Annotated in this window: 61 protein-coding genes and 1 riboswitch (2 of these 62 cut by a window edge); of the genes, 10 read left to right on the top strand and 51 right to left on the bottom strand. The window is 39.5% G+C overall.

Going from position 1 to position 57,671, the window contains the following annotated elements; translation table 11 throughout:
• From MKX62_RS14560 to MKX62_RS14545, 4 genes are all read right to left on the bottom strand, one after another.
• Positions 1–131, bottom strand: partial view of a DsbA family protein gene (locus tag MKX62_RS14560; RefSeq protein ID WP_340741725.1) — the 5' portion only. Its footprint begins 529 nt before the window's first position; only the first 131 of its 660 coding nucleotides appear in the window; it begins with the start codon at positions 129–131; its stop codon lies beyond the left edge, outside the window.
• A gap of 42 nt (positions 132–173) precedes the next feature.
• Positions 174–1,022, bottom strand: coding sequence for a M56 family metallopeptidase (locus MKX62_RS14555; RefSeq protein ID WP_340741724.1), 849 nt, complete (start codon positions 1,020–1,022; stop codon positions 174–176).
• A gap of 3 nt (positions 1,023–1,025) precedes the next feature.
• Positions 1,026–1,439, bottom strand: coding sequence for a BlaI/MecI/CopY family transcriptional regulator (locus MKX62_RS14550; RefSeq protein ID WP_340741723.1), 414 nt, complete (start codon positions 1,437–1,439; stop codon positions 1,026–1,028).
• Between the two features lie 212 nt (positions 1,440–1,651).
• The gene (locus MKX62_RS14545; RefSeq protein WP_340741722.1) at positions 1,652–2,197 is read right to left on the bottom strand and encodes a YusW family protein; all 546 of its coding nucleotides are present in this window, start codon (positions 2,195–2,197) and stop codon (positions 1,652–1,654) included.
• 138 nt (positions 2,198–2,335) lie between these two features.
• On the opposite strand from MKX62_RS14545, the gene MKX62_RS14540 reads away from it, so the two are divergent.
• The 3 genes from MKX62_RS14540 to MKX62_RS14530 all read left to right on the top strand — a co-directional run bounded on the left by MKX62_RS14540 (position 2,336) and on the right by MKX62_RS14530 (position 4,230).
• Positions 2,336–2,632 carry a hypothetical protein gene (locus MKX62_RS14540; protein WP_340741721.1) on the top strand — a complete coding sequence of 99 codons (297 nt, stop codon included), beginning with the start codon at positions 2,336–2,338 and terminating at the stop codon, positions 2,630–2,632.
• 80 nt (positions 2,633–2,712) lie between these two features.
• On the top strand, positions 2,713–3,033 hold the full coding sequence (locus MKX62_RS14535; protein WP_340741720.1) for a general stress protein: 321 nt from the start codon (positions 2,713–2,715) through the stop codon (positions 3,031–3,033).
• Between the two features lie 828 nt (positions 3,034–3,861).
• A complete protein-coding gene (locus tag MKX62_RS14530; protein ID WP_338653097.1) occupies positions 3,862–4,230 on the top strand; it encodes a hypothetical protein in 369 nt (122 codons plus the stop codon).
• A gap of 82 nt (positions 4,231–4,312) precedes the next feature.
• On the opposite strand, the gene rlmN is transcribed toward MKX62_RS14530, so the two are convergent.
• The 12 genes from rlmN to hisZ all read right to left on the bottom strand — a co-directional run bounded on the left by rlmN (position 4,313) and on the right by hisZ (position 16,438).
• Entirely contained in the window at positions 4,313–5,377 is a 1,065-nt protein-coding gene (rlmN, locus tag MKX62_RS14525; protein ID WP_067207103.1) for a 23S rRNA (adenine(2503)-C(2))-methyltransferase RlmN, read from the bottom strand.
• Between the two features lie 168 nt (positions 5,378–5,545).
• Complete coding sequence (locus tag MKX62_RS14520) at positions 5,546–7,228, bottom strand: methyl-accepting chemotaxis protein (protein WP_340741719.1); 1,683 nt, start codon at positions 7,226–7,228, stop codon at positions 5,546–5,548.
• 18 nt (positions 7,229–7,246) lie between these two features.
• Positions 7,247–8,419, bottom strand: coding sequence for an ATP-grasp domain-containing protein (locus tag MKX62_RS14515; RefSeq protein ID WP_340741718.1), 1,173 nt, complete (start codon positions 8,417–8,419; stop codon positions 7,247–7,249).
• 652 nt (positions 8,420–9,071) lie between these two features.
• Positions 9,072–9,251 (bottom strand): hypothetical protein, encoded by a 180-nt coding sequence (locus tag MKX62_RS14510; protein WP_067207096.1) that lies wholly within the window; start codon positions 9,249–9,251, stop codon positions 9,072–9,074.
• A gap of 85 nt (positions 9,252–9,336) precedes the next feature.
• On the bottom strand, positions 9,337–10,398 hold the full coding sequence (hisC, locus tag MKX62_RS14505; RefSeq protein WP_340741717.1) for a histidinol-phosphate transaminase: 1,062 nt from the start codon (positions 10,396–10,398) through the stop codon (positions 9,337–9,339).
• Positions 10,391–11,032, bottom strand: a complete 642-nt coding sequence (gene hisIE / locus MKX62_RS14500; RefSeq protein ID WP_067207090.1) for a bifunctional phosphoribosyl-AMP cyclohydrolase/phosphoribosyl-ATP diphosphatase HisIE — start codon at positions 11,030–11,032, stop codon at positions 10,391–10,393. Before hisIE ends, hisC begins: the two co-directional genes overlap by 8 nt.
• Before the next feature lie 2 nt (positions 11,033–11,034).
• Positions 11,035–11,796, bottom strand: a complete 762-nt coding sequence (gene hisF, locus MKX62_RS14495) for an imidazole glycerol phosphate synthase subunit HisF (RefSeq protein ID WP_067207087.1) — start codon at positions 11,794–11,796, stop codon at positions 11,035–11,037.
• The gene (gene hisA / locus MKX62_RS14490; RefSeq protein WP_067207084.1) at positions 11,793–12,509 is read right to left on the bottom strand and encodes a 1-(5-phosphoribosyl)-5-[(5-phosphoribosylamino)methylideneamino]imidazole-4-carboxamide isomerase; all 717 of its coding nucleotides are present in this window, start codon (positions 12,507–12,509) and stop codon (positions 11,793–11,795) included. The genes hisF and hisA overlap by 4 nt, the downstream gene beginning before the upstream one ends.
• Before the next feature lie 198 nt (positions 12,510–12,707).
• On the bottom strand, positions 12,708–13,292 hold the full coding sequence (hisB, locus tag MKX62_RS14485; protein ID WP_187047149.1) for an imidazoleglycerol-phosphate dehydratase HisB: 585 nt from the start codon (positions 13,290–13,292) through the stop codon (positions 12,708–12,710).
• On the bottom strand, positions 13,282–14,571 hold the full coding sequence (gene hisD / locus MKX62_RS14480) for a histidinol dehydrogenase (protein WP_340741716.1): 1,290 nt from the start codon (positions 14,569–14,571) through the stop codon (positions 13,282–13,284). The genes hisB and hisD overlap by 11 nt, the downstream gene beginning before the upstream one ends.
• 6 nt (positions 14,572–14,577) lie before the next feature.
• A complete protein-coding gene (hisG, locus tag MKX62_RS14475) occupies positions 14,578–15,204 on the bottom strand; it encodes an ATP phosphoribosyltransferase (protein WP_187047147.1) in 627 nt (208 codons plus the stop codon).
• Position 15,205: 1 nt separating this feature from the next.
• Positions 15,206–16,438, bottom strand: coding sequence for an ATP phosphoribosyltransferase regulatory subunit (hisZ, locus tag MKX62_RS14470; protein WP_067207074.1), 1,233 nt, complete (start codon positions 16,436–16,438; stop codon positions 15,206–15,208).
• A 95-nt stretch (positions 16,439–16,533) separates the two neighbouring features.
• Here hisZ and MKX62_RS14465 point away from each other — a divergent pair, with 95 nt between their 5' ends.
• A complete protein-coding gene (locus MKX62_RS14465; protein ID WP_340741715.1) occupies positions 16,534–17,331 on the top strand; it encodes a histidinol-phosphatase HisJ family protein in 798 nt (265 codons plus the stop codon).
• 884 nt (positions 17,332–18,215) lie between these two features.
• Here the strand turns inward: MKX62_RS14465 and MKX62_RS14460 are convergent.
• The 8 genes from MKX62_RS14460 to gdhA all read right to left on the bottom strand — a co-directional run bounded on the left by MKX62_RS14460 (position 18,216) and on the right by gdhA (position 29,630).
• Positions 18,216–19,868: an S-layer homology domain-containing protein gene (locus MKX62_RS14460; RefSeq protein ID WP_340741714.1), complete on the bottom strand. Its 1,653-nt coding sequence runs from the start codon at positions 19,866–19,868 to the stop codon at positions 18,216–18,218.
• 541 nt (positions 19,869–20,409) lie between these two features.
• Entirely contained in the window at positions 20,410–20,991 is a 582-nt protein-coding gene (locus MKX62_RS14455; protein WP_340741713.1) for a YdcF family protein, read from the bottom strand.
• 9 nt (positions 20,992–21,000) lie between these two features.
• The gene (locus tag MKX62_RS14450; protein WP_340741712.1) at positions 21,001–21,675 is read right to left on the bottom strand and encodes an ABC transporter ATP-binding protein; all 675 of its coding nucleotides are present in this window, start codon (positions 21,673–21,675) and stop codon (positions 21,001–21,003) included.
• Positions 21,668–22,801 carry an ABC transporter permease gene (locus tag MKX62_RS14445; protein ID WP_340741711.1) on the bottom strand — a complete coding sequence of 378 codons (1,134 nt, stop codon included), beginning with the start codon at positions 22,799–22,801 and terminating at the stop codon, positions 21,668–21,670. The genes MKX62_RS14450 and MKX62_RS14445 overlap by 8 nt, the downstream gene beginning before the upstream one ends.
• Entirely contained in the window at positions 22,798–24,036 is a 1,239-nt protein-coding gene (locus tag MKX62_RS14440; RefSeq protein ID WP_340741710.1) for an ABC transporter permease, read from the bottom strand. The genes MKX62_RS14445 and MKX62_RS14440 overlap by 4 nt, the downstream gene beginning before the upstream one ends.
• A 2-nt stretch (positions 24,037–24,038) precedes the next feature.
• Positions 24,039–25,610: a DUF6583 family protein gene (locus MKX62_RS14435; protein WP_340741709.1), complete on the bottom strand. Its 1,572-nt coding sequence runs from the start codon at positions 25,608–25,610 to the stop codon at positions 24,039–24,041.
• 1,257 nt (positions 25,611–26,867) lie between these two features.
• Positions 26,868–28,079 carry an argininosuccinate synthase gene (locus tag MKX62_RS14430; protein ID WP_156476149.1) on the bottom strand — a complete coding sequence of 404 codons (1,212 nt, stop codon included), beginning with the start codon at positions 28,077–28,079 and terminating at the stop codon, positions 26,868–26,870.
• Positions 28,080–28,247: 168 nt separating this feature from the next.
• Positions 28,248–29,630 (bottom strand): NADP-specific glutamate dehydrogenase, encoded by a 1,383-nt coding sequence (gene gdhA, locus MKX62_RS14425; RefSeq protein ID WP_067207053.1) that lies wholly within the window; start codon positions 29,628–29,630, stop codon positions 28,248–28,250.
• Between the two features lie 324 nt (positions 29,631–29,954).
• On the opposite strand from gdhA, the gene MKX62_RS14420 reads away from it, so the two are divergent.
• Positions 29,955–30,095, top strand: a complete 141-nt coding sequence (locus MKX62_RS14420) for a hypothetical protein (RefSeq protein ID WP_187047139.1) — start codon at positions 29,955–29,957, stop codon at positions 30,093–30,095.
• Positions 30,096–30,145: 50 nt separating this feature from the next.
• Here MKX62_RS14420 and MKX62_RS14415 read toward each other — a convergent pair whose 3' ends face one another.
• A complete protein-coding gene (locus MKX62_RS14415) occupies positions 30,146–31,432 on the bottom strand; it encodes a glycoside hydrolase family 18 protein (RefSeq protein WP_340741708.1) in 1,287 nt (428 codons plus the stop codon).
• Between the two features lie 171 nt (positions 31,433–31,603).
• On the opposite strand from MKX62_RS14415, the gene MKX62_RS14410 reads away from it, so the two are divergent.
• Complete coding sequence (locus tag MKX62_RS14410; protein ID WP_370569977.1) at positions 31,604–32,254, top strand: spore coat protein; 651 nt, start codon at positions 31,604–31,606, stop codon at positions 32,252–32,254.
• Between the two features lie 81 nt (positions 32,255–32,335).
• Here MKX62_RS14410 and MKX62_RS14405 read toward each other — a convergent pair whose 3' ends face one another.
• Together MKX62_RS14405 and MKX62_RS14400 are read right to left on the bottom strand one after the other, a co-directional pair.
• Entirely contained in the window at positions 32,336–33,121 is a 786-nt protein-coding gene (locus tag MKX62_RS14405; protein ID WP_067207050.1) for an MBL fold metallo-hydrolase, read from the bottom strand.
• A gap of 15 nt (positions 33,122–33,136) precedes the next feature.
• Positions 33,137–34,045, bottom strand: coding sequence for an RluA family pseudouridine synthase (locus MKX62_RS14400; RefSeq protein ID WP_067207048.1), 909 nt, complete (start codon positions 34,043–34,045; stop codon positions 33,137–33,139).
• A gap of 115 nt (positions 34,046–34,160) precedes the next feature.
• Between MKX62_RS14400 and MKX62_RS14395 the strand changes: the two genes are divergently transcribed.
• Both MKX62_RS14395 and MKX62_RS14390 read left to right on the top strand, forming a co-directional pair.
• Positions 34,161–34,820: an HAD family hydrolase gene (locus MKX62_RS14395; protein WP_338653120.1), complete on the top strand. Its 660-nt coding sequence runs from the start codon at positions 34,161–34,163 to the stop codon at positions 34,818–34,820.
• Between the two features lie 1,285 nt (positions 34,821–36,105).
• A complete protein-coding gene (locus tag MKX62_RS14390) occupies positions 36,106–37,299 on the top strand; it encodes an NAD(P)-dependent malic enzyme (RefSeq protein WP_067207040.1) in 1,194 nt (397 codons plus the stop codon).
• 61 nt (positions 37,300–37,360) lie between these two features.
• On the opposite strand, the gene MKX62_RS14385 is transcribed toward MKX62_RS14390, so the two are convergent.
• The 4 genes from MKX62_RS14385 to MKX62_RS14370 all read right to left on the bottom strand — a co-directional run bounded on the left by MKX62_RS14385 (position 37,361) and on the right by MKX62_RS14370 (position 41,804).
• Complete coding sequence (locus tag MKX62_RS14385; protein ID WP_255428617.1) at positions 37,361–38,071, bottom strand: YetF domain-containing protein; 711 nt, start codon at positions 38,069–38,071, stop codon at positions 37,361–37,363.
• Positions 38,072–38,212: 141 nt separating this feature from the next.
• On the bottom strand, positions 38,213–40,126 hold the full coding sequence (locus tag MKX62_RS14380; protein ID WP_187047821.1) for a PTS fructose transporter subunit IIABC: 1,914 nt from the start codon (positions 40,124–40,126) through the stop codon (positions 38,213–38,215).
• On the bottom strand, positions 40,126–41,055 hold the full coding sequence (gene pfkB, locus MKX62_RS14375) for a 1-phosphofructokinase (RefSeq protein WP_340741707.1): 930 nt from the start codon (positions 41,053–41,055) through the stop codon (positions 40,126–40,128). Before pfkB ends, MKX62_RS14380 begins: the two co-directional genes overlap by 1 nt.
• Positions 41,052–41,804, bottom strand: coding sequence for a DeoR/GlpR family DNA-binding transcription regulator (locus MKX62_RS14370; protein ID WP_340741706.1), 753 nt, complete (start codon positions 41,802–41,804; stop codon positions 41,052–41,054). Before MKX62_RS14370 ends, pfkB begins: the two co-directional genes overlap by 4 nt.
• Positions 41,805–41,937: 133 nt before the next feature.
• On the opposite strand from MKX62_RS14370, the gene MKX62_RS14365 reads away from it, so the two are divergent.
• A complete protein-coding gene (locus MKX62_RS14365; protein WP_067207033.1) occupies positions 41,938–42,204 on the top strand; it encodes a phosphocarrier protein HPr in 267 nt (88 codons plus the stop codon).
• A gap of 313 nt (positions 42,205–42,517) precedes the next feature.
• Here MKX62_RS14365 and MKX62_RS14360 read toward each other — a convergent pair whose 3' ends face one another.
• The 3 genes from MKX62_RS14360 to metA form a co-directional block, all read right to left on the bottom strand.
• Complete coding sequence (locus MKX62_RS14360) at positions 42,518–42,775, bottom strand: PepSY domain-containing protein (protein WP_222618008.1); 258 nt, start codon at positions 42,773–42,775, stop codon at positions 42,518–42,520.
• A 180-nt stretch (positions 42,776–42,955) separates the two neighbouring features.
• On the bottom strand, positions 42,956–43,714 hold the full coding sequence (locus MKX62_RS14355; RefSeq protein ID WP_187047135.1) for a hypothetical protein: 759 nt from the start codon (positions 43,712–43,714) through the stop codon (positions 42,956–42,958).
• An 842-nt stretch (positions 43,715–44,556) separates the two neighbouring features.
• Positions 44,557–45,465: a homoserine O-acetyltransferase MetA gene (gene metA / locus MKX62_RS14350; protein WP_067207023.1), complete on the bottom strand. Its 909-nt coding sequence runs from the start codon at positions 45,463–45,465 to the stop codon at positions 44,557–44,559.
• 97 nt (positions 45,466–45,562) lie between these two features.
• Positions 45,563–45,669, bottom strand: a riboswitch (SAM riboswitch).
• A gap of 183 nt (positions 45,670–45,852) precedes the next feature.
• Between metA and MKX62_RS14345 the strand changes: the two genes are divergently transcribed.
• Positions 45,853–46,032, top strand: a complete 180-nt coding sequence (locus MKX62_RS14345; RefSeq protein WP_067207021.1) for a hypothetical protein — start codon at positions 45,853–45,855, stop codon at positions 46,030–46,032.
• Between the two features lie 69 nt (positions 46,033–46,101).
• Here the strand turns inward: MKX62_RS14345 and MKX62_RS14340 are convergent, their stop codons facing one another.
• The 17 genes from MKX62_RS14340 to MKX62_RS14260 form a co-directional block, all read right to left on the bottom strand.
• Positions 46,102–46,557, bottom strand: coding sequence for an SgcJ/EcaC family oxidoreductase (locus MKX62_RS14340; protein ID WP_340741705.1), 456 nt, complete (start codon positions 46,555–46,557; stop codon positions 46,102–46,104).
• A 26-nt stretch (positions 46,558–46,583) separates the two neighbouring features.
• Positions 46,584–47,381 carry a protein phosphatase 2C domain-containing protein gene (locus MKX62_RS14335; RefSeq protein ID WP_338653132.1) on the bottom strand — a complete coding sequence of 266 codons (798 nt, stop codon included), beginning with the start codon at positions 47,379–47,381 and terminating at the stop codon, positions 46,584–46,586.
• Complete coding sequence (locus MKX62_RS14330) at positions 47,378–48,133, bottom strand: NUDIX hydrolase (protein WP_340741704.1); 756 nt, start codon at positions 48,131–48,133, stop codon at positions 47,378–47,380. Before MKX62_RS14330 ends, MKX62_RS14335 begins: the two co-directional genes overlap by 4 nt.
• 29 nt (positions 48,134–48,162) lie before the next feature.
• The gene (locus MKX62_RS14325; RefSeq protein WP_340741703.1) at positions 48,163–48,528 is read right to left on the bottom strand and encodes a hypothetical protein; all 366 of its coding nucleotides are present in this window, start codon (positions 48,526–48,528) and stop codon (positions 48,163–48,165) included.
• A 91-nt stretch (positions 48,529–48,619) separates the two neighbouring features.
• The gene (locus MKX62_RS14320) at positions 48,620–49,270 is read right to left on the bottom strand and encodes an SIMPL domain-containing protein (RefSeq protein ID WP_340741702.1); all 651 of its coding nucleotides are present in this window, start codon (positions 49,268–49,270) and stop codon (positions 48,620–48,622) included.
• A 141-nt stretch (positions 49,271–49,411) separates the two neighbouring features.
• Positions 49,412–50,233, bottom strand: a complete 822-nt coding sequence (locus MKX62_RS14315) for a DUF2785 domain-containing protein (protein ID WP_340741701.1) — start codon at positions 50,231–50,233, stop codon at positions 49,412–49,414.
• Positions 50,234–50,285: 52 nt separating this feature from the next.
• Complete coding sequence (locus MKX62_RS14310) at positions 50,286–50,738, bottom strand: ASCH domain-containing protein (RefSeq protein ID WP_340741700.1); 453 nt, start codon at positions 50,736–50,738, stop codon at positions 50,286–50,288.
• A gap of 84 nt (positions 50,739–50,822) precedes the next feature.
• The gene (dnaN, locus tag MKX62_RS14305; protein ID WP_340741699.1) at positions 50,823–51,953 is read right to left on the bottom strand and encodes a DNA polymerase III subunit beta; all 1,131 of its coding nucleotides are present in this window, start codon (positions 51,951–51,953) and stop codon (positions 50,823–50,825) included.
• A 10-nt stretch (positions 51,954–51,963) separates the two neighbouring features.
• A complete protein-coding gene (locus MKX62_RS14300; RefSeq protein ID WP_338653139.1) occupies positions 51,964–52,542 on the bottom strand; it encodes a nucleotidyltransferase family protein in 579 nt (192 codons plus the stop codon).
• A 135-nt stretch (positions 52,543–52,677) separates the two neighbouring features.
• Positions 52,678–52,971, bottom strand: a complete 294-nt coding sequence (locus tag MKX62_RS14295; RefSeq protein ID WP_255428616.1) for a DUF2087 domain-containing protein — start codon at positions 52,969–52,971, stop codon at positions 52,678–52,680.
• A gap of 557 nt (positions 52,972–53,528) precedes the next feature.
• Entirely contained in the window at positions 53,529–54,008 is a 480-nt protein-coding gene (locus MKX62_RS14290) for a tetratricopeptide repeat protein (protein WP_187047125.1), read from the bottom strand.
• A gap of 74 nt (positions 54,009–54,082) precedes the next feature.
• The gene (locus MKX62_RS14285) at positions 54,083–54,619 is read right to left on the bottom strand and encodes a GNAT family N-acetyltransferase (protein WP_340741698.1); all 537 of its coding nucleotides are present in this window, start codon (positions 54,617–54,619) and stop codon (positions 54,083–54,085) included.
• Positions 54,620–54,672: 53 nt separating this feature from the next.
• The gene (locus MKX62_RS14280; RefSeq protein WP_187047123.1) at positions 54,673–55,212 is read right to left on the bottom strand and encodes a short-chain dehydrogenase; all 540 of its coding nucleotides are present in this window, start codon (positions 55,210–55,212) and stop codon (positions 54,673–54,675) included.
• Between the two features lie 4 nt (positions 55,213–55,216).
• Positions 55,217–55,786 carry an NUDIX hydrolase gene (locus MKX62_RS14275; protein ID WP_340741697.1) on the bottom strand — a complete coding sequence of 190 codons (570 nt, stop codon included), beginning with the start codon at positions 55,784–55,786 and terminating at the stop codon, positions 55,217–55,219.
• A 145-nt stretch (positions 55,787–55,931) separates the two neighbouring features.
• Positions 55,932–56,378 (bottom strand): GNAT family N-acetyltransferase, encoded by a 447-nt coding sequence (locus tag MKX62_RS14270; protein ID WP_338653142.1) that lies wholly within the window; start codon positions 56,376–56,378, stop codon positions 55,932–55,934.
• 128 nt (positions 56,379–56,506) lie between these two features.
• Positions 56,507–57,379, bottom strand: coding sequence for a YitT family protein (locus MKX62_RS14265; RefSeq protein WP_067206981.1), 873 nt, complete (start codon positions 57,377–57,379; stop codon positions 56,507–56,509).
• Between the two features lie 81 nt (positions 57,380–57,460).
• On the bottom strand, positions 57,461–57,671 hold the final stretch of the coding sequence (locus MKX62_RS14260) for a metal-dependent hydrolase (protein ID WP_340741696.1). Its footprint extends 269 nt past the window's final position; only the last 211 of its 480 coding nucleotides appear in the window; its start codon lies off the right edge, out of view — the gene reads right to left on this strand; it ends in the stop codon at positions 57,461–57,463.

Raw genomic sequence — 57,671 nt, 5'->3', positions numbered from 1 at the left:
CCCAAAAACGGTTGCCCTTCTACATCTATAACGGTTGACTTTTGATTGGCATTCGTTAAAACAATAACTCCTACGATACAAATAACTACTAAACCAACAATCCAAAAAATCTTCTTAGACAAGGTAAACACTCCTAATTTGAACTACATGACGTAGTGTAATGAAATAAAAATTTACGCAAGAGCGTAAATAAATAGTGCACAAATGAAGCAAAAAATCGTTACTGACAGAAGCATAACCTTCACAGGTAGCTTTATTTGGATTCCTTTTAACGGATTCAAGATATAGTCAATCCGATAATTGACAGATGTATCAGCAAATGACGCATAGACAAAAGGCATTTTTTCATGTTTGCACACTTTAAGCATCTTTAAAAGCGCACTCCCTAAGTTAACAGACGTCTGTTGTTTTTCAATTGCATATTCATCCGCTGACAATTCCTTAATGATGCTATATTTCTGATTAAACCATTTTAGAATCGGAATATAGCCCATCGTGGACGAACAAAGTGACATCAAAAAGATGGTAAGGGGGTCACGATATTTTTGATGATACATCTCATGAGAAATTACTGCATTTAATTCATCGTCATTTAATAGGCTTATCAATCCAGTCGATAATACGATTTTAGGACGAACAAATCCCATTGTGATTGCAATCGGTGAAGGGTGCGAGATCACAATAAATCCATCTTTTCCATCGCTATAAGTTTGATTCATTTCGGTTGTGAGCGTATTTTCTTCATACTGCTTAAATCGTTTTTTCATTCGTGAAGCATGATAAAATTGTGATCCTATTTTCCATATCGAAAATAACAACGTATAAATAACAAATGCATCGAGGACATACTCAAGAGAAGACAAGCCAATATTTTTCATCCAACCGTGACAGACGACAACAAGGTTATGACCAATATCCCAGCCTGCTATGATCGACATCAGATACAAACCCATTTGAAGATAAATCGTCCCTGAAATTATGAGTGACACCATAAGCATACTTAATGATTGACGTTTGTACATACGTTACATGCCCTTTTTCAGTTCTTTGATTTTCTGTTCGAGCTTGGCCACGAGAGCATCATCTACATCTTCAAGTGCATCCAGCATGTGACTTACAACAACATTTCCAAATTCGTCCATCAGCTCATTTGTCATTTCTTTCGACTGTGTAGTCAAAAATTCTTCCCTTGATAGAAGCGGTTTATACAAAAACGACCGTCCTTCCAGTCTCTTGCAAAGAATCTCCTTGTCTACTAATCGATTCATAACAGTCATTACTGTATTGAAATTCGTTGATTTTTCACGTTCAAGTACTTGCTGAACATCTTTAATAGTCATTTCGACATCATTCCATAAAACGTCCATAATCTTTGCCTCAAGAGGCCCAAAAAAGCGGTTTAGCCCACTTTCATTCAACTTGAATTTCCTAATTTTCATGACTACTCATCTCCACATTACTCATTGTAGTGCTAGTCTTTTATCCAGTCAAGAATTCTCTTTTGAAAAACAGACAATTAACAAATCTGTAACATTTATTGCCCTATATTCTCCTTATTTAGGTCAGGTTGTCTTTAACAATTCAGACAAAAATCTCCCCGGCATTTAAACCGAGGAGATTTTCACAACCTATTATTGAGGCTATTTATTGTTTATTTATCATCTTCAAATTCGATTTTTGTACCGTCTTTAAATCGAATTTCTAGCTCAAATTCCGTATAATCTGTCGGTAAATCGAATACCTTCATTACTTCTTGAATGGCAGCTTCCTTCCCTGTCTGTTGAGTAATTGTTAACTGTTTCACCAATGGATACAGTTCATTGAATGCCTCTGTCCCCTTTTTCTTGATATTATTAAGTGAATCCTCAATTTCTGCATCGATTGAATTGTCACTATTTTTTTCAAGCTCTGCCTCATATTCCTGATGATTCGCATAGTCAAGTTTTAGTTCGAAATCAGCATAGACAAGTTCATCCATCTTTTTTTGCATATCATCTTGATTGACGGTATCTGTATTTTGTTCAGTTTCAGGGCTACTAGTTCCCTCCGTCGAAGTCGCACCATTTGTGTCCCCATTACTATTCTCTCCCGTAATAGGTTCGTCCACTACCTTATCATTATTTTTTTCAGCGTTCCCGCAAGCAACAAGCACAAAGGATAATGCCATGGTCAAGATGAAAATAGAAATTTTCTTCATCGTATCTACCTCCTTATACAGTCCATTCCCCATCGAGGGACTTTTACACATGAAAAAACTACCTATTTTGGATATCGATAAATACCTGTTAGGATGGGGATAATGATGAATATAAATTGTGATAACGGAGGAATTTCAATGAATGAATCGATTAAGCAAACTGTTGCTACACTTACGTATATTTCAGTCGAACGAGTTATGGGTTGGTATGACCAAAAAACAAAGCGTACCGTGCATAGTATCCATTTATATACTGACTCGATTTCAACTTCACGAAATACATTCAGATTAGAACACGTGCATGATATGTCCTATAAGCCGTTTTCCAGCGGAGCAGGATTTTTCTATTTACATACAACCCAAGGTGTCTTCACTTATGAAGTCGATACAGACCCAACTTATTTCATCCGGACCTATCAAAATTTACCCAGATGATCCGCACTTTCATTTTTTTGTTTAGTCCTTACCTTTTTGGGGAATATAAAAAAGGAGAACAAAAAATGGAGGTAATTTAAATGACTATTAAAAAAACTGTTGAAAACGCCGTTCAGGCAAAGGAAGAAATCGAGAAATTGGTAACACAAGGATATACACATGATGAGATTTATATTTTTGCACATGACAAAAAGAGAGCCAGTCACATAACGGATGCGCTAGATACAGAAAGCGTAGGTATGAAAGAACAAGGTTTCTTGGATAGTATGAAAAACATGTTCTCTTCTCGCGGAGATGAACTCCGTAGCAAGATGGAAGCTGCAGGACTATCCACGGCAGAAGCTGCCAATGCAGAGGAAGAACTGGACCAAGGGAAACTTATCCTAATTGCGAAGAAATAACTTATAAGTTTATGAATCCCATTCCTCATATCAGAGGAATGGGATTTTTTTGATTGCTTAGGGGATTATTTAGTTCGTTGCATATATGGTCGGTTGAATGTCGATTATGATCGGTTGGACGGAGATACGATTGCTTCCGCGTCGGTTATGATCGGTTAGACGGGGTTATGATTGCTTCCGCGTCCGTTATGATCTGTTGGACGGAGATATGATCGCTTCCGCATCGGTTATGATCGGTTCGTCGGGGATAGGATTGCTTCCGCGTCCGTTATGATCGGTTAGCCGGAGATATGATTGCTTCCGCGTCAGTTATGATCGGTTGGACGGGGATATGATCGCTTCCGCGTCCGTTATGATCGGTTCGTCGGGGTTATGATTGCTTCCGCATCGGTTATGATCGGTTCGTCGGGGATATGATTGCTTCCAAGATGGTTATGATCGGTTAGACGGGGATAGGATCGCTTCCGCGCCGGTTATGATCGGTTGGACGGGGATAGGATTGCTTCCGCGATGGTTATGATTGATTGGTCGGAGATAGGATTGCTTCCGCGTCGGGTATGATCGGTTGGACGGAGATATGATTGCTTCCACGTCAGTTATGATCGGTTAGCCGGGGATATGATCGCTTCCACGTCGGGTATGATCGGTTCGTCGGAGATAGGATCGCTTCCGCGTCAGTTATGATCGGTTAGCCGGGGATATGATTGCTTCCGCGAAGGTTTTGATCGGTTGGCGAGCAAACCGCTTACGTTTTCACTTTTTTAATGCTTTCATTGGCATAATCACACCATTATTCGATATGATGAACAATGGAAGTGGGTGCGTTTTATGATTAACAAGTTCTGGAAGATCGGTTTTTTCACTGGACTTACAAGTTTCGTTCTTCTCATAGTAGGTGTTCGAACTGTTTTGGGTCAAACGCTTGTCTTTACAAACTACTTAACATTTGGTCTTTTCGGGCTAATCATCGGTGTTTTTTCATTTTTACTGCTGTTTTACAATTTGAAAATTGCTTTCAGGATTTTCTTGATTGGTGTGGCTCTCGGTTTTGCAGAGTTTTTCCGCAGCTTGTTAATGAATCCGAAGGGGATAGGTGATGTACTCGGAATCTTGTCCTTGTTCATCATTTCTTCCTTTGGATTGGGACTGGCATTTATTGTCCAGTTCATCGTGATTTTAATGAAGAAAAAGAGCTAAGAACAAGAGCACCGAAGTCTAGATGATAAAAGAGTGTGCAACTCCTAGTTCCCCTAGGAATTGCACACTCTTTTTAAATGGATTAGACGGCTTTATCTTTCTTAATCTGCTTACTTCGTAACTGACCGCATGCTGCGTCGATGTCTGTACCATGTTCAAGACGGACGCCGCAATTGATGCCTTTTCTTTTGAGTGTTTCATAAAATGCTTTAATGTCTTCTGGTGTACTACGGCGATACTGGTCATGTTCGTCAACCGGATTGTAGGGAATCAAGTTAACATATGATAGGTGACGTTTGTTTTCGAGTAGTTTTGCAAGCTGCTGTGCTTCCAGAACATGATCATTTACATCATGCAACATAATATATTCAAACGTGATTCTGCGGTTTGTCGTTTCCAAATAATAATCGATTGAATCCATCAATTTCTCAAGCGGGAACGCTTTGTTAATTTTCATAACGCGTGTACGCAACTCATTATTAGGTGCATGCAGAGATACTGCTAGGTTAATTTGGATATTTTCTTCTGCAAAATCCTTAATTCGTTGCGGATTACCACTTGTTGAAACGGTAATGTGACGAGCACCGATGGAAAGTCCTTTTTGATCATTGACGACACGAAGGAAATTCATCAAATGCGAATAGTTGTCAAATGGTTCGCCAATTCCCATAACAACAATATGACTTACACGCTCATCTTCAGCTTTCGCGTCAAGGTGATGCTGTACTTCCATGATTTGTTCCACAATTTCTCCTGCTGTTAAATCACGGCTTTTTTTCAATAATCCACTCGCACAAAAACTGCAACCGATATTACAGCCGACTTGTGTCGTTACACAAACCGATTGGCCGTAAGGAAATTTCATTAAAACAGTTTCAATCAAGTTACCATCTTGCATTTTAAATAGGAATTTGATTGTGCCATCTTCTGATTCCTGTTTCACAGTCTGTTCTAGCGTTCGGAGGACATAGTTCGCATCCAGCAAGTCGATACATTCTTGATTAATATTTTTCATGTCTGCAAAGTTTGTTACACGCTTTTTATATAACCAGTCCCAAATTTGTGCAGCACGGAATTTTTTCTGCCCTTGATCCACTAACCATTCTGTAAGTTGTTCAATTGTGAGTCCATATATCGAATTCTTCATTAGTTATCCTCATTTCAAAAAATGCAATTCACATATTATACTACATGAAATTAGAAATGGGAACAACTAATTTAGTTTATAAATGTGAATTTCCAGCCCATAATCGTAAAAGACCCTCTATTATTATCTCCTCCGCAAATAAAGACTGTCCTTAATCTTTTTGGAGTTTTAAATTTTAAATTTCTTTACATGATCTTTTAAGTTTATTGCCATTTCATTAAGGGTCGTTGTCGTTCCAACCATTTCTTCCATAGAAGCCAATTGCTCTTCCATAGATGCAGCAATGTTTTGCGTATGGGAAGATGTCTCTTCTAATGATTGAACTGTTTCGATTGTAGATGCTAGTATTTCCTCAGAACCCGCAGAGATTTCTTGTATTGTTGCAGATACTGATTGATTTTTTTCTGTAATTTGAGTAATACGATTCAAAATGCTAGTAAACGATTTACCTGTTTCGCGTACGATTCCAGTTTCACGTTCCACATCTTCGAATACCTTCGTCATGGCCTTCACAGAATTTTGAGAGTCATTTTGAATTTCTTTCACGAGCGTACTAATTTGGTTTGCTGAAGATGCGGATTGCTCAGCAAGTTTCCTCACTTCATCTGCGACTACACTGAATCCTTTTCCAGCATCGCCTGCACGTGCTGCTTCTATAGCGGCATTCAGTGCAAGTAAGTTTATTTGATCAGAAATAGCCGTAATAATTTCTATAATTTGACCTACTTCATTGGATCTCGTATTCATCAACTGTGTGATATCCATAGAAACTTTAACTGAGCTCGTTATCGTATCAATCCCTTGAATCGAGTCTAAAATAAGATGATTACCTTGCTTAGCTTCTTGGGATGCATCCATCGATTCTTCCGTTACTTTCATAGAAGAATCTGCTATTTCTTGCAGACCAATTGTGATTTGTTCAAGTGCCACCAAGTTTTGTGATGCACTACTTGCTAACGTATCGCTCGTCGAAGATACTTCTTGGGTCGTAACAGTCGTATGATTGACTACTCCTGTCATTTGCTCTGCGCTATAGGTCAAGTCATCCGAGGAAGTGATAACGTTGTCCGTCGCTACATTGACATGTTCAATCGTATTTCTCAATTCTTGTTGCATGTTTCGGAAACTGTGTGCAAGATGACCAATTTCATCTTGACTATTCACACTAACTTCTTTTGTTAAATCACCTTGGGCTACAACTTCTGTATACTTCACTAATTGTTGAAGTGGTTTCGTAATTCTTGTTGATAAAATATAAGATATTCCAGCCCCTACCACCAATGCCCCTAGCGTAAGTGCAATACTGATGATAAGTATTTTCCGGGTTAAATCAGGGATAAATTTCGCATCCTGATCGATTCCTATAATAGAATCTGTCCCTTCAATATGTAAATAGATTGATTTATGTACACCGTACTCATCCTCATAAATCTCACTGAACAATGGCTGTTCCATGTTTAGCGCATCGTTTTGTTCGGATTTAAACGGATAAGGCGTAAGATAATCTGCCGTATCGGACAGCGCAAGGATCATATCCTCACCATCAACTTTACTCATGATATAAACACTTTCTAAATCGCCTATCTCACGCGATTCATTGATTATAGCGAGTAATCTTTCATAGTCCTGTTTATTTGTCTTTGCTTTATTAAGCATCTCGGCATCGATATCTTTTTTCAAGTCTAGTAAATTCGTGTTGAGTACTCTCTCAAACTGGGGAATGACATTCTGATTGACAATTGACATAGATTGAAAATAAAAACCTAAACTAAATAATAAAGATAATACTGCAATTGGAATAATCGTTCCAAGCATTATTTTAGTTCTAATAGATCCTTTTTGTTTAAACAAACTAATTCCTCCTAAGATTTATACGAGTTGCGGTTCATAGAGCGATATAAAATTGCTCAATTCAAGTGTAAGCAATCGCTTATTTTCGTCAAATGTGTGATGTTTGAAAAATACAACAGAAAAAATAGGGTACTCTTTGTAATTCATATACCTATAGTCTAGTATTTCATTAAATTGTTGCTTAAAACTTTCATGGTCTACCGCTCGAATTAATTCAAGCGAAATCGACGGGTCAAATTCTGCACAAAGAAAACTATAAATCGCATTATCCATAGCCTCTATTTTTTCTTCCCAATTTGGTTTTAGCTGATTGAAATAATAATCATAAACGTCTACACCATAAGCATGTACGCCCAGTTCTGTCGTACCTATACCAGCAAAGCGGAATGGATTTACTTCAATTGGCACAACTTGTCCTTCTTTAGTTATTCGAACTTCAAAATGTAGCGGGAAGGAAGCCAGCGCATCAATATCCCCTAATTTTTCCAAAAAGTCCGAAATTGGAGCAAGTGTTTCACTTAATACACTTTTGCTTGTGTAATATATACGATCACTCATGTCTTTATCGTTAGCAAACATGCGCTTAAATAAATTTAAGATGACAGGTTTTCCCTCTTTAGTAAAATAAGCATCAATTGCATACTCGTTTCCTTGAATTAGCTCTTCTAATATGACAGTTTGGCTATCAATCACATCATTAGGATACGCGGATGCTGAATCGTTTATATCGACTTTCAATTTTTCTACGGTGTGATGCCAATCTTCAATACAATCTATTCTATAAACCCCAACACTCGAGTAGCCGATAACAGGCTTAATAATAATAGGGAATGGAATTGATTCTAAAGGTATTTCATATAAATCTTGAATAGATACTTCACGGAAATAAAATGAAGGATAAATTTTTGTCATTCTCCTCCTAAATTCCGCTTTGTTTTTGAATAGTGATGTCCATTCGGCAAATTTACTCTCAGGTAAGTAATTCATTAACATAGCCAAACCGTTTTCCGAATTAAATAAAAGAGGAGCAGAAGACTTCTCAAGTTGTTCAAAGAACAATGTCTCTTCAAGTAAATCAAGTTTTTCTTCCTCCGGAATCTGCACATCTCCTATTTTTAAAACCGGAGTACCTAATTGCTGTAAAGTTGATGAAAGTAATGTTGATACATAAGGCTTATCAAGTATAATCATTTTATTCTCCTTCTTCTTGTTTTTTCTACTATATTTTTACAGCAGAATTTTTGTTCGTACCGATATTATTATCTCCCAATAGAGCCTATAGTATTGATTTTGAAAAATCATTAATCCCAATGACCTATAATTATCCACGGAAAAATAACAGTTAATAACTCCTATTATCATACATAGTAAGTTTTAACAATGCTATGCATTGTATTAAAGTATCATTATTTTGTATAGTTCGAATAGGTAGATAGTTAATCTGTATTATGTCATAACTATATTCTAATGGCTTTTCACTCTGCCTATCTCAAAATTCCTTGTTTAATTTAAGACATTATTTTTTCAAAAATTCATCATAGGTCTTTTAATCTAAATAATATAAGCAATAGATTCTATTGCATAAATAAGCCATATATAATTCTTATTACAATTATAAATGATTTATTTATTATATTTAAATTCCTTCATTGCTATTATTTTAGTCACATTTTTACTTCCCATGGTTTTCATCACCTTCAATATCTTATTTCGTTCTATGACCTACTGAATTCAAATAGCAAGGGTTCATTCATTTTTCTTTGTCATACGTTAATAAATAAAACTAGGCACCCTCCATATTTTCTGGAGGATGCCTAGTTTGTTGTCACTACTTATTTAAACTTCATCGCACTGCATTCTTTGCGGCTTTGTCCTTATTTATTTTCATGACAAGCGTTAAAATATTCAATAAGCTAAGTACTGTGAAAAAGATTCCAAAGCCAATTTGACCATCCGCAAATCGAGTAATTGCGAAATAACTCATGAATAATATAAGTGCAAGATCAATATATTTAGATCCCATGTCGATAACCTCCCCTGTTTACACAAGTATATCAGTTTCGATGCACTTTTCATTAAGTCATTTCATCTTAGAATCTAACAGTACATTACAAATTCAAAATGTCAGTCAATTTCTCAACTAATCGCTCCATCTGTTCATCTGTACCAACTGTAATACGCAAATAGTTGTCGATTCCGGGCTTGTTAAAATACCTAACTAACACGCCTTCTTTTTTTAATTCATTGTAGAGAAACTCTGCTGGAACAGTCTGATGTGAGGCGAAAACAAAATTTGCTTGTGAAGGTAGCACATTGAAATTGAGCTGTTGCAACGTCTCGTTCATCTTTTCCCGTGTTGCAATGATTTTCTGAGTCGTCTCCTCAAAATAGTCTGCATCCTCAAATGCAGCTTTTGCTCCCACTAGCGCAAGACGGTCCAGCGTATAAGAATTGAATGAATCTTTAATGCGAATCAATGCAGCAATTAAAGAAGGAGCTCCCATCGCAAAGCCAACGCGCAAACCGGCGAGTGAACGTGATTTAGATGTCGTCTGGACGACAAGGACATTGTCGTATTTCCGAATGAGTTCAGTCGCTGATTTCGATGCAAAGTCGATATATGCCTCGTCGACGATGACGACTTGGTCAGGGTTATTTTTGACAATCTCTTCAATGTGCTCAAGTTCAGCATAAATGCTAGTTGGCGCATTTGGATTTGGTAAAATGACGCCGCCTTCAGACTGAAAGTAGCTATCCACAGGCAATGTAAAATCTTTATTCAACGGAACTTCCTCATAAGGAATATCGAATAACTTTGCATAGACCGGATAAAAGCTATATGTTACATCAGGAAACCGGATTGGTTTGCCAGGCTCAAAAAACGCCATGAAGGAGAATGCCAGAACTTCATCCGAACCATTGCCGACAAATACTTCTTCAGCAGTAAGTCCATATTGCAGTCCGATTGTTTCTCGTAGCTCAATCGCTGTAGGAGATGGATACAACTGAAGGTTGCGCCCCATCTCTTGCTGGATTGCAGCTATCACTTTTGGACTTGGAGGATACGGATTTTCATTGGTATTCAGTTTCACGATGTCCTTTTGTTCAATTTGCTCCCCCGGAACATACGGCTCGGTCCGTTTCACCATAGAGCTCCAAAATTTACTCATCTCTCAGCACTTCACTTTTAGGTCGTCTTTTCCGCAATTCGTTTTTGACATCCTCAACACTAACACCTAACTCTTCCATCAATACAAGTGTGTGATACGTCAAATCTGCAAGTTCGCTCGTTACTTCAGCTTTATCACGGTTTTTTGCACCGATGACAACTTCAGTTGTTTCTTCTCCAACTTTTTTCAAAATCTTATCCAAACCTTCGCGGAACAGATACGTTGTGTATGATCCTTCTACTGGATTGGCACGTCGATTTTTTATTTCATCCGTGATCTCATGAACGATTGAGCGAGTCTGTACTACCTCATCGAAAACTTGCTTGTGGAAACAAGTCACTTCTCCCGTATGACACGCTGGACCCAGTGGTGTAACTTGTACTAAAATTGAATCACCATCGCAGTCCAGTGACAAGTTCTTCACAATTTGCCGATTGCCAGATGTTGCTCCTTTATTCCACAGCTCTTTTCTTGATCTGCTGAAAAACCAAGTCTCTTTCGTATCAATCGTCTTCTGCAACGATTCTTTATTCATATAAGCAAGCATCAGTACATTCCCTGTCCGGTCATCTTGAACAATTGCTGGTATCAATCCATTTTCGTCAAATGATAATGTGTCAATTTCTATTGTCATGGTTAGTCATTCCCAACAGGTGTATTTTTTTCAGCTAGATATGTTTTTAATTCGCCAATATTTATGTCTTCGAAATGGAATACGGATGCAGCAAGCGCAGCGTCAGCTTTCCCTTCAGTTAAGACAGTATGGAAGTGTTCAGGTTTCCCTGCTCCGCCGCTCGCAATAACAGGAATGTTGACTGCTTCCGCAATCGCCCGCGTCAATTCGAGGTTATAGCCGTCTTTCACACCATCTTCCCCGATACTATTAACAACAAGTTCACCGGCACCCAGTTTTTCGCCTTGAATCGCCCATTCAATAGCATCCATACCAGTATCTTTCATGCCTCCATTAGAGAATACCGACCACTTAGAAGGGCCCACTTCATTGACATCCATCGATAGGATAATGCGTTCAGAACCGAATCTCTTTGACGCTTCTTCAATTAAAGATGGATTGCTGAGCGCTGCACTGTTGATGGATACTTTGTCCCCGCCAGCATCAAACACCTTCTGAATATCTTCGACAGTCCGTATACCCCCACCGACAATAAATGGTACGGGTACTTCTTTCGCAATTTCTGCAATAAGGTCAAGGAACATGGCACGATTATTTGTCGAAGCGGCAATGTCGTAAAACACAAGTTCATCTGCACCGTCAGCTACATATTTCTTAGCCAATGTCAGTGGATCTGCAACTTCTTTAACTTCTAAAAACTTTTTCCCTTTTACGACTTTCCCGTTATCAAAATCTAGGCATGGTATTATCCGGTTGCTTGTCATCCTCGTTGTCCCCCTAATATTTTTTCTAAAGATATTTTACCTTCATACAATGCTTTACCAATAATTGCTCCATATAAATCTAGTTTCCGTAACTGAATGATATCCTCTTCCGTGGAGACGCCGCCTGAAGCCACAATGTCGATGGAAGACGCATTGTCCATCATTTCCAGTTCGTTAAAATTAGGTCCTTGCATCATTCCGTCTTTCAAAATATCTGTATAAATGACTGTTTTCACACCGATTACTTCTAGTTCTATTAACAAGTCAACTGCTAATACATCACTTGTTTCCGTCCAGCCATCCGTTGCAACGAATCCTTTTCTTGCATCGATGGAAACTGCAATTTTATCACCGTATTTTTCTACGGCTTGCTTTAAAAATGGTTTATCTTGAATCGCTGCCGTTCCGATGATCACGCGACTAACGCCGGATGCAATATGTGCGTCAATGATCTCCATCGTCCGAATTCCGCCACCTACTTGAACTGGTATCGATACGTTTTTAGCAATCGCTTGAATGGCTTCGCGATTTAATGAATTACCTGTTTTCGCCCCATCTAAATCGACGACGTGAATGTAGTCAGCACCTTGCTTTTCCCACTCCAGAGCCATCGCTGTTGGTGAGTCATTATAGATAATTTCTTGGTCATAATCACCTTGAATTAGCCGAACACATTTACCATCACGTATATCAATTGCTGGAAATAAAATCATCGGTGTTCCCCCTTATATATAGAATTCCATTAAATCCGCTACGGCGCTTGGGGATGCCTCCCGCCATAAGCCGAGCAGCTTCGCCGCCAGTCTTATGGCTTCGGCTACCCCTTGTAAGGCGCCTTCGCTTAGTAAATTATGAATTCGAGCAGTACCTGCACACAAAACAAAATTACCAAGTGTGTAAAGGTAATATTCTTATAGCATTCCCTTCGTAGATGGAACTCCTTTTACATCTGGATTAATCGCACTTGCTACGCGCAATGCACGTCCGAATCCTTTGAAAATTGATTCGATAATATGGTGACTGTTTTTCCCGTACTGCAAATTGATATGCAATGTTACTTTGGCATGGCTTGTGAATGCTTGGAAAAACTCCTCAACAAGCTCAGTGTCGAATTCCCCTACTTTATCTTTCAATCCCTCAACGTTATAAACAAAAAATGGACGCCCGCTTATATCGATAGAAACTGTTGATAATGCTTCATCCATAGGTGTTGACACTGTCGCATAACGCTCGATGCCTTCCTTTGATCCGATACTTTCATAGAACGCTTGTCCCAATACAATTCCGATATCTTCGACGGAGTGATGCTGGTCTACTTCGATATCGCCATCACAATCAACAGCCAAATCGAATCGACCGTGATTTGTGAACAATGTCAGCATATGATCGAGAAAGCCCACTCCTGTTTTAATAGTTGTTGTTCCACTTCCATCAATCGCAAAGTCTAAGTTAATCTTTGTTTCCGCTGTCTGTCTTGAAATCGATTTACTCCGCATTCAAATCCGCCTTCCTTACTTGAATTGAATTTGCATGGGCCGTTAAGCCTTCCGCATTCGCAATTGTGATAATGTCTTCGGCTACTTCTTGCAATGCTTGCTCCGTATACTGAATAATGCTCGATTTTTTCATAAAGTCATAGACACCTAACGGCGATGAAAATGCCGATGTCCCGCTCGTTGGCAATGTATGATTCGGACCTGCCATATAATCGCCCAATGCCTCCGGTGAATAGTTTCCTAAGAAGATTGCTCCTGCATTGTGAATGAACGGTAATTGCTCCATCGGATTTTCCACCATAAGCTGTAAATGTTCCGGCGCCAATTTATTAACAAAGTCGTATGCTTCCTCCAACGATTCAACCAAGATAATGCGCCCATTATCAGCGATTGAAACTTCAATAATTCCCTTACGATCTGCTTGTTCAGTTTGCTTTATCACTTCTTTTTGAAGTGCTTCAGCAAATGATTGACTCGTCGTTACGCATACAGCTGTTGCCCGTTCATCATGCTCCGCTTGTGATAATAGATCAGCAGCGACAAACACTGGGACAGCGCTATTGTCTGCAACAACACAAATCTCACTCGGTCCTGCAATCATATCGATGGCTACGTCACCAAAAACCCATTTTTTCGCCCGTGCAACAAATGCATTTCCAGGCCCCGTGATTTTCACTACTTTTTTTACTGTTTCCGTCCCATACGCCAATGCTGCAATCGCTTGAGCACCACCAATTTTATAGACGATATCGACACCGGCTTCTTGCGCTGCTACGAGCACATGTGGATTCACTTTGCCATCCGCTTGAGGTGGTGTCACCATTGCAATCCTTCCGACTCCCGCAATTTTTGCCGGAATAGCATTCATGAGAACAGTCGATGGATAAGCCGCTTTTCCGCCAGGTACGTATATACCGACACTGTCTAAAGGCGTCACTTTCTGACCAAGAACAATTCCTTGTTCTTGATTAATAAACCAAGACTGTTCTTTTTGAACTTCATGGAACGTAGTAATGTTTTGCTTTGCTTTTCTAAGAGCACTTAGGAATTGCCCTGTAATCAACGTCCGCGCCTCCGCAAACTCCTCAGGCGTTACAATCAAGTTATCTAGCCACACGCCGTCAAACTGTTCGGTAAAGCTTCTTAATGCCTGGTCCCCATCTTCACGGACTGTTTCGATAATTCCAAGCACAGTTCGGTCAAATTCAAAATTAGTTGTTTGTACTGCCGTTTGCTGCTCTTTCTCTTTTGTATATTGTTCCAACGTTACAATTCGCATAAATTATCACTCCAATGCAGCTTTTAAGTCCGAAATGACTTGCTGGATTTGACTGGTTCTTGTCGCATAACTTGCTTTATTAACAATCAATCGTGCACTGACATCTGCAATTGTCTCCAAGACGACTAATCCATTTTCTTTTAGTGTCTTGCCCGATTCAACAATATCAACGATGACATCTGCCATACCAATAAGCGGAGCCAGTTCGATAGAGCCATTCAACTTGATGGTCTCAATACGAATGCCTTTGCTGTCAAAATAGGCTTTTGTCACTGCTGGATACTTTGAAGCAACTGTCAGCAACGCACTACTCGGAAATTGTTTATCCGGAAATCCGGCAACAACCAGCTGGCATTTTCCAATTCCAAGATCCAACAGTTCATAGACATCAACTGGATCTTCCATAATCGTATCTTTACCAACAATTCCGATATCTGCTGCTCCTTTTTCGACATAGGTTGGAACATCAACTGCTTTCACGAAAATGAGTTTCACTTTATTTTCATCATCATAGATAACAAGCTTCCTGCTTTTATCATGATATTCTGAAAAACGGATGCCTGCTTTTTCAAAAAACGCTAACGCTTTATCAGCAGTACGCCCCTTCGCCATGGCGATTGTAAGATGTGTCATTTCAATTCAATCCCCCTACGAGTAATTCCAGTAAAGCCTTTAAGTCCGGAAATGGTGTAACTTTATCTTTATATAGAAATGAATTATTTTCTTTCTCCAAACGTATCGAGTAAACACTCTGTCGTGGATCTGCCTGTTCCTTATGCTCTGAAAATGACAGTACACTATAATTTCGTTCCCGTAATTCATTGGAGATGGCAATGGCTTGTTCCAATTGGCTATCTGCATATGTTATTTTTACATCGATTGGAAAGCGGGATGTAACTTCCCTGCTATCTGTCGCTTTGACTAACGATTCAATTTCACATGCAAACCCAATCGCTGGAAGTCTAGCACCAAACTCGTTTCCTAACTCATCGTAGCGCCCGCCCATTAAAACAGGTTTCCCAAATCTTTCGACATATCCTTGGAAAATAACCCCTGAATAATAACCCATATGATTAATCAATCCCAAATCCATGACGATATACTGTTCTAATCCGTACATTTTCAATATACTGTAAACATCCATTAAGTAATCGAGCGTGTCCTGCATTTTTTCCGTTAAGGCGATCCCTGTTGTCCGTTCACTCACATCAACTGGGTTACCGTATAAAAACGGGATCCGTTCGATTACTTCTCTCACATCATCGTCAATGTTTAGGTTCTGAAGAAAAGGTCCAATTTCTACAACGTTTTTCGCTTGTATCAATGACTTCAATTGATCAATTTGAAGTGAAGTAAGTGGTAAATTCTGGACAAGTTCATTGAAAAATCCAGCGTGCCCTAATTCTATTTTAATATCATTAAATCCTAAATCTTTCATTAAGTGACACGCTAGTGCAATTACTTCTGCATCCGCTTCAGGTGAACTATCGCAAAAATATTCAATGCCTGCTTGTGTGCGTTCGATACTGTCATTTTTATCAAATGGCTGACGGAACACCTCTTGTACATAAAAATATCTAAGTTCACTTGAAAGGTCCGGGAAATTTTGCACCAGTTCTCTTGTGATTGGAATCGTGACATCGGGTCGCAATACTAATACTTGCCCTGTATGATCGATTACTTTAATCATTTCATTTTGGTTGATTGAGCTTTTTACTTTTGAATATAAATCATATTGTTCAAAAGCCGATGTTTTAATGCGTTTATAGCCATATGTGGTAAAGCGCTTATTGATCGTCTTAATGATTCTTTCAAACTTTTCACTATCACTTAACATTCGTTCAGGATACACTTCGTTTCTAACCATTTCCAACACCCCTTACTTCACTACTTTACTAGACTAAAGTTATTTAGTACTATAAAGGTATACCAACGAAATGTCAACAGGAGGAATGATTATTAATGTTCGATTATCACATGCACAGTTCGTTCTCAGCAGACTGCCCAGTTCCAATGGAAAATATGATTAAGGGAGCGATTCAAAAAGGATTGACTGAAATTTGTTTTACAGAACATATCGACTATGAATATCCCGATGATACAATCGTTTTCGATTTTGATAAAAAGGAGTACGCAAGCAAATTGATAGAAATGCAGAAGAAATATGAAGGGCGTATTCGTATAAAAAAAGGCGTTGAAATCGGTGTACAACCACATATACTGGACAAATACGACGAGCTTATGGCAAAGGAAGTATTCGATTTCGTCATTTGCTCCATGCATACCGTTGAGAAAAAAGGATTACACTACGGAGAATTTTTCGAGCATAAAACCATAGAAGAAGCGTATGGTATTTATTACGCAGAGTTATTATATTGTGTAAAAAACTATAAACAATTTAATATCCTCGGTCATGTTGACCTCGTGAAGAGGTACACAAAAAAACCGTGTGATAACCCTTTCCATACTGAATTGACGGCTATTTTCAACGTTATTATTCCAGAAGGTAAAGGAATTGAATTGAATACTTCTGGTGTCCGCTACGGACTGGCAAACGGCATGCCAAGTGATGATATTTTGAAACTATATAAACAATGCGGAGGCGAAATCATCACACTTGGTTCCGATGCACATAAACCTGAAGACATTGCATTCCAATTCAGTGAATCACTAAAATTATTGCAGTCGATTGGATTCAAGTATATCACTACATTCGACAATGAAAAACCTACTTTTCACGCAATTAGTAATATGATGTGAATTAAGAAAAGCTCCAGCTCCTAGACACTATTCCATGTTGAAAAACTTATACTTTTCTTCACACCGGTTAATTAACCAAAAATAACCTGTAAATAACTTGATCACACACTGGGTGCTGTGCATATAGTTACATTTTGATTGCTTTGGATTGAATGACTTCTATACGATTACCGAGATGCCTGGATGTGTAGGGATGCGACTTTGTCGCATCCCTACACACTTTTTCCGATAATCGTATGGTGGTTCTTCATCCGCCGCGCTCCAAATGCATAACTACACGTAGTGCTGAAGTTTTTTTGGACGAAAGAATAGCTGGCTTTTTCACTAGAGAAAAGCCGCCAAAGATGCAATTTTGGCGGCTGATGCTTTCTGTATGGTTTTTCTTTTTTATTTTAAAGAAGTGTCACTTTCTATAAGGTATCACATGATTACATACATACTCTTTGCTAAAAGTAAGCAAGAAACACATTGTACAAAGTACTAGAGTGCCCGAAATTGTATCTTCGGGCACTTACAATCTCTGTAGAAAGTCATCTATTCATTTCTTTCAAAGCAGCTGCATTTTTCACTTGAATAGTGTAGGAACGCGACAGGCAATTATTCACAACAGGATTACTGAAAAGAGTGTGGCTAGAAGTGACGGAGTCGCTTTTAACCACACACACACCTTTAAGGAAGAATGAACTGCAATTCCTCCTTAAAAGGGTATGAATATTTTCCGTAAGCGGACCAGAAATGGTCCAGTGAAAATGAAGTTTTCAAGCCCTTTTCACCAGTTTTTTATGCGAATTAATGGTTAATCAACAGACATGACTTTTCTTTTAATCAAACGGTCCAGTACGCCTCTACTAACTAGAGACGGACTGGACCGTTTTTACACACTATTACTCCGCTTGTTTAAATATAGAGATAAAATTAACAACCATTTTTGCAGCTTGTGCACGTGTAGTTGAGCTGCTCGGCATGAATTTTCCTTCGAATCCAGTTGCAACATCTAATTCATGAAGCATTGAAATGGCATTTACTACTTCCGCATTATAGTTTCCGAAATCGGAATAAGGTGCTTTAGTAGAGGCCTTATATGCCTTTCCTGTTACGCTTCCATATGCACGTTCAATCATTAAAGCCAATTGTGCGCGTGTTACTAAATCAGTTGGATTAAAGTTTCCTTTATTCCCTTTAATAATTCCATATTTATAAGCGGCATTGATGTCAGCTTTGGTCTTATCTGCATAATTACCAATATCACCAAATGGGGCTACTTCATCCGTTTTCAAACCTAATGCGCGTACAATTATTGTAGCAGCTTGCACACGTGTTAAGTTTTGATCAGGTTTGAATGTCCCGTCCGGGTAGCCACCAATGATTCCAGCTACGGCTGCATGTTCAATATAATTCTTCAAGCCATGATTGGCGATATCCGAGAATAATATTGGTGTTGGTGTCGATGAATCTGCAACCGTTACACTGATTATTGGATTATGAACACTTTTGTTTCCAGCTTGATCTACTGCCATTACTGAAAAAACATACGTTGTATTTGCAGTAAGATTTTCTACTTTATATGTCGTAATGTCTCCAGCTACAGTTGCTAGTTTTTCTTCACCACTGTATATTTCATAACTCGTTACGGCTACATTATCACTAGCTGGTTGCCAGTTTAATTTCACCGAGTTTGGACCCGGCGCATCGGCGACGAGGCTACCTCCTGTGATCCATGTATTAGCTGGTAGCATGTTCGCCCAAAATTGCTCAGTCACTTTTTTATAGCCTGCTTCACTTAAGTGGATATTTTCCGGATTTGGAAGGTAGGTCTTGTAGTCTGACGCAATTACGTCACCAGTAGGCACGAAAATTGCTTGCGTCCCCACTAGGCCTGTTGTAATGGCTTTATTCAACATATCTAGTAATTGTTTGAGCAATGGTTGCAGGTCTTCCGACATATAAGGAAACGGATTATAGTAACCCATGACATACACTTGCGCATCAGGATTGATTTCATTGATTTGAGCCATAATCGATTTGTAGTTTGTACCTACTTGCTGAAGCGTCGTCAGCGCCATTTTCTGATCAATAATGGCCTTACCTGTCGTCAGATCTTGTTTGAAATGCGGTAAAATATCATTTGCACCGGCGCTAATTGTGATAACTTCTGCATCTTTGATGGATTGTTGAAGTTTAGCTGTCTTCTCTTCAAAGCCAATGCCTTGGATATCCTTTGTGACGTTCAGTTTAATATCATTTAAAACGTCTGTTGTTTTATAGCCTGGATACGAGAATCCTTTGTTATATGTTTTCAAAGCCCCTATCTCCATCATTGACACCGCTAAGAAATCTGCATAGCCCTTCCCTAATTCATTGTTAGGAGTGACACCTGCTGCCAATGAATCACCTATAGCAAGATAATCGATTGGCAGCATCCAAGAAGGAGCACTTGTATCTATTTCAGCTGCTGCAAAACGGTACGGTACAACAATCATTTGGATCATAAGTGCAATTACAAAAAGCATTCGAAATTTGAACTTCGATTTCACCATAACCTTCCTCCTATTTTATGTTTTTGCGAACACCCTACCTCGGTATAACTCCTTGTCACACCACCTTCGCATTTAACCGTGCCAACCAGTACTATTCTTGACTAATTCGACATAGAATACTAGTTTTCCTTCACTGTAATTAGATACCGTCGTTTAGCATTGAAAACACTTTTTTCAGCATGTAGTACTATTTATTCCCACGAAAAGCGAATTCTTATCAACCATCATTAAAAATGGCGGTTGCCCGTTTATAAGTTAAGAAATTATAAGTTTTTCACCAGGCGCCTTGCGCTTTTCTTTGTGTCTAGACTCCAGGCGCCAGCCGCTCTGGTCATAAGCAATCCAGTTACGTGGCAAAGAGCGCCACTTCACTGGATCGACTTATGCCTGTCGCGTCTAAACGGCGCCTTGCGCTTTTCTTTGTGTCTAGACTCCAGGCGCCAGCCGCTCTGGTCATAAGCAATCCAGTTACGTGGCAAAGAGCGCCACTTCACTGGATCGACTTATGCCTGTCGCGTCTAAACGGCGCCTTGCGCTTTTCTTATTTCCCTACAATATACGTTTTCACAAGGGCGATACGTTCTCTCACAGTCAATTTTGCTGCCACTACTTTCGGCGTTTTAGCCGACACTCCATCTGACTCGAGTCCAAGGCTAGCCGCAATTTTCCGTGCTCTCGCCAGGTGATAATCACTTGTGATGATTGTGATCGAACTAATTTCAGACGGCAACAACTTTTTCGAGAATAAAATGTTTTCATAAGTGGAAGTAGACGCCGCTTCTAAAATAAGCCGTTCCTCGGCGATGCCATTCTCCGTTAGAAACCGTCTCTTCGCTTCCGCTTCGCTAATAGGCTCATCCGGACCTTGCCCGCCTGATAAGATTATCGTCACATGTGGATACTCATTAGCGTACTGTAGCGTAGCATCCAAACGATACTGTAATGATAGCGACAGAGAATCTTTTTTCACTCTAGCACCGAGTACGATTACATAGTCATTCGTGCCATCTGCTGCAGGTTCTAATCCCTCATCCATCCATTTGCCCGTTAGCCACCATAAAAACAGACTAAAAATAGTAAGTGCAATTGCACAAGCTATAGCTATTTTCTTTGATTTTTTCATTACAATCACTCATTTCAACTGTTCTACGAAAATTTTATTCTCCATCAATAAATTCATATAAAACGGATCTTTTCCGATTGCATAAACTCGGTCGCAAACGGTAGTAATTTCGTCCATATCATGAGAAGTGTACATAATCATTTTCCCTTCATTTTTCGCCAACCTATGCAAATATGAACCTATCTCCTTTTTGGATTTCAGATCGATACCAACTGTAGGTTCATCTAACAACAAGAAAGTCGGATCATGGAGCAGGCTGATTGCTAGGTTCAATTTCCTTTTCATACCGCCCGATAACGATTGAACTCCCTCCTTCCAATGCGTCAATTGCATATCCAAACAAAGTTGCCGGCATTCCTCTTTTGTACGTTTTTTCCACGACAGCTGTTCAAAAAAAAGCATATTTTCCTCTACTGTGAGTTCCTCCCAAACCGATATATCTTGAGGGACATAACCGATTAAGCGCCTGATGCCCTTTACATCAGTCATATAAGAAAGTTCATCCAATTGAATATCGCCTTGAGTCGGCTGAATAACTGTCGCCAATAGTTGAAGCAAGGTTGATTTTCCTGCACCATTTTCCCCAACGAGACCAACAATTTCTCCAGGCTTCATTTGAAAAGACACATTTTCTAAAACGGTCTTTTCCTTGTACTTTTTCTGTAGTCCCGTCACGTCAAGCATTTGCCTTCCCTCCTCTATGAATCCAAACAGTGAGCAAAGCAATCATAACGAAAAGCCATGTCAGAGGTATCGTCCCATCCAGTAACGATTGGACCGGACTAAGTTCTTCAATCCACGGCCACTTCCCCTTTAGCCCATCCATCGGTATGATTGACCCACCGACTACAATCAGCAACAACGCAATCCCCAAGCCACTTATATAGTACATAAACAATTGCTTGTAGACGCTTGCGAGTAGAAACGCCAGCAAATTTATCGTCAGCCGGAAAGTAAATAGTGAAATCAGAACTCGAATTGTCCATGCTTCCTGGAATAATGATGAGAAGATGAACGCCGTGACAAGATCCATGAGGAAAATGATAACTGTAAAAAACAGCAATGATAAACATGCATACTTTTTAAAAGAGATTTCAGTGAATAACCAGCGCTGACGCATCGATGGTCGATTTTCTTTTAGCATCCAGTCGAATAGGAAGAATGTCGTGATGATTGCGAAGAATGCCCAAACACCCCATGCTTTCAGTAGCGGTAACGTTTGTTCTTCAGCGGTATTTTCCTTATCATAATAAGAAAAACTCGATCGGAGCAGTGCTTCACTTTTTTCCCTTTCGCGACTACTCTCAATAACTTCTTCGTAACTCCATTCATCTTCCATACCATAATCAGAGAATAATTGTTTGATAACGAAAGCTGCTTTTGAACGGGCTGCATCTTGTTGAGCATAGGACGTAATCGTTTCGACGACAGCTCGATAAGCAAAAGACCGATTGGAAGAGTATGCCTCGATAAGCTGATTTCGCCGGTTTGCCAGTATATGATCTTCATACCCCTTACGAATAACGAACACACTATCCAACTCATGCTGTTCGAGTTTATGTAGTGCTTCATCTAGGGATATGAACTGGATATGGAGAAGCTCCGTACTCGCGATATCGTCAACTAGACGCGCTGCCATTTCAGTCTGTTCCTCAACGACAAGAGCTATCGGCACTCTAGTCTCCTCTTGCCAAGTCACAACACCTTGCATAATTAGCACTGTCATAACGATTGGCAGAAGCATCCAGCATAAAAGACTTTTCCAGTCCTTCTTCAAACGCATCAAGCGGATAAACACAACATTTTTCATCGAATCCACCTCTCTTTTCCGACTGTTGATAGCCAAAGAAGGAGTAGTCCGATAGTAGCAATGACAGTTAGTGTTATGAAGTTCGCATAGTTTCGCCCTTCCAATACAATATCAATCATCCAATTCAAGCTAACGTATGAAAAGATATACGGTAAAACACCTTGTATCACTTGCGGAAAGTAGAGCGTCGGTATAACTGCACCACTTGTGAAAATTAGTACGAACGTATAGAAACTTTGTAATAAAAGAATGACTTTTCGAGATGAAATCCAGACATCGATTAGCGCTATGCCAACTAAAAACAATAAAGCATTAAGAATAGTAAATAAACCAAACCGGAAATAATCAATAAAGAAAAGTTCAAATCCAACAAACTCACCGATAATGAAAAAGGCTACTGCCGCAACGACAAGGCTATATCCTAAAGAGACCAGAATTCTTGCGAGGATACGTTGCCACGTAGTTACACCGAACAGTTTCATCCGAATTAGCATCGAGGAATGCTCTTCTTTCCCTAAAATAGTATAGATGGCGAAAAGCCAGACTGACATAGTTATAAACCAGCCGGACAATATGTAATAGTGCGTTGGTGATGACGTCGCCACATTTGTAATCATTTCTTCATCAAGTAGCTTAACTTTTCCAAGTGTGTACAAACTGAAATCCATAAACTGTTGAAACATCATTTCTTGTCGTTCTTCTTTGGGCATATCCGTTTTTTTTGCGTACTCATTGACGGTAAGAATAGTCGACTGAGCTACAGAGATGTAACGCATCATACTTTCCACTAACTCTTTCACAAGAAAACTATCTGTTGGACGCGATGGGTTTCCAACAATAGGAACCGTCACGGATTGACCTTCATACAAATCCTCCGTAAATCCGCTCGGAAATGTAAAATAGGAACTGATTTGGTTTTGCTCCATAAGTTTCACAGCATTTTCTTTCGTTATTGATATGATTTGGATGAACTGATTATCCGAGGCTGTTTCTTCCAGTAGCCCACTAAACAGTATCGTTTCCTGCGTTCTGTCTTCATCAACCAAAGCCACCCGGATTGGTGAATCTTCTTCAGGCAGCAGTAAACCAGCCACCAGGAGCAACAGTGAGCCTATCAAAATAATTGGAAATAGAAAAAGAAGAAGAAGTGTTGCCCACTTCTTCTTCAACTGTTTATTATATTGGCGCATGAAAAATAGTATTCTTCTCATGGATAGCATAATGGTCACTTCCATTCTTAAAACTCGCCTATTTCACCTTGTAAATCCTCCATAAATCCGAACATCCATTCTTGGACTTTCACCGTGATTTCTTCAGTGAATGCATCAAATTCATCCTTATTCATTTTACCAATATTCACTGTGCCCTCTGTTTCTACTGGCATATCTACTTTTTTCACAACTTTTCCTTGTTGCTTTAAAATGAGATTGAACATATCAGCGCCCATTGTTTCTTCACTGAAAGTAAATTCATGATTCGCTTTCATAGAATCGCTTTCGTGTGTAGCACTCCCTTTCCAGATAACGGCTGGATCGACATTTCCATCTGTAAAGCCAAACGAACGAGTAAATGTACGTTTCTTATCTTCCAGTTGTTCTTTTCCTTTATAGATGAACTTCATATCATCCATCGAAAATGTTATGGAATCAGTTGCCTTCTGATCTTTCCAACTTAAATCACCAATAATTTTCACAAAGTTTTCATCACCGAAGGAATCTTCTACCCCCATTGTGAAATCCCACTTTTGACTTGTTTTATCTAGCAATTGAGTTCCATTAATCATTAACGTATCGACATCCGTCTTATCTTCTCCAACACCCATTGCGAATTCACGTTTCACAATTTTGTTTGAATGGTGCCAGATTGTCGATTTCAGTCCGTTAGGAAGTTTAATAGCGTCCACACCTTCAATCGCTTCATCAAGCCCATTTTCAAAATCATCCATCATAGTTGCAAGTTCATTGTCGGAAGTATCCCCAGCAAATGAAGTAAGTGTCAATTGTTCTTTCAGTATAGCTTTAAGTTTTTCATCTGATTTCGCTTTTTCCAATAAATCTTTTAATAACGTTTTAACTTGTTGTTCTGTAAGATCCATCTTGGTTTTTTTAGTTTTTATTTTTTTATCAAACACTGTAAGTTCTTCTTTTGTGCTCGTAAATGCCTCTTCAGGAATCTCTTTAATGAGATACGTGATATATTCGTTTTCGACATATGTACGTGATTCTTCCGTCATCGAAAATCCACCTTCGAATAATTGGGATAGACCGAGATTTTCATTTCCTTCATAATCTGGATCCGTTTCTCTCATTATCTTACCGAAATCCTTATCATCGAAGCGAATTAGTTCATCCATGAATGGAAATGAAGCCACTAGTTTCTCAGTTGTCACAAAAACTGAACCGAAGTCCATGTTAACACTGCCTAGTTCTCCCCTAAGATCCACTTCGAGTTCTTTTTTGACCGGATCATAGACTTGTTTACTAGATATTTTAGCACTATTGACAATGCTTTGTACTTCCTGCATTTCAGGGTCAACAGACGAATCATTCCATTCGCCGGAAAGATCAAAGTTCGTTTCAACTGGCTTTTCCTCTTGAACTTCCAACCATCTTAGTTCGTTCTTATAACGGTCTTCAAAAATAGTTCCCACTTGTTTAAACGTTTCTGCTTCTGCTAAAAAATATTGTACTTTAGGTGACTTATTCACCAAGAAAAATGCCGACACGCTACCGCCTACAATGACCAATCCAGTTAATAACATAATCATTAATAACTTGGGTGACTTTTTCTTCACAGCTTTCTCTTCCATACTATTCTCCTCCTAAATTCGAATCGTGAACTAGAAATGTTTTGCTAAAGTTGAAGTTTTTTCATATTCACATTTTTTCATACTATCACAGTCTATGTCTTTACTCAAAAATAAGTTGGAAGAATTCACCTTTTCAGAGCAATTGATGATATCCGACTAGTCCCCTCTCTACACCCAAAGAATCATACAGCTCAAAGAACCATCCACCTTTAAAAAGTAGATGGTTCTTTGAATGGATAGCACGTCTGTCATTAACCATTTGTTTGCATAAAATACTGGTGAGTAGGGCCTGGAAAAATCCATTTTCACTGGATCATTTCCGATCCGCTTTCGGCGAAATTATCACGACATATTTACCGTGAGGCGTATGCGCTTTACAAAGGTTTTTAGGAGGCCACTGAAAAAGTCCCAATACTTAGAACTAATTAGATTTCCCGCCAATACCGCTTGGACGCTTTGTGGATGCCTCCCGCGATAAGCCAGAAAGAAGACCGCTTTCAGTCTTATCGCTCCGGCTACCACGAAGTCGCGCCTTCGCTAGATGGTCTATGTGAGAAAGAGCATTTCATTATCTGTGATGAAATCTACAACCTAGATTGCGTCTTTCTTGACTATAATTATATATGTTGAATCCGGTATATATACTGAGCGAAGGCGCCTTAACAGGGGTAGCCGAAGCCATAAGACTTGCGGCGAAGCTGCTCGGGAGGCATCCGCTAGCGCCGTAACGGTTCAATGGGATTCATTTATATAGTATCAACTAGTAATCACCTTACAATATCGGCATATACATCTCAAAATCACATTTCTCTCGATAATGAACAACCTAGCGCAGGCGCGGCAAAGGGGTCGCCGAAGCTGTAAGACTGGATGCGAAGCGCTAATCCAGGCTTACGGCGAGAGGCATCCCCAAAGCGCCAAGCGTTCTACAATCCACACCCCGAATTACACCTCTCTTATTATTGAGTGCCACGGCAGATTCAATGGGATTCTTTAATTCAACATATATAGAAAGTTTCAGCACTCTGTGTATTAATGCATTTGAAGCGCGACGGATGAAGGACCACCATACGATCACCGAAAAAATATGTAGGGATGCGACAAAGTCGCATCCCTACATATTCAGACATCTCGGTAATCATATAGAAGTCATTCTATCCAAAGTAACTCAAAGTCAACTATACACATAGCTTCCAGTAGGTGACCATGTTACACACTGGTTACTTTGGTTAATCAACAGACATGAATGGATAGTGCTTAATTTTTCACTGTTTGCTTCTTGTTTACCATGCTGTGAACTTCTGTAGGTAATCCCCAAAGCTTGATGAACCCAACCGCTGCAGATTGGTCAAAGGAGTCATCAGACGTATACGTTGCAAGATTCATGTCATAAAGTGAATTAGCTGACTTTCTGCCTTCTACAATTGCATGACCCTTGAACAACTTCACACGCACTGTTCCATTAACGTATTGCTGTGTTTCTTTGATGAACGCTTCTAATGCATCTCTCAGTGGTGAGAACCACAAGCCATTATAAATTAATTCACTCAACTTTTGTGAAATAATTGGTTTGAAATGAGCCAACTCTTTAACAAGTGTCAGATCTTCTAATTCCTTATGTGATTTCAACAATATAATTGCTCCTGGACATTCATACACTTCACGTGATTTGATACCAACAAGACGGTTTTCTACATGGTCAATTCTTCCTACTCCGTGCTTTCCACCAATATCATTTAGTTTTAGAATCAGTTCACTGAGTGGATATTGCTGACCGTCAATACTGACAGGCACACCTTTTACAAAATCAATTTCAATAACATCTGACGTATCTGGTGCATTTTCAATTGAAACTGTAAGACCGAATGCATCTTCAGGTGGTGCTGCCCAAGGATCTTCCAAAATTCCACACTCATTAGCACGTCCCCATAAGTTTTGATCGACAGAATATGGGCTTTCTAAATCGATTGGAATCGGGATATTCTTCTCTTTTGCGTAAGCAATTTCTTCTTCACGCGACCAACTCCACTCACGGACAGGGGCAATAACTTCCAATGATGGATCCAATGCTTTAATTGCCACTTCGAAACGTACTTGGTCATTCCCTTTTCCAGTACAGCCGTGTGCAACTGCAGTAGCATTTTCTTTATGAGCCACTTCAACAAGTTTTTTCGAAATAAGCGGACGTGATAGTGCCGATACAAGTGGATATTTGTTTTCATAATAAGTTTGAGCTTGGAGTGAGAGCAACGCATACTCCTGTGCGAATTCCTCTTTCGCATCAATGACATAACTATTTACAGCTCCAACCTGCAACGCTTTCGCCTGGATGAAGTCCAAGTCTTTTCCTTCTCCGACATCAAGACAAACTGCAACTACATCATATCCTTGTTCTGTTAGCCACTGTACTGCCACAGATGTATCTAGTCCACCTGAATATGCTAAAACTACTTTTTTCTTACTCATAATTAAAATCCCCTTCCATTCACTCATCTAGTTGTATGTTTATGCAACACTTTGTATTTTTATAATAACATATTTTCAATTTTACACAATAGTTTTGTTGAAATTTTTCCGAAATAAAAAAGAGTACACAATTTTCAGCTTGTGTACTCTTTTTATGGGACTGTCATAAGCTTAACTAAGACCATGGGCTACCATTGCATCTGCTACTTTTAAAAATCCTGCAATATTCGCTCCGACTACGAGGTTACCGGGATGTCCATATGCTTCTGCCGCATCCAAACAGCTCGTATAGATATTTTTCATGACCGTCTGAAGTCTTTCATCAACCTCTTCAACTGTCCAAGAAAGACGCATACTATTTTGGGACATTTCCATCGCTGATACCGCAACACCACCTGCATTCGCAGCTTTTGCTGGACCGAATAAAGTTTTATGCTCGTGGAAAACTGCCATCGCTTCCAACGTACAAGGCATATTCGCACCTTCTCCGACTGCAATTACACCATTCGCAATCAGTATACGGGCAGCTATCTCATCAATTTCATTTTGCGTCGCACAAGGAAGTGCAATGTCACATGGAATTGACCAGATTGCAGAACAGTCCTCAAAATACTTTGCTTCCGGATGTTCTTTGACGTATTCCGAAATTCGTTTGTTCTCAACCTCTTTCAAACGCTTGATTGTATCTAGGTCGATTCCATTTTCATCATAAATATAACCGTCTGAATCACTACAAGCCAGTACAGTAGCGCCTAACTGCATTGCTTTTTCAATTGCATAAGTGGAAACGTTACCCGACCCTGAAACAACAACTTTTTTACCTTCAAAACTTAAACCTGCTTCTTTTAACATCTCTTCAACAAAGTAGACTGTTCCATACCCTGTCGCCTCTTTGCGACCAAGGCTACCACCATGTTTTGGATCTTTCCCAGTAAACACGCCTGCTTCATAACCGCCTTTCAAGCGATTATACTGACCAAACATATAACCTATTTCTCTCTTACCTACTCCAATATCACCTGCTGGAACGTCGGTATCAGGACCGATATATCTGCTCAACTCCGTGATGAAGCTTTGAGTGAAACGCATAATTTCACGGTCTGATTTCCCCTTCGGATCAAAGTCAGAACCACCTTTACCCGCACCAATTGGCTGGCCTGTTAACGCATTTTTAAATATCTGTTCAAATGCGAGAAACTTCATAATGCTGCTGTTTACAGAAGGATGGAATCGGATACCGCCTTTATACGGTCCGAGATCACTATTGAACTGGACACGAAAACCACGATTTACATGTACTTTACCTTGATCATCTTCCCATGCAACCCGAAAAATGATGATGCGTTCCGGTTCCGTAATACGCTCTAAAATGCCATTTGTTATATAATCGGGATGCTTGGAAAAGACAGGTCGAAGCGAATCGAAAATTTCTCTAGTTGCTTGTAAGAACTCTTTTTCATCTGGATTTCTTTTCTTGATCAATTCATAGACTTCATGGACGTAATCATTCGCTCTTTTTTTATTATCATTGTAAGTTTCATTCAACTTCGTCAATTTTCACTCATCCCTTTCTTGCTTTAAGTTAAAGGTGGAAGCTATTAAATCCCTACTTCCACTACTAAATGATAGTTCAAACTCATGTTACCATTTTTAGTATTATCGCTGAAAAAATGAATATATACAACTTTTTTCTAGTGTCGAATAAGTAATTATACAACATTATGTCCTATTTATGTATGGAAAATAAAATTATTTACTTTTTTCCGAAGAGAGAGTATTATTTAGTTATTCAAATAACGATTGATGAAGCATATACTTATCAGTGTAGCTGTCAATAGCTATTAGAAAATTACAACTAGGAGAAAGAAGGTTAGGACAATGAAATTTAAAAAGATTCTCCGTACATTTATCGGTGCGAACGTAATGCTATTAATGACTTTCGTTTTCCTACCTGTTTTACTTTTCAATCCGGATGTAGAGTTTCTGACGAGTTTCATCAATTATATCAATAAAGAGTAATTAATCTTAAAAAATGAACCGCGAGTGCTTAAGCACAGCGGTTCTTTTTTTTAAGTAATTTTTCGTATGGCGAAATTGTCTTCCAACAGCAACCAGTTTTGTGGAAAAGCTAAACCAAGTTTCCAATACATAATCCCGCGTAAGTTGAACTGTTTGATCAAGTCAAATTTAGCTTGAATACTACGTGCATCTTCAAACCAAACTACATGACGTACTCCTGTATCATCCGTGTACTCGAAATTGGGTGCCTGCGCTACATAGTCGTATTCGATATCAACTTCTCGATCTGTCGCAATCAAAATTGCCTGTTGAGGGCTTATCGCTCTGGCAGCAGATCCACCTTGACTCGGATATGGTGTAGACCAATCATAACCGTATAGATTTTGGCCCAAGAATATTTTCTCGCTCGGAATTTGACTGACAGCATACTCGACTACATTCCGAACAGGACCTATTGGACTGACAGCTTGCGGGTCGCTGTATGTGTAGCCCCACTCATACGTCATAAGAGAAACAAAGTCCACAATCTCTCCATGCGCACGATAGTCATGTGCCCCGTAAATCCCAGTTCTGACATCACTTGTCATGGGTGCAAGTGCGGTCGAAATTGTGAAACCGGCTTGATGGAATCGATCTCTTGCATTTCGCAGAAAACTATTATAAAGTTCACGATCTTCTGGATGTAATAACTCAAAATCAAAATGTATGTCCTTATAACCAATTTCATTAGCCACTTGAATGAGATTGCCGAACAACCGATTTTGTGCTGCCTGATCCGTAAATAATACATGAGCAAGATCTGCATTAAATGCAAAGTTCTCCAAATTACTTACTACAAGTGCATTCGCCGCCCCTGCAACACTCGCTATATTCGGTATATCATCAATCGAAGGTGCTTTCAATGACCCATCCCGCTGCGCTTCGTAACTGAACATGGCTAAGTACGTTAGTGCATCGACTCTTTGTCTAACTTCATCAATCATTACTTCGGTTACTGGAGTCCTTGGCTCCACATAGAGTAATGACTCAGCCGTTTTTTTCGGTCGCGCTGGAATGTAAAGACGTTGTCCCACACGTAAGTTCTGGGATGGAGATAGTCGATTAATTGTTGCGAGCTCATTGACTGTCAAACCGTACATTTGTGCGATGACATAAAGCGACTGACCTGGCTGAACCCAGTGATAGCTGCCTGTAATTGGTATGACTAACGCTTGGCCTACAACGATACGTGATGGATCTGGTAGTTCATTTGCTTGTGCAATTTCTTGATAATTGATGCCATAAGCTTGGGCAATTCCATATAAACTTTGACCATTTTGAACCACATGAATCTGCATACCTATCATCTGCCTTTCATAAATAAAAATGTCCTCTACTCTAGACTATTTTAGTTAGAAGGAGATTATGCTTATATTGTTTTCATTTCACAATTTCCACGCATAGTTTTCACACGATCATCCATACTATGGTTGATGAAAATCAACAACCATAAAGGAGGAATTTATACAGTGACGCAAAATCCATTCGGTCAATCGAACGATCAAACTCACGAAAACATGCATACGGGAAGCGTTCCGCAACAGCTGAATCATGGTGGTCATGAATTATTTGACGTCCACGAGGCATTATCTGGGACTGTCGCATGTCTGAACCAAGCAATGCTATTACGAACACATGTGAAAGATCCCGAGTTACTTGACATTTTGGATCGCCAATACCGCTTTGCTTTAGATGAATATAACATTACAGTTGAATGTTTCAAAACTGGACAAAATCCATCACATCCTACAGGAAGGTATGAGATGAAACAAGGTAATGACTTCGTATATGGTATGAAACCGTCTCAACCGAAAAAACCGATGCAGTCCGTGGCAGACATATCGGATGAAATCATTTCAGGCTTTTTACTAGGCTCCGCAAAGGCTGGAGCATCGATGAAAACGATGGCTGCAACCGAAACATGTAACCCCGTTGTTCGTCGCGTACTTGCTGACTCTGTACCTAACTGTATAGAAATGGCTTATGAACTGGCGATTTACCAAAACAAACATCATTATTACCAAGTGCCACAGCTTGCCGCACAAGATATGCAACAATTATTGAATTCGTTCGCCTCTTCACAAGGTCAACCCGGAATGCCAAATAACACGCTTCAATAATCAAAAAAATCAGGTGCACACTAGAATTCTAGTATGCACCTGATTTTTTTATTAACACCCAATAATTGCAATGCCTGCAAGTCATTTTAAAATCGAGTTGACGATATGTTTTGGTGAATTTTCAAAGAAGGATAAGTAATGCATCGGATGACTTTTGGGAAATAGTTTTTTTCTTATTGCATGCGAAGTCATTCCTTGATTATTGAGCGATTGAACTTCTTGTTGTACGCCCTCCAAATAATCCAACTTTTTCTCAATCGCCTGTCTACCTCTAACTTTTACCCCTGCATGGGAGCAAATATACGTTTCAAAATCATACGTCAATATTTTCTTTAATGATGTAATAATTTCCGGAACAGATTCAAAGGCAAACAAACTTTTCGGAGTCGGTTGTATATACAGATCACCGCCAAACATCCAACCTTTTTCCTGATTAAACAACGCAACATGATCATGTGCGTGACCAGGTGTATGAATGACATCCCAATTGTAGTTATCTGTTGTAATCGTGTCATTCAATTCAATCGGTTGGAACGGTTCTCTATCTCCCCAAAAAACTTTACGATAAAAAGGCAACTTTGTACGATTTTCACAGTCTTTAATTCCCGATTCATGAATGTAAATCGGGAATTCCGTATTTTCTTGAAGCCAATATGCCAATCCCGTATGATCTTCGTGGTGGTGCGTTAAGATCACTTTAGTTATATCCCACTGCTCAAACAAAGGTATGAGTTTTGCTTTCATTTTAGCTGGTCCAGTATCAATTAATAACCCGTCTATCATAAAGACGGAAACAGTCAATTTTTGCTTACCAAATGAAAGAACCATCTCAGCTTGTTGTAAATCATCATAAGATATAATTTTCATGAACACACCAACCGATCATTTTGACTTCGAAATTAGTGAAGATGGCACATCCGCTTTGAAACGGACGAGTTCTCCAGTACGCGGATGTAAAAGTGCCAATGCCGTAGCATGAAGGCCGATCCGTTTAATCGGGTTAACGCTAGATCCGTACTTTTTATCACCAACAATTGGGTGACCAATGTCTTCCATATGAACGCGAATCTGATTTTTACGACCTGTTTCCAGTTGAACTTCAAGTAACGAGTAGTTACTATTCGACTGGAGCTTTTTGTAATGTGTTACAGCATGTTGCCCACCATTATCAGTTGGATTTGAGTATACTTTGAATGTTTTACTTTCCTTAAGCCATGATGAAATCGTACCTTCTTTTTTTCTAACAGCACCCTCAACAAGTGCCGTATACGTACGTTCTTTCACGACTTCATTCCACGCAGCTTGCAATCCATTTTTCACTTCTTCATTTTTCGCGAACAACATCACACCCGATGTATCTCTATCAAGGCGGTGAACGACATAAACTCGGTTTCTTGGATTGGTTTCTTTTACATAGTCCATTAGCTGTCTGTAAGCGGTCATGTCTTCCGGATTTTTAGAAGCGACTGATAGCAGACCTGCTTCTTTATTAATAACAATGATATCGTCATCTTCATGCAAGATAGTGACACCGACCAACGTCTCTTCTTTCATCGCCGCTCGATTTTTAAGGATTTCAACATGTTGTCCAGCCTGAAGTGGATGATTATGTTGCGTTACCATCTTGCCATTCACCGTGACCTGTCCACGTGTCAGTATAGATTTCACCGAGTTGCGGCTACTTTTAGACATCATTTCCAATAGAAAGGGTAATAACTCCATGGGTTCTTTCACTGTATAAACGGATGTATCTTCTTTTCTGCTTGCTGAATTCTTATGATTTTTTTTCATAATTAATAAACTCCTCGCTCTCACTTCTTATTATCCTCAAATTGCCTCTACATTACAAACGCTGTATGATAAAATCAAGGAATTAATTACAAATAGCAGGAAAAAGGGGATTTTTATGCGAGTTGCGATATTCGATTTTGATGGAACACTGTATTCAGATGAAACTTTTCAACTACTAATGAACCATTTAAGATACCACCCCGTCCATCATCCAAACTACAAACGATTTTATCGGGCCATCCTTCCACCTTATATCGGACACAAGTTAAAACTGGTTCCAGAAGCCAAGATGAAAGAACGTTCTATGCAAATCTACTTGAATGCGCTTGGGCAAATGTCCATTACAGAATTAGATGCCTATTTCGGGGAATTGACCGATCGGGTACGAGAAGGTTTTAATCCTGAAGTCATCACACGTTTAAAAGAGCATGCTGCTGAAAACATACATATAATGCTTGTTTCTGGTGCCTACACGTCCCTTTTGCAATCCGTCACAAAGGAGTTGCAGTTCGACACCATCATCGGTACCGAAATTCCTATGAAGGAGGGCAAAACCGATAAGCGGACGCCAATCTATCATATACAAGGTCCTCGAAAAAACGAGAAGATTCAAGAAGTACTACAAGGAAAAGAAATCGACTGGCAAAATAGTTTCGCCTACGGAGATAGTTTTTCCGATTTGTCTGTTCTAGAACTTGTCGGGAACCCAGTCGCCGTTCGACCTGAACCCCGCTTAAAAGCTATAGCTAAAGAACGTGAATGGGAAATAATTTGAGTATGAAAAAGCGCAAGCGCCTGTTCAGCTCCGACAGGCACTGAAAGGCTTGCTGATAAAGGCGTTCTTTGCCTTTATCAGCAAGACTGAAGTGACCCGAGGAGCTAGGCGCTGGAGTCTAGACGTAAGGAAAAGCGCAAGACGCCGTTTTAGCCCCGACAAGCGCTGGAGGAATTGATGGTAAAGGCGCTCTTTGCCTTTACCATCAATTCTGAAGCGACTCGAGGGGCTGGCGTCTGAAGTCTAGACACCAATCCATGTAGATAAACTTATACTTTCTTACTTTGTATCAAAAGCGCGAACCACCTATTTTCTAAATAGGTTAAACAGATGACTGCTTACTTTTTTGATAAAACACTAGTTACTCTATGTACAGGTGCTTCGGATTGCATTGAACTGAACGACTACTATACAATCATCAGAATTTCTTGCTGCGTAGGATGCGACTTTGTCGCGTCCTACGCAGCTTTTCGTTAATCAACAGACGTGATAATATGTATACTTTTCCTCCCTCTTCGCTCGATTTCTCACTTGATTGAAGTCTATATATGTTGAACAAATGAATACGGCGTATGCGCTTTACAAGGGCTTTTGGGAGGCCACTGAAAAAGCCCTTGTAATTGGAATGAATTAGAATTCCCCCTAATACCGCTTCGACGCTTTGTGGATGCCTCCCGCGATAAGCCAGAAAGAAGACCCCTTTCAGTCTTATCGCTCCGGCTACCACGAAGACGCGCCTTCGCTAGATGGTCTATGTAAGAAAGCGCATTTCATTTTCAGGGATGAAATCTGCAACCTGGAGTGCATCTTTCTTGACTATAAGTAGTATCAACTAGTAATCACATTATAATCTCAGCATATACATCTCAAAATCACATTTCTCTCGGTAATGAACACCCTAGTGCAGGCGCGGCAAAGGGGTCGCCGAAGCCGTAAGACTGGATGCGAAGCGCTAATCCCGGCTTACGGCGGAAGGTATCCCTAAAGCACCAAGCGTTCTACAATCCACACCCCGAATTACAACTCTCTCATTATTGAGCACCACAGTAGATTCAATGGGAATCTTTAATTCAATATATATAGTGAATTTGTTATTTTGAGCGTATTACTGATTTTCATCAAAATAAAATATATTAATCTTAAACGTTGCAACAAAGCTAATGTAAGCGCTACATTCCCTTAATTATCTAACTGTGTTGAATTTTCTGACTTGTGTTTTTTTCGAGTTCATGGTAAAAATTTATAACAACAGTTAAAAAATACGAAGTGGAATGGGGTATATTTAATGACGAGTCGTTATCAATCTTCTTTAGAAATGCATCGTATTCATACAGGAAAAATGGAAACTGTATCGAAGGTCCCGCTTGAAAACAGTGTAGATCTCAGCCTAGCTTATTCTCCAGGAGTAGCAGATCCGTGTTTAGAAATCGCAAAAAACCCCTATGCGGTATACGACTATACAATCAAAGGGAATCTAGTGGCAGTAATTACAGATGGAACTGCCGTGTTAGGCTTAGGTGATATAGGACCCGAAGCAGCACTTCCGGTAATGGAAGGGAAAGCGATGCTGTTAAAGAGATATGCTAACATTGACTCGTTTCCAATCTGTCTAGGTACTAAAGATGTTGATATCATCGTTCAAACAATTAAAGCCATCAGCCCGACATTCGGCGGGATCAATTTGGAAGATATATCCGCTCCGCGCTGCTTTGAAATTGAAAAAAGATTACGTGAAGAGTGCGATATCCCTGTGTTCCATGATGATCAGCATGGTACTGCAATCGTTGTTGGTGCGGGTTTATTAAATGCTCTAAAGGTAGTTAATAAAAGTATGGAGACAGTTAAAATAGTGATCAATGGTGCCGGTGCTGCAGGTATTGCAATAGTGAAACATCTCAAGAATATTGGATTTGAGCAGATTGTCATCTGTGATTCAAAAGGCATTATTTACAAAGGTCGCCCCAATGGCATGAATGCCACTAAAGATGAAATTGCTGAGATTACAAATCCTAACGACTTAACAGGCTCGTTACAAATTGCTATGACGGATGCTGACATATTCATAGGTGTTTCTGCTGCTAATTTATTGACGAAGGAACTTATCGACTCCATGAGCATCGACCCGATTGTCTTTGCTTTGGCCAATCCAGACCCTGAAATCGCGCCTGCTTTGGCAAAAGCATATGGAGTTCGCATCATAGCGACCGGCAGATCCGATTATCCAAATCAAGTGAACAATGTGCTCGCGTTTCCTGGTATTTTCCGAGGGGCACTGGATGTCCGGGCAACAGAAATAAATGAAAGCATGAAGCTGGCTGCGACTTATGCTATTGCATCATTGATCAATGAATCCGAATTACGCGATGATTATATTGTTCCTGATCCTTTTGATGAAAGAGTTGTAAAAGCCGTTACACAGGCGGTAAGTAAAGCAGCAATTGAGTCGGGAGTATCTGCTCTTATGTGTGCTGTCCACTAATTATAGAACACTCCATTGAAAAGCGTCGCGAAAAGTTCTATCCTTTTCGCAACGCTTTTCCTTATTTTCCATCTTCGGACTTCATATCTACGTGAAGACTTCCATCTGTTTGAACCTCGGCATAAAATACATTTTCCACATTGCCAATACCCTGCTTTTTCAACTGTTCAAACAACCACTCTTCCGTCAAATTTAGTTCCGCTAAATTCCCTTTCGAAATTTTCCCTTCTGCTATTACTTCGGTTGGTATATATTTAGGAACCTGTATAGTAGCATTTACATCTTTTTTCGTGGCGGCTTCTAGTCCAGCTTTCTTTAAAACACTTAACTCACCGTTTGTTTCAAGTATTGCATAATGGACATCTTTAATCGAAAAAATACTTTGTTCACGTAGCATCATACCCAAATCATTAAGGTGGAGACGTAGCTTCTTCAAGGAAGCTTCAACTATTTTCCCTTCATATACAACGATAGTAGGCTGATCATCAAGAAGAATCCGCGCCTTTTTAGATTTAAATGCAATGTAGCTCATAAGTATCGTCAGGAATGCCCACCAAACCATTGCTACGAGTCCATCCAATAATGGGGTTTTGGATACTCCCGCGATTTCTCCCGCGATGGACCCTATCGTAATACCGGTTACGTAATGGAAAAACGTCAGTTGAGAAATTTGTTTTTTCCCCATAAATCGTGCAAGTATAAGGAGGACAAAAAATGTAACCGTCACCCTCATAATCATTTCCCAAAAGTCCACTTCAAAAAAGTCATCCAAAGTTCACACCTCCGCTTTACAGAGAGTGTTCCACTGTTGCGCATTGCCTATACATGTAAATGACTAGGCGTTTACTTGTAAAAAAAGAGAGCTCCGCCTATAGCCATCTGCGAATGACTTTTTGGACAGCTCTCTCTATTTTTATATCGCCTGTATTTTGTTCTTCTTCAATATACCCGCAAGTAAACCTGTAACCATGGCCCCAGCGACTATCGCCAATGCATATAGCAATACTTTTCCAATACCACCATCGACAAGCCCCATAACGAAGACGCCACCATGCGGTGCACGTAACCCAATATCAAATAGCATTGTAAGTCCACCAGTCAATGCAGCTCCAGCTACCGATGCTGGAATAACACGTGCCGGGTCTGCCGCCGCAAACGGAATGACACCCTCCGTTATAAAACAAGCCCCAAGGACATAAGCCGTTTTCCCCGCTTCACGCTCTTGTTTTGTAAATCGTTTTTTGAACAATGTCGTGGCAATTGCCATGCCTAGTGGCGGTACCATCCCCGCTGCCATAACCGTCGCAATGAATCCGAAGTTCTGTGCATCGAGCATCGCAATACCGAATGTGTATGCGGCTTTATTAATCGGCCCACCCATGTCAATTGCCATCATCGCACCTAATAATATACCGACTAGTACCTGGTTTGTTCCACCAAGCCCTTCTAAAAATACTGACATACCCGTATATAATTTAGTCAAAGGAGGATTGATCATCATCATAATGAGTCCAGTAATCGCAATACCGAACACTGGATAAAACAACACCGGTTTTAATCCTTCAAGTGCATCGGGTAATGCCGCAAATGCTTTTTTAACAAGAACTGTTACATACCCTGCTAGGAAACCGGCAATGATTCCGCCTAGAAATCCAGAGCCCCCGCTGACACCGTCAACACCTGTAACCGTAATCGCGATTAATCCACCGACCATACCTGGAGCAAATCCGGGGCGGTCCGCGATACTCGACGCGATGAATCCTGCTAATACAGGAACCATCAAGAAGAATGCATTTCCACCGCCTATTGTATTTAGCATTGCTGCGAATGCATTGTAATCTGCACTATTCGGATCACTTGAATTTATACCCCAGAAGAACGATAATGCAATTAAAATTCCGCCACCAACAACAAACGGTAGCATATTGGACACACCATTCATTAAATGTTTATAAAAACCGTTTTTGGTTTCGGAAGTGTCACTATCCTCTTTAGACTTATCATGTTTGTAGATTGGTGCGTCTTTAATGATTGCACGATTCAACAATTCTTCCGTTTCATAGATTGCCTTGCCGACTTTCGTCTGTATGACCGGCTTACCGTTAAACCGAGCCATTTCAACTTTGGTATCTGCGGCAACAATAATGGCATCCGCTTCCGCAATATCCGCGTCTGTCAAACGGTTTTTCACGCCAGACGAACCGTTCGTTTCCACTTTCAATGAAATGCCCATTTCTTTCGCTTTGTCAGTTAGTTTTTGTGCCGCCATGTAGGTATGCGCTATTCCCGTTGGACACGCAGTAACAGCAAGTATTTTCGATGTAGGTGAAAGTGATGATTTTGATTCATCTATCTCTTCAGGTCCTTCCAACTCGATTTCCTTGTCATTGACCGCTTGTAGAATTTCATTTTTTGACGTAGCATTTAGAATTTTTTCTCTAAAGTTTGAATCCATCAAAAATGTAGCTAGTCTTGATAGCGCTTCCAAATGGTCGTTATTTGCTCCTTCGCTCGCAGCAATCATGAAAAACAGATGAGCCGGCTGGCCGTCTAGCGATGCGTAATCGATACCTGGTAAAGAACGTCCAAATGCGATTCCCGGTACCTTAACAGCTGCTGATTTCGCATGTGGAATCGCAATTCCATCGCCGATTCCCGTCGTCCCTTGCTCTTCTCGGGCCAAAATATCTTTTGTAAATGCCCCTGTATCATTCAAATTTCCTGCACGATCGAACTGATTTATCAGTTCTGTCAATATATCCTGTTTAGATGTAGCTTTCACATCCAAAATAATTGTAGCTTCAGTTAATAATTGTGTGATTTTCATCATTTCACATCCCCCTTATCTAATGAACTAATCAATACTTGGTCCAGTAATGCTAGTACATCTTTTTTCTCACAAAGATCCACTCTAAAAGCTGTTGCACTTCCGCTTGCAACACCCGATCGGAATGCCTTAACTGGATCCCCCTCTTTCGTGAAGGATGCAAGAAACCCGGATACAAGTGAATCACCAGCCCCCACCGTATTCACAACTTTCCCTTTTGGCGCTTCCGCAAAAACAGCAACCTCTTTCGTAACGAGCAGTGCCCCTTCCCCCCCCATGGAAACGATGACATGTTCGACGCCTTTTTCAATAAGTTTCTTAGCGTAATGGTGTGCTTGCTGTTTGTTTTCTATTACCGTATCGAACAATTCACCAAGCTCCTGTTCGTTTGGTTTAATAAGAAATGGCTTCATGTCAATCAATCCTTTTAATGCAGGACCCGATGTATCAAGAACGAAATGTACGCCATTGTCATTGCAGATAGTTGCGATATCCTCGAAAAAAGTTTTCGCTATTGATTCAGGAAGACGGCCCGCAAGAACGAACCAATCACCTTTTTTCATGTTCTGCACTTTCGCCATCAATTGCTGTTGCTGTTCTAGTGTTATATCAGGACCAGGACCATTTAACTCAGTTTCTTTATCGGCTTTGATTTTCACATTGATGCGCGTAATTTCTTCAGTTTGGATAAAGTCCGTATGAACCCCTTCTGAATGTAGAGATTGTTGAATATAGTCACCTGTGAACCCACCTACAAAACCTAAAGCGATGTTGCTAACTTCTAATCGGCTTAACACACGGGACACGTTTATTCCCTTTCCCCCGGGATAGTAATATACATCTTTAGAACGGTTCAGTTTACCGCTCCTGAATTCGGGTAAATAGGTAGTATAATCAAGCGAGGGTGTGATTGTGCACGTATAAATCATGATTTCTCCACCTTTACTGTTGTTTTTTGCTCCAATAAGTTGATAGCTTGTTTTTCGAAATCACTTACTATCAATACGGCTTTATCGAGTGGCATAATAGTAGCAAAACTTACTTTGTTATATTTTGAATGATCCGTCACGACATATGTTTTTCTCGAGAGTGTAGAAGCAAGCCTTTTAACAGCGGCTTCTTCTGGATCTGGCGTTGTATAGCCGATTTCCAAATGGAATCCGTTGACGCCAAGAAAGCATTTGTCAAACTGATAGTCGCCAAGCGTCTGGATTGTTTGAGGTCCCACAAGGGCACGCGTGCGGGATTTTATATAGCCACCCGTCAAATAAGTCGTTATTTCGTATTCCATCAATGAATCAACATGTGTCAATCCATTCGTCACAACGGTCACTTTTTTATTCTTTAAATAAGGAATCATCTGCAAAGTGGTAGTCCCTGCATCAAGAAAAATACAATCCCCATCTTGGACAAAAGAAGCGGCATAAGTAGCAAGCTGAATCTTCTCTTGAAGGTTTTTGGATGCTTTATCCGAAATACTAAGTTCTTTTGTGATTCGCTCGCTTATTGTAGCGCCTCCATGGATACGATCCAATTTATTTAAGTCTTCGAGATCGTTCAAATCCCTGCGAATTGTTGACTCTGACGCGGATGTCGCATCGACTAACTCTTGAATTTTAACTGTCTTTTTCTCAGTCAATAAATTCAAAATCAATTCATATCGTTCATTTGTCAACATATGAACACCACCTCTAATTAGCTGTAAACTCATATTACTTGAAATCCCTTTCATAATCAATCATAATCTTCCACAGTCAGTCACCAACTTTTATAATACAGTAATTGATACTAACAATTAGGAGGAATACACATTGATAGAAAAACAATACACCATTTTAGGTACTGCTGGTTTACATGCCCGTCCAACATCCGCTCTCGTTAGTGCGGTCAGTTCTTTCAAATCGGATATTACACTGGAATACGTCGGTAAAAAAGTAAATCTGAAATCCATTTTAGGTGTTATGTCACTTGGAGTAGCTTCAGGCACTACCATTACAATTGCGGCGGATGGTGAAGATGAAGCGGATGCCATTGCAAAAGTCGATGCAATTATGGAATCCGAAGGCCTTGGAAAGTAATAACAATCTCGAGTTGTGATAGTAGCAAAAGATCTCTAATCAATTTCATGAACATAAGCGCAATCGCCCGTTCAATCCCTCCCGGTGGACCTATAGGTTAGAAGCGACAGAGGAAGGCAACCTTAGGATCGCGATATCCTTTTCAATAGCTGCATGACCCACGTCTCCAGGGGCTAGGCGCTGGAGTCTAGACGTAAAATCACTAAGTTACAACTTATCCACAGTACGAGATTTCATAATTTCCTAAACATCAAAAAAAGAACAGCCACGGATGGTATCAGTTACCATTCGTGGCTGTTCACATATAGTTTCATTAATCTAGTTTCACTCTGAGGACTGCACCTGTATTCGCATCAATTTTAACTTCATACTTATGACCTTCTGCCGTTCTTACGTCAATTTCATATACCAGCATTCCATCGTCGTAATCTAATTCCGCTTTTACGACCTGGCCTGGAACCCGCTCTAATGCAATGGCCATCGCCTGATTTATTGTAATCCTCCGGTATTGTGGGTTCTGATAATGTTCATGCCAATGTTGGTTTTGATTTTGTCGATTCTGATTCGTCACCCAATCTCCTCCAATTCGATTATCCCGTTGTCCTTAACATTCTATTCAAGGATGGCTAATATGTGCTGAATCCCTAAGCCCATAACTGAAAAGACAATTAAGCAGTTCCTAGGTATATGATTTGCACTTGAGGCTTGCTTAATTGTAATGATGTTTTCCATCATTAAATAGCCATACCTTTCAATCAACGTTCTCCTCTTTTTCTTCCTGCTTTTGGCTCAACATAAAACGTGCCGAAACTGGATCCGATCTGGTCAATAATTTGGATAGATACGAAGACGTCATGCTGTAACTACCTTCTATTTTCTCTGATAAAAAGTTGGTTCGCTCGTATAGGACTGAGCGTAGATAATCCAGTTGCCTTATCACTTTCCCTAGCAATCCTTCTTGGTTGTCCAGCCTGCTGATCACGTCTTTTTGTATATCTTCTTGTTTCAATAGTTGCTCTGACAACAGCTTTTGATAATCTAATTGTTCATTCATTTTGACTACAATTTCCTCATTTGCAGAAGTCAGCATTTCTATACTATTGACAATTTCTTCATTTGACTGGCTGACCTCATTCACTTTCCCGATGAATTCTCGATTCATTATTCGCTCATGTATCAACGTACGTTGTAACATTTCGTTTTTAGTTTCTACTTTTTTTAACGACTTCATAACATCTTTTCCAAACTTTTCATGTCGGAAATCACTTTCCTTGATTTCATTCAAACGATTATGGATTGATTTCAATTGATTGGATTGTGTGTTTTTCTGTTGCTTTAGTAAGGTTTCCATGATATTGAACTGTTCACCAACCGAATGAGACGCTTCCCTATGTTCCTTCATCCATTCCGCTATCGGATCTATTTTATAGTGTTCTTGGTTCCTCCCTAAAATGTCTGCATTATTTTTAAAAACATCCGGGTGCCCATTTTTGTTAATAAACAACCCCATCTCACTTACCCCCTCGTCGTATTAGCTTATGCAATTCACGACAAAAGGGTCATTGAGTCACGTCTGATGAGTAACCACTTTCTTTAAAAAAGCACCTATACGCCAGGAATCTAGAGTTTTTTGCAAAATAGTAAGCAGTCATTTTCTGGTTTGGTTAATTGCAGACCTGTTGATTAACCAAAACTAACCAGTGAATAACATAATTACCTTCCGGGCGCTACTTGTATAGTTGCATTTTTGGATTGCTTCGGATTGAATGACTTCTATTCAATTAGCGGGATGTCTGGATGCAAAAGTACTTGTAGTGCTTATGCTTTTTTTGATGAAAGAATAGCTGACATCCAAGTCGGAGAAAAGCCGCCAAAGATGCAATTTTGGCGGCTGAAGCTTTCTATATGGTTTTTTCTTTTTTTAGTAAAGAAGTGGCACTTGCTATAAGGTATCACATGATTAGATGTATAATCTTTGCTAAAAGTAAGAAAGGATCGCATTGTACATCGTCCAAGAGTGCCCGAAATTGCATCTTCGGGCACTTACACCCTTCATAGAATGTCATCTATTCTATTCTTCCAAAACAACTGCATTTTCCACTTGAATAGTGTAGGAACGCGACAGGCAACTATTCGCAATAGTATTACTAAAAAGAGTGTGGCTAGAAGTGACGGAGTCACTTCTAGCCACACTCGGACCCCTCAGTAAATCTGTCATGAATAGTTAGTCGAAAGCGGGCCGAAAATAATGCAGTGAAAATGAAGGTCATCAAGCCCTACTCACCAGTATTTTATGCAAATAAATGGTTAATCTACAGACGTGGTTTAATTGATACATTTGTCATTAACTAGTTATTCCCATTCATAAGGTGTTTCTTGATACACATAATAATTTAGCCAGTTGGAGAAGAGTAGATGCGTATGGGAACGCCATGTATTCAACGGCTCTTTGCTTGGATCATCATTCGGAAAATAATTTTCCGGGATATCAATACCGACTCCTTTTTGCAAATCACGTGCATATTCCTCCGCCAACGTATCCGCATCGTATTCCAAATGACCTGTGATCATAATATGTTTATTATCTTTAGAAATGACGATGAATGCCCCTGCATCCTCTGATTTAGCAAGCAAGTGTAGACGGGGATCATTTTTTATTTCCTCAGTTGAAACGGATGTATAACGTGAATGCGGTGCTTTAAATTCGTCATTAAAACCACGTGCAAGATTAATCGTTGGGTCGGATAGTCGATGCGTAAAAACGCCTGAGCATTTTTTCGGCAATTCAAATTTCCCGATTCCATAATGGTGATAGAGTGCTGCTTGGGCACCCCAACAAATATGTAAAACAGAGGTTACATTTTCTTTTGACCATTCCATAATCTCCGTTATTTCTTTCCAGTAATTAACGTCTTCAAATTCTAAATGCTCAATCGGGGCACCCGTAATAATCAGTCCATCGAAACGACGATGTTTCACATGTTCAAATGTTGTATAAAATGCGTTTAAATGCGTTTTACTAACGTTTTTAGAATCATGAGTTGCTGTGTTCAAAAATGTAACATTTACTTGTAGCGGTGTATTCCCTAATAGACGTAGCAGCTGCAACTCTGTTCTTTCTTTTTCAGGCATTAAGTTTAAAATGGCGATGTTCATAGGCCGTATATCTTGGGACGTTGCGCGTTCTTCATCCATCACAAATATTTTTTCCTTCTTCAATAGTTCTCCTGCTGGTAATTGTTTCGGTACATTGATCGGCATGTGTCGTCTCTCCCTTTTCACTTTGGTTTGAATCAAATGATTCAATATAAAAAACCCTCTTTTCTATAAGACAAGAGGGTTTAATTTGGGCACTCTGTTCTTATCTCTCAAGAAAAAATCTTGTTGGAGGTAGCACCTTCCTGACTAAGTCAGAGGTTGCTGAAGCTTCACAGGGCCATATCCCTCAGCTTCTCTTGATAAGAATATTCAATTATTTACTATTATACTATTAAAACTACTATTGTAAACCGTCTTTTTTGACGATAATAATCAAAAGAAACATTTTTATTTTAATTTCCACATTAATTCAGCATGAAAACTGCTGAATAATATTTCTTTAGAAAGCCATATTAACGTGGCACTGAAAAAATGAAAGGAGTTGTTACTATGGGAAGAGATGACAATAAAACTGGCGGAAATAATGCACGGTCTTTACCACAAACGCCGAAAAACCAAAAAATAAAACCGGGCGACATGAATGAAGAAATAGCCCGCGAGTTTGCTGAACTCCGTTCCCTGAAACCAAAACGCGAACGAATGAACTCAAATGAAAAGAAGAGAAAATGATTACCTTTGTCATGAACAGTAACTAAAACACTCCCCGCACTGGTATTATCTTGGTGCGGGGCACTTTTTTCAGCCTACATCAGATACTTGCTTCAATTCTTTGGTCATCCGCTCGACCAAGTCAGATCTTCCGTGAAATTGGGCCGGTGTATTTTGGAAAAGTTTTATTTTCCATCCATCCTTTTCTTTTACTGCAATCAGTGTTTGATGAGCATTCAAATTTGGGTCAAGTTCTGTTCCGCCCGGAGGTATCATCCCGACGATTGCACGCAACATCGCAACTTCAGCACTCAGAAAGTACACATCTTTAACGACATTGATAAATGGAGGTGTTGGATGATCTACAAATATCGGTTCTAAATGTGCAAAAATAGTATTTCGCCCAATTTCTTGACTTCCGTCAAATCCAATCAATTCGCCTTGCTCTGTAAATTGATCAGCCATGCTCTTAGCATCGCGATTATTCCATGCAAGAATTAAGTTATAATAAAGGGTTTTGATTTCAATTAATTCAGATGCTTCCATATCTAATTCCTCCCGTCATTTTTCCTTCATCCGAGATAATCGCTCGGGATGCTACCTTCCTTTTCTACTTCCACATTCCATGCGATAATTGTCGTACTGTCTCGTACATTTTGTCTTTCGATTTCCATCAATAACTGCGAAATCCCTTTATCAAGTTCTTTTTCATTCAGCACGGCAACGAGATCTGACGGATCCAAAAAAGGTTCCCCCGGGCATTCCACTAAACCATCAGTCGTCAAAAAAATAAGATTGTTCCCTTTTCTCATTTCCCTTGTCCCTGACGTGTAGCATGGTACTGCTTGCTCAAACGTATTCACTTGACCAATCCATTCAAAGAATTGCCTTTGGTTAAGTTGAAACTGATTTAGGGCAATTAATTCCGAATGGAACAGATATACTAAACAATCTCCAACCGAAAACCACCAAACGTAATTAGCTTTCCTGACAACGATAAGACAAGCCGTTTCTCCCATGGCACATCTGCATTCATTCAAAAATTGTTCAGATTGAAAAATTTCAAGTAACTTCATTTCCAAACGTTTAAATCGTGGAGGACCCTTCATATCTAAAATCTCCACCAATTTTTCTTTATGCTGCCCGAGTGTTTGTACAACAAGTTCCGCACTTTCAGCACTTTTATGTGCATCCAAAATAGCCGCTAATTCCCAATCCTCATTTTGCCAAATAACGCAGCCATCTTCATTCTTGGTTTGTCCCGCTGAAGAATTACCTCCAAATCGACCAACCGCTACACGATTAATCCATCGTACATCTCGTTCATCGACAAAGTCCTTTTCACTTCCAACCCAAGTGAGATTATTCATGAGCGCTCAATCAATCTATACGGTCTCACTTCATAACTTTCATAAGCAATCGTATCGCTATTTCGAGCATCATCCACCCTAGAAGCGAATTGTGGGCGTTTAACCCAGTCTCCTACTTCTGCTATATCAAAGTCAACGAATTGTACATCAATCGTTTCAGGAGGCTGCGCAGCTGGTACACCCGACACCGCTCTCCCACGAAAAACCATACAGATAACGCCTGACGTGATATTTTGATAAACACCCGTCATATCACCAATTTCTGCGTGGATACCTGTTTCTTCTAGTACTTCCCGTTTAACCGCCTCTTTCAAGGATTCGCCAAGTTCAAGTCGCCCACCCGGCATTTCATATGTATCATTTCGGTGATTGTTCCGTACAAGTAATACATGTCCTTCCTCATTTACAATGTAACCACTAACAGCTACGATTTGTGGGGATTGCCCGTAATTTCCCGTTGAAGTGAAAAAATCTTCATTTGAAGAGATAAACAATGGAGCTAATGATTTCCGATAATTTTGCGCTTCAGCATGCATTTCCGATGCTCGAATGCTAGCGTCCACTGTCTCATAATGAGCCCTATTATCGTATGCCCACATTGCCATTATCTCCGTCTGTTCTTCATTGACCCACCGTCCAACCAGCTGCGCTCCATGCGTCAGCTGATTCGGAAGCAAAAAGGTATGGAAAAAGTGGGTAAACGTTTCGTACATCGCTGGTTCAACCGTGTACGTTTTTCTGCGATACAACATTCAATTATTCCCCCCGTACAAATTAATTTTCAGCGAGCCCTTTTCAATAACCAAACTAGGCCAAGTGTAAAAACAGCAACTAGTGTTAAAGTAAATTTGAGGTCAATGATTGGTTTAAACTTCACCTTCTCCGCATCTATCTCGTAAACACCCAAAGGTCTGACGGAGATATGTCCCCCGCCCCCTTCTCCTTGGGCACCTAAAGAGTTTCCTGTTTCACTAGAATAGCCGCCTCCCCCGCCAACAATATAATTAATCTTTGCTACCGGAAGGACTTTTCTGTTTTCAAAATTAATCGGTTCACCATAAATCAACGATACGTCTTGTTGCCGTGAAAACTTGTCAAATATCCGCGCAATAGGTGATAGGTAATTAGAAGATTTTTTAATTCCCATGTTTTCCCCACTCCCTTAATTTTTAGTTGTGATTAGGTTAGCTGTCGTTTTTTCAACGTAAAATAGTATCCATCTATTTTACGCTGATATTTCAATACCGAAATTGCACTTTAACCATAGCGTTAATCGAAATCTGCCCCTGTTCAATCGGTGTGGAGCTAGTCATTTCTCTCGCAGCAAATGTTCGATATGCGATGGGTTCTGCTCTTAATTCTTCAACAATTTTAATTGGATGTGGATCAAGTTGCAGTTGCATTGTCTCAGCAATTGTTTGCGCCTTGGCTAATGCATTTTTAAGTGCAAGGCTCAATGCTTTTTGATAGTCCAATTGTTCATTTTCAACCTTGAACTGGATATTTGATATCCTGTTCGCTCCGTTTTGGACAGCCACGTCTATTACATTTCCAACTTGATCAATATCTGTAATTTTTACTGTAATCGCATTCGTAACTTCGTATCCTCTAAATACTTGTTCGCCTTCGATATAGTTGTATTGGGGAACTATAGTGTACGAAACCGTTTGTATATTCTCCCTGTCGATCCCCAATTTCAATAACGAATCGATGACTTGATTCATCTCATAAGCATTTTCCTTTTGTGCATGGTTCAATTGTTTGTTTTCAGTACTGACTTCCAACTGGATTTGAGCAATATCCGGTGTTAGTTTAAGACTCCCAATTCCTGTAACAGTCATAACCCGTGGTTGTCGGCAGGTCATTTGTTGGGCATAAGGATAATACATATGTCTCCACCTTTCCTGAGCATCATTACGCTACCTTAGATAGTATGCTGATTGTCTCGAAAAGATATTTACATTAGCATTTAACGTAAAACTGGACGACAGATTACTCGAGTACCACTGCAGTATCTGAAGACTATTTGACTAATTTAGATACATCCACATCCACTTTTCGAGTACTTTAAAAACGTCGCTGTTCACTTTCTTGCCGATTCCCTTCGAACTCAAAATTACAAAGACTGATTTCCAAAAGTTCTTTACCGTTCTTTGTACGTGATAGGCGTCAAGTGATCCTTTATTTTCAAGCATTTCAGTTTCTACCTGTCCGGCCAGTTCTTCAATCCATACTCGTATAACCTTCTCAGCATCTTGATGCTTTATTAATGAAGCTAGTATAATAGCTAAGCGTTCTTCCTCTTCATCCAAATAATCAACTTGCCTTAACAAGGAATATTGAACTGCATGAAGAATTCGACTGATATCCTCTTTTTTCAGTAGAGGATGTTTTGCCAAGGCATCCAAGGCATCTGCGCCATGTGCGATGGCATGCGCCCATCCATTCCCCTGGATAAAACCTCGTGTGTCTTTTTCTTCCCTCATATAGCGTATAACCTTGTTCACTGTATACTGAACAAGTTCTGGATTTACTATTTGTTTCTCAATGTCATATTCAATAACTGCAGCAATGACGAGTGCAGAAAAAGAACGTGTAAATACTGAATCAGTTCCAGACTCGCCAATCCCGTAAAATAGATAATCTTCCTGTAATACCGTCTCAAGTAGATTCTGAATTTCTTCTGAATTTAATTGATTGGAAGCTATTACTTTTCCAAAACTTCGATAGATTAACTGGTCACGCAAAAAACCATCTGGATTTCCAATTTGCGTCAACATCTCTTGCCTAACTTCCTTCGATAGCTCTAGTATCTTATCTCCTAAATAACTCTCTAAAGTTGTTGCCAACATAACTATTCCCCCTAAACGATCATTTATCGTTGCCTTGTGTAAGGCAATTTGTCTATCCTAAGTTATTATCTTTTACATCAATTAGCGTAAATCGTTCGCAAACTAGGAGCATGTCCTCAGTGAACTCAAGTCCAACTTCTCGTAATTCACTCGTAAAGAATCTCACATGAGCCAATTTCCAATCTTCATATGACCCTTCCCCTTCAGCAAGCGCAAACTCTTCCGATACTTCATTCATCGGTACAAGCGATACTGCAATGGTCTTAATGATTGCCACTGGTTTTTCGTCGCTATTTAAAATAATGCTGTACTCATCTATTCTGGGTAATGGCTCGTTCTCCAGTTCATAAATTACATGACCTGAACATGTCGCTGTCTTTTCCCCATCAATTACAAGCTGTGAAAGCTCATCTGGCAAACTTCCAAACATCCATGCGTTGACAGAAGTAGGTTGCTCTTCGTTCTTCCAAGATTCGTCCCAATAAGTTTGTGCTGCTAAATTCATCTTGAAATCCCCTTTCGCTACTTAAAATTATAAATCTCCTATATGCCCAAGCTCTCCTCCCTAGATCGAGAGAACTTATTCATTTCAATAAGACCGTACTGGTGAAATTAGATGGAGGCAAGTGGAATCATTTTGCGGCTGAATGACAATCGGTTTCATCAAGCCATCAAAACGTATCGTGACATTTTCTTCTGGTATCCTTTTTAGAGCGTCAAGTACAAAACGACCATCAAATGACATTTGGATATCGTTCTGTCCTTCGATATGTATAATTTTTTGAAGCTCTTCAATCATCCCGACTTCTGTAGAATTGGAAGATATTTTGATAGTAGCATCATCCACAATCTCCAATTGGATGTTATTGTGTTTCCATTCAGTCGAAAATACACAAGCCCGATCCATTCCTTCTATTAATACTTGAGTATTCATGGTTATCAATGCCTTTGATTTGGTTGGCACCAAAGATCCAGTGTTAGGATAGACACCCTCAATTAACCTTGAATAAAGTGAACTCATAGCGGTCCCAAACACAATGAAATTATTCGTATAAGAAATCTCTACGATTGACGAATCCGCCTCTTTAAGATGCGTCAGTTCTGACAAACTTGTACTCGGAACTACAAATGATTCTGTTGTTTTAGATTCTATAGTCACTTCTCTACGTGCTAATCTATGTGAATCTGTTGCTGTACAAATGAGTTTGTTTTCTTCAAACTCCATCCTCACTCCAGTTAGTACCGGTTTAGCCTCACTTTTTGAAACAGCAAAAGCGGTTTGCTTTATAGCCTCCGTTAATTTCCCAAACGGTATTTCAATTTTAGTATTGCGATCCATCTCCGGAAGTTTTGGATAGTCATTCGCATTAAATCCATTTAGTTTTGTTTCAATATCCCCCGATTTTATCGTGATTGAATCATTGCGTCCTAATTTAATACAAATATCATTGGGGAGTTTTTTCACAACTCCGTTCAAATATTTCGATAAAACAACTACACTTCCAAATTCTTTGATATCCACGACCTTTTCTCCACTTTTTAGTAAAGGGATAGTTCTTTCAATAAAAATATCCGAATTGCTACCCGTAAGCTTAAGACCATACTCGTTGGCTTCTATTTTTATTCCAGAGAGTATTGGAATAACGCTTTTTGATGAAATAATTTTATTTATATCAGAAACTGCAGTCGTAAATGAAGCGTAGCTTACTGTAAATTCCATAAAAGCCCTCCTAGTCACTGTCCAAACTTATAATCTCAAGCTTGTTCCATACAACTTGCCAATTCTTTTTCCTAATCCTTTCTTCATAAATCTTCATCCGTTCTTTCTTATCACAAAAATAAGGGGTCGGTTTTACTCTCAAATTTACAACATCTTCTATACCATGAGGCGCTGTTAATATGACATTGTTTCCTTCATCCAATTTCACGCCCAAAGCTGTTGCCGTTTCAGGAAACCTTGAAATCGCATCAACAGACGAAGTATAGGGGATGACATTATTTACACTATGCATTCTTGCCTGATTTTTGACCGACCAAGGGATAGCTGGTAGAAGTCTTTTCAACACTTCCTCGTATTCCTTTTCCACACTTTTCCCACTATTTGTTCGATCATAATAGATGACATCAATATCTGGAATCGTCGTCCTTACATTGAAACCGTGCTGCACATCCCAAATTTTTGATCGAACAAATCCGGCGCAGATCCACCAATCAGGCAAATTCAATGATTTGGCGCATTTCAATAGGTCCATCATCCACTTATCCTCTTGAATTAAAACAACAATTTCTCTTTCAGTTGTAATGACCATAAACTACTCCTCTTTCATTCACACTGCTCACATACTCGTACAAAAAAACTGGATTAAATCTTCATGCTCACCAAAAACCTTTTCAATGAATAAATTTACATCTTCCGTCTTACATTTCTATGTATCTGCATATGATTAGACTTCAATCCAATACTCCTTGCCATCAACACTTCGAGTCATGAAACGATAATCTATCAGAAATCTTCTTACCGTGGCAAAATCAGGATAAATCGTCGCCAATAGGTCATTTATTTCTTTTTCCAAATACATTCTATCTACTTCAAATTGCTTAATTATTTCTTGGGCAATAATGTACTTCCTTTTTTCTTTACTCGGAAATACGTCAAGTGGTCCTTGCAAACCTTGTTTGAAGTAATTTCCCAATACTTTTTCTCTTTCCACATCAGTGATTGTAAATCGTTCACCCAATTTAATCATTCCTTAATATATATGTTGAACAAATGAATACGGCTTATGCGCTTTAAAAGGGCTTTTGGGAGGCCACTGAAAAAGTCCCAATACTTAGAACCAATTAGATTTCCCGCCAATACCGCTTCGACGCTTTGTGGATTCCTCCCGCGATAAGCCAGAAAGAAGATCAGGGAGGGAATGAACTGCATCCCTCCTTCAGTCTTATCGCTCCGGCTAGCACGAAGTCGCGCCTTCGCTAGGTGGTCTATGTGAGAAAGAGCTTTTCATTAGCTGTGATGAAATCTGCAACCTGGAGTTCGTCTTTCTTGGATATAATTGGTATCAACTAGTAATCATATTAAAGTCTTGGCATACACATCTCAAAATCACATTTCTCTCGATAATGAACAACCTAGCGTAGGCGCGGCGAAAGGCATCCCCAAAGCGCCAAGTGTTCTACAATCCACACCCCGAATTACAAGTCTCTCATTATTGAGCGGCACAGTAGATTCAATGGGATTCTTTAATTCAACATATATAGATATTATTTTCATCCTCTTTTTATAGCAGTCTACCTACCAAGTTTTGTCGAGTTTATCAGCATAGAACTCAATTGCTCTCTTATATGATAAGATTTCACTATCATTTGTCGTGTAAGCTAGACTGGTCAGTAAGATCTCTATGGCTTCACGATGTTCACCAACATTGTACAATGTCATTGCGTAGAACGTTTTCACAGCATTATTTTCCGGAAAGCGTTCAATTCCTTTTTCCAAAACTGTTTTCGATTTGTTATACTTGCCTAATGCTCGATATGAACTACCTAATCCTATAAATGCGCCTATTGCATTTGTATCATCTAGGCCTAATTGGATGGCTTTTTCGTAATAAGGTACAGCATCTGCTTCTAACCCAAGAACATCGAAACTCCATGCATATTGATAATTAACTAGTGCATTGTCTGGGAATTTCAAAACTAGATTGGAAAGTAACGCATTTGATTTCTCAAGCTTCCCTTCACTTCTTAACTGAATTGCTTCTTCTAAATTCTCCATTGTACTTTCCCTTTCCCCTGAAATATTTAAAAAGCTGCTTGTAAAAAATGACTAATCCAGATAAATGACTGAACTTATCCGTTACCTCGTTCTTGCCCCATAATAGCTATATCATCCCATCCATATGCAACTTCACTCAACTTCTTTCCTGCAATTTCGATTTCTTCAGTGTCAACCTTCTTTCCACCTAACATTTCATAGAAGCGGCAAGCCGGGTTCTCTTCTATCGCCCATATAAGCATCGAGTTCAAATTCTTATTTTTTAAATCATCCACAACAGACTGAACGAGTAATCGACCAATTCCTTTTCCTTGGTATTCTCTCAAGATATAAATCGCATATAATTCCCCTGTAAATGCCTCGTATTTCCCGGTGCGCTCTTTTCCACCTGTAGAAAATCCGATAACTTGACCATTTTCATTTTCTGCTATGTATATGTTATTTTCTTTTATCCCTTTTTTCCAAATCAGCTCGCGTTGCTCGTAAGAAAGGTTATCTAAAAAAGGATCCGGCACAATTCCTTTATATGTCGTCCTCCAACTATCCACATGGACTTTTGCAATTCCTGTTACATCCTCTACCTCTGCTTTTCGGATTAATATCTCACTCACCCCTTTCAACGTTGTAACAGTACTGAAACAACAGGTCAACATTTTTCAAAAAATCATTTCGGACGTGCTTCATAGGGATGGATTTGACCTATTATCCCCATTTCTTCATCTGCCTCAATCTGTTTAATAACTCCGTTCGCAATCTCACCATGTGTAAGCCAACGTGAGCCACCGTCTTCCATTACAAATCCTAAATAGACTCTCTGATAGTTGCACTTGCTTGGAATACGGATAGACTCATCTTCGAAATACCGCCGACTCCCCTTTACATGGAACAGACTAAACGGTGTGTCCCCTGGGTTCATCTCACAAATCCGCTCTAGTACACTGTAATTCGATGTCCAGCTAATAATTAGATCAAACGAGCCACGTTCCAGAATCGCTTTTTTAATTTCGTCATATACATCATCTGTATTATAATCAGCTATAAGTGGGAATATAGAATTTGGCGAACTTTCTACTTGCAATCGTTTAAACTTCGACAATGTACGCCCAATGACAGAAACAGAATAACCTTCACGTGCAAGATGAAGACAAACTTCGGCAAGCATACCCGTTCCGCCAATGATTAGAGCATGATTATTACTTTTCATACACTTACCTCTTTTCTGAAGACAAGACAATTGAGTTATTCAATATATTCTTGGCCAGGTAATAGGCACTTACTGAAAAAAGTTGTGTAATTTTTTGTTCTTGAATCATCTCTTCGATTAAATCAAAAGAAATGAGTTTCACCTCAATCTCCTCAGTTTCATCCAATTCCTGCTCACATTCTTTGAATGCATCCAAAATTAGAAAGGTAACAATCCTATTTGTTTGAGTAGCCGGATTTATCATAAACTCACCAAGTTTTATCGGTTTCGTCGTCGAAATAAAACCCGTCTCTTCTCGTAACTCCCTCAAAATCCCCTCCTCATGTGACTCTCCCTCTTCAATTTTCCCGGCAGGAATTTCTAAATAAAATCCTTGACCAGGATGACGGTATTGTTCTACGAATACGACCCGTTTATCTTCCGTTAATACAATGGCATTTACCCAATCTTCATACTCATGGACAAAATAATCATCAATGATTGCCCCGTTCGGAAGCTGACACGTGTCTTTCCTCAAATTCCCAAAAGGAGTTTTAAAGTGATATTCTGACTTAATCGTTTTCCATTTCTCCACAGTAAATCCCTCAATTCTTCCGTGACATACCGGTGATATATTTCCCTATACAAACACTACGAAAGTTAACCAGGTGCAGAAATGATTCGGAATCATTTCTACACCTGGTATTGAATTTATTCCAGTAGACTGAGGGATACCTCAATTACAACTTCATCAAATGTGTCGTCTCAGAAGCAGTGTCATCCAGTTCAAATCCGTTTGCCCTATAAAAAGCATCTGCTTTTGAAGATTCTGTCCGCACTGTCACTTCTTTAAATGCATCGCGTGAATGGTCAACAATTTCTTTCAGTAAAAGAGATCCTACACCTTGCCGCCTAGCATCATCTAATACATAAAATCGCTGCAAACGTGCAACTTGTGTATCTTCGGAAAAAGGTGATTGGTTTACTCCACCTATCGCTACTACCTCACCCTCTTCATTTTGAACAGCTAACAACGCTTCACCCGGTTTGTTGAACGTATTTGTTCCATCCTCATAATCATTGACCAGTCGTGTTAAAAATCGGTACCCTTCCGTTTCGCTTTCTTTCACTAAATGAGAGATATCAATTGCCTTTAAATCCTCAACTTGCTCCACTTTGTAAGTCATTTCTATTCCCCCTATCAATTGAATGATTGCAACATACAGTCTATTTCGACAAATGGGGTAGAAAAACCTTTATAATAAACAAAAATGACCTGTTGCGAATAATTCGCAACAGGTCATTTTCACCAATTTCATTTCATATTATCTTCATCAAATTGTGCTTTAGAAAAACCGCGGCCAAGTATCTCCGACGCATTCAAGAAGATGACAAATGAGGTTGGTTCTTGTGTTTGAAGTAATTTTTTAAAGTAGACAGCTTCCGATTGTTCAACGACACATAAAATCATTGTTTTTTCTTGATTGGAATACCCGCCTATTGTTTTAATCTTTGTTAACCCACGATTAATATCATTTTTAATAATAGCTTGGACTTTCTCTTCTTTATCCGTAATAATAAGAACCAATTTCGTCGGCGACGTTTGCAACTGAACAAAGTCAATCACCTTACTCGTAACGTAAATTGCTATCATCGCGTAAAGAGCAAGTTCAAAGTTGAAGACAAATGCCGATGTGACTACAACTAGTCCATCTACAAGCAACTGTGAAAACCCACTCGAAAGGCCCGTATATTTCTTAACCAATTGAGCGATTAAAGCAGTACCACCTGTCGAACCATTAGCCCTGTATACAATACCGAGACCTACACCAAGCATAATCCCACCGTAAATCGCACTTAATAATGGGTTTTCTACTGCAAGCTTTATGTCCGTTGTGAGCCAGATGACAAACGGAACAAAAAATGTCCCAACTAACGTTTTCATACTGAATTCCTTGCCGACAAGCAAGACCCCAAGTATTAGTAGTGGAATATTAATGAGCCATTGAACGTAAGCTGGATTGAATTGGAAGAGTTCATATAGTATTGTACTAATCCCTGAAACGCCACCTGCCGCTAGCCTGGACGGTAACAGGAAAATATTGAAGGCTAGCCCAACGAGTGCAGCCCCAAAGATAATCTGTATATATTCAAATAAGACCGTTTTTCTAAATTTTTGTATTGCCATTTTTTTATGCTCCCTCTCTTTCACCCTTTCCATTCTAACAAAAAACGAGCTAGAACATCATTTTTTTTAAACCAACTTCAATTATAGATAATAACTGAATGCTTCATAGCCAAAATAGAATGATAAAAGAGATAGAAGACTGAACACGATGCTCTCTACCTTGCTTCCGGTTCTTGTCGTCAATGGAAAGCGAACTGTCATGCTAAGTGGGAAAAGCAGTTTGATTCCGTTTTTCGTCGCCATATCTAATATGTAATGACTCACCATCCCCGCTAAAAGTCCCGCCTTCACA

Origin of the sequence: Sporosarcina sp. FSL K6-5500 (genome assembly GCF_038005665.1) — a bacterium.
GTDB classification, from domain to species: domain Bacteria; phylum Bacillota; class Bacilli; order Bacillales_A; family Planococcaceae; genus Sporosarcina; species Sporosarcina psychrophila.
Note: the sequence above shows the minus strand (reverse complement) of the source record. Positions and strands in the feature narration are given on the sequence as shown.

Bases quoted from the DNA above. Each gene is read 5' to 3' on its own strand.
- MKX62_RS14300 (WP_338653139.1), bottom strand. From the start codon at position 52,542: ATGGTCATTACAACTGAAAGAGAAATTGTTGTTTTAATTCAAGAGGAT.
- MKX62_RS14415 (WP_340741708.1), bottom strand. From the start codon at position 31,432: ATGCAGATTCATGTGGTTCAAAATGGTCAAAGTTTATATGGAATTGCC.
- MKX62_RS14550 (WP_340741723.1), bottom strand. From the start codon at position 1,439: ATGAAAATTAGGAAATTCAAGTTGAATGAAAGTGGGCTAAACCGCTTT.
- MKX62_RS14340 (WP_340741705.1), bottom strand. From the start codon at position 46,557: ATGGAAGCATCTGAATTAATTGAAATCAAAACCCTTTATTATAACTTA.
- MKX62_RS14320 (WP_340741702.1), bottom strand. From the start codon at position 49,270: ATGTATTATCCTTATGCCCAACAAATGACCTGCCGACAACCACGGGTT.
- MKX62_RS14440 (WP_340741710.1), bottom strand. From the start codon at position 24,036: ATGGAAGTGACCATTATGCTATCCATGAGAAGAATACTATTTTTCATG.
- MKX62_RS14310 (WP_340741700.1), bottom strand. From the start codon at position 50,738: ATGAATTTAGCAGCACAAACTTATTGGGACGAATCTTGGAAGAACGAA.
- MKX62_RS14460 (WP_340741714.1), bottom strand. From the start codon at position 19,868: ATGGTGAAATCGAAGTTCAAATTTCGAATGCTTTTTGTAATTGCACTT.
- hisD (WP_340741716.1), bottom strand. From the start codon at position 14,571: ATGCGAATTGTAACGTTGGAACAATATACAAAAGAGAAAGAGCAGCAA.
- hisB (WP_187047149.1), bottom strand. From the start codon at position 13,292: ATGCGGAGTAAATCGATTTCAAGACAGACAGCGGAAACAAAGATTAAC.
- MKX62_RS14355 (WP_187047135.1), bottom strand. From the start codon at position 43,714: ATGGGGTTGTTTATTAACAAAAATGGGCACCCGGATGTTTTTAAAAAT.
- MKX62_RS14330 (WP_340741704.1), bottom strand. From the start codon at position 48,133: ATGTTGTATCGCAGAAAAACGTACACGGTTGAACCAGCGATGTACGAA.
- hisG (WP_187047147.1), bottom strand. From the start codon at position 15,204: ATGACACATCTTACAATCGCCATGGCGAAGGGGCGTACTGCTGATAAA.
- MKX62_RS14510 (WP_067207096.1), bottom strand. From the start codon at position 9,251: ATGGGATCTAAATATATTGATCTTGCACTTATATTATTCATGAGTTAT.
- MKX62_RS14555 (WP_340741724.1), bottom strand. From the start codon at position 1,022: ATGTACAAACGTCAATCATTAAGTATGCTTATGGTGTCACTCATAATT.
- MKX62_RS14370 (WP_340741706.1), bottom strand. From the start codon at position 41,804: ATGTTGACAAATGAACGATATGAATTGATTTTGAATTTATTGACTGAG.
- MKX62_RS14280 (WP_187047123.1), bottom strand. From the start codon at position 55,212: ATGAAAAGTAATAATCATGCTCTAATCATTGGCGGAACGGGTATGCTT.
- MKX62_RS14515 (WP_340741718.1), bottom strand. From the start codon at position 8,419: ATGATTATACTTGATAAGCCTTATGTATCAACATTACTTTCATCAACT.
- hisF (WP_067207087.1), bottom strand. From the start codon at position 11,796: ATGACAAGCAACCGGATAATACCATGCCTAGATTTTGATAACGGGAAA.
- hisIE (WP_067207090.1), bottom strand. From the start codon at position 11,032: ATGACAATAGAAATTGACACATTATCATTTGACGAAAATGGATTGATA.
- MKX62_RS14535 (WP_340741720.1), top strand. From the start codon at position 2,713: ATGACTATTAAAAAAACTGTTGAAAACGCCGTTCAGGCAAAGGAAGAA.
- MKX62_RS14290 (WP_187047125.1), bottom strand. From the start codon at position 54,008: ATGGAGAATTTAGAAGAAGCAATTCAGTTAAGAAGTGAAGGGAAGCTT.
- MKX62_RS14450 (WP_340741712.1), bottom strand. From the start codon at position 21,675: ATGCTTGACGTGACGGGACTACAGAAAAAGTACAAGGAAAAGACCGTT.
- MKX62_RS14315 (WP_340741701.1), bottom strand. From the start codon at position 50,233: ATGTTGGCAACAACTTTAGAGAGTTATTTAGGAGATAAGATACTAGAG.
- hisC (WP_340741717.1), bottom strand. From the start codon at position 10,398: ATGAGTAAATTTTGGAGCTCTATGGTGAAACGGACCGAGCCGTATGTT.
- MKX62_RS14400 (WP_067207048.1), bottom strand. From the start codon at position 34,045: ATGAAAAAAAATCATAAGAATTCAGCAAGCAGAAAAGAAGATACATCC.
- MKX62_RS14335 (WP_338653132.1), bottom strand. From the start codon at position 47,381: ATGAATAATCTCACTTGGGTTGGAAGTGAAAAGGACTTTGTCGATGAA.
- MKX62_RS14395 (WP_338653120.1), top strand. From the start codon at position 34,161: ATGCGAGTTGCGATATTCGATTTTGATGGAACACTGTATTCAGATGAA.
- MKX62_RS14265 (WP_067206981.1), bottom strand. From the start codon at position 57,379: ATGGCAATACAAAAATTTAGAAAAACGGTCTTATTTGAATATATACAG.
- MKX62_RS14345 (WP_067207021.1), top strand. From the start codon at position 45,853: ATGGGAAGAGATGACAATAAAACTGGCGGAAATAATGCACGGTCTTTA.
- MKX62_RS14405 (WP_067207050.1), bottom strand. From the start codon at position 33,121: ATGAAAATTATATCTTATGATGATTTACAACAAGCTGAGATGGTTCTT.
- MKX62_RS14325 (WP_340741703.1), bottom strand. From the start codon at position 48,528: ATGGGAATTAAAAAATCTTCTAATTACCTATCACCTATTGCGCGGATA.
- hisZ (WP_067207074.1), bottom strand. From the start codon at position 16,438: ATGGTTAGAAACGAAGTGTATCCTGAACGAATGTTAAGTGATAGTGAA.
- MKX62_RS14540 (WP_340741721.1), top strand. From the start codon at position 2,336: ATGAATGAATCGATTAAGCAAACTGTTGCTACACTTACGTATATTTCA.
- pfkB (WP_340741707.1), bottom strand. From the start codon at position 41,055: ATGATTTATACGTGCACAATCACACCCTCGCTTGATTATACTACCTAT.
- hisA (WP_067207084.1), bottom strand. From the start codon at position 12,509: ATGATTTTATTTCCAGCAATTGATATACGTGATGGTAAATGTGTTCGG.
- MKX62_RS14420 (WP_187047139.1), top strand. From the start codon at position 29,955: ATGAAATTTAAAAAGATTCTCCGTACATTTATCGGTGCGAACGTAATG.
- MKX62_RS14380 (WP_187047821.1), bottom strand. From the start codon at position 40,126: ATGAAAATCACACAATTATTAACTGAAGCTACAATTATTTTGGATGTG.
- MKX62_RS14435 (WP_340741709.1), bottom strand. From the start codon at position 25,610: ATGGAAGAGAAAGCTGTGAAGAAAAAGTCACCCAAGTTATTAATGATT.
- MKX62_RS14545 (WP_340741722.1), bottom strand. From the start codon at position 2,197: ATGAAGAAAATTTCTATTTTCATCTTGACCATGGCATTATCCTTTGTG.
- MKX62_RS14390 (WP_067207040.1), top strand. From the start codon at position 36,106: ATGACGAGTCGTTATCAATCTTCTTTAGAAATGCATCGTATTCATACA.
- MKX62_RS14530 (WP_338653097.1), top strand. From the start codon at position 3,862: ATGATTAACAAGTTCTGGAAGATCGGTTTTTTCACTGGACTTACAAGT.
- MKX62_RS14455 (WP_340741713.1), bottom strand. From the start codon at position 20,991: ATGAAAAAATCAAAGAAAATAGCTATAGCTTGTGCAATTGCACTTACT.
- dnaN (WP_340741699.1), bottom strand. From the start codon at position 51,953: ATGGAATTTACAGTAAGCTACGCTTCATTTACGACTGCAGTTTCTGAT.
- metA (WP_067207023.1), bottom strand. From the start codon at position 45,465: ATGCCGATCAATGTACCGAAACAATTACCAGCAGGAGAACTATTGAAG.
- MKX62_RS14445 (WP_340741711.1), bottom strand. From the start codon at position 22,801: ATGAAAAATGTTGTGTTTATCCGCTTGATGCGTTTGAAGAAGGACTGG.
- rlmN (WP_067207103.1), bottom strand. From the start codon at position 5,377: ATGAAGAATTCGATATATGGACTCACAATTGAACAACTTACAGAATGG.
- MKX62_RS14465 (WP_340741715.1), top strand. From the start codon at position 16,534: ATGTTCGATTATCACATGCACAGTTCGTTCTCAGCAGACTGCCCAGTT.
- MKX62_RS14270 (WP_338653142.1), bottom strand. From the start codon at position 56,378: ATGACTTACAAAGTGGAGCAAGTTGAGGATTTAAAGGCAATTGATATC.